Origin of the sequence: Prevotella micans F0438, assembly GCF_000243035.1 — a bacterium.
In the GTDB taxonomy this organism is placed as follows: Bacteria; Bacteroidota; Bacteroidia; order Bacteroidales; family Bacteroidaceae; genus Prevotella; species Prevotella micans.
This window is the reverse complement of record NZ_JH594523.1, coordinates 273,727-331,397: the sequence shown is the minus strand read 5'-3', so window position 1 is coordinate 331,397 and position 57,671 is coordinate 273,727. Positions and strand designations below refer to the sequence as shown.

Annotated in this window: 46 protein-coding genes, 1 tRNA gene and 1 pseudogene (1 of these 48 running past the window's edge); 22 read left to right on the top strand and 26 right to left on the bottom strand. The window is 43.1% G+C overall.

Annotation, left to right across the window (positions count from 1 at the left end):
- The 3 genes in view from lpxB to yfcE are tightly spaced (at most 17 nt apart) and all read right to left on the bottom strand, a layout consistent with a single transcriptional unit that may run on beyond the window.
- Positions 1-996: the 5' portion of a lipid-A-disaccharide synthase gene (lpxB, locus tag HMPREF9140_RS09185; protein WP_006953491.1), read on the bottom strand. The gene continues 159 nt to the left of window position 1, outside the view; 996 of the gene's 1,155 nt are visible here — the first part of the coding sequence; it begins with the start codon at positions 994-996; its stop codon lies beyond the left edge, outside the window.
- Positions 993-1,766: a 5'/3'-nucleotidase SurE gene (gene surE / locus HMPREF9140_RS09180; RefSeq protein ID WP_006953489.1), complete on the bottom strand. Its 774-nt coding sequence runs from the start codon at positions 1,764-1,766 to the stop codon at positions 993-995. Before surE ends, lpxB begins: the two co-directional genes overlap by 4 nt.
- 17 nt (positions 1,767-1,783) lie before the next feature.
- Positions 1,784-2,323, bottom strand: coding sequence for a phosphodiesterase (gene yfcE, locus HMPREF9140_RS09175; RefSeq protein WP_006953488.1), 540 nt, complete (start codon positions 2,321-2,323; stop codon positions 1,784-1,786).
- Between the two features lie 634 nt (positions 2,324-2,957).
- On the opposite strand from yfcE, the gene HMPREF9140_RS09165 reads away from it, so the two are divergent.
- Positions 2,958-3,767 carry a DUF3108 domain-containing protein gene (locus tag HMPREF9140_RS09165; RefSeq protein WP_172633675.1) on the top strand — a complete coding sequence of 270 codons (810 nt, stop codon included), beginning with the start codon at positions 2,958-2,960 and terminating at the stop codon, positions 3,765-3,767.
- Here HMPREF9140_RS09165 and HMPREF9140_RS09160 read toward each other — a convergent pair.
- The 4 genes from HMPREF9140_RS09160 to HMPREF9140_RS09145 form a co-directional block, all read right to left on the bottom strand.
- The gene (locus tag HMPREF9140_RS09160) at positions 3,760-4,290 is read right to left on the bottom strand and encodes an RNA methyltransferase (protein ID WP_006953485.1); all 531 of its coding nucleotides are present in this window, start codon (positions 4,288-4,290) and stop codon (positions 3,760-3,762) included. The two genes, HMPREF9140_RS09165 and HMPREF9140_RS09160, sit on opposite strands and share 8 nt — an antisense overlap.
- Positions 4,287-4,709 carry a SufE family protein gene (locus tag HMPREF9140_RS09155; protein WP_006953482.1) on the bottom strand — a complete coding sequence of 141 codons (423 nt, stop codon included), beginning with the start codon at positions 4,707-4,709 and terminating at the stop codon, positions 4,287-4,289. Before HMPREF9140_RS09155 ends, HMPREF9140_RS09160 begins: the two co-directional genes overlap by 4 nt.
- Entirely contained in the window at positions 4,706-5,959 is a 1,254-nt protein-coding gene (locus HMPREF9140_RS09150) for a peptidase U32 family protein (protein ID WP_018572321.1), read from the bottom strand. The genes HMPREF9140_RS09155 and HMPREF9140_RS09150 overlap by 4 nt, the downstream gene beginning before the upstream one ends.
- Positions 5,960-6,085: 126 nt before the next feature.
- Complete coding sequence (locus HMPREF9140_RS09145) at positions 6,086-6,868, bottom strand: GIN domain-containing protein (RefSeq protein WP_018572322.1); 783 nt, start codon at positions 6,866-6,868, stop codon at positions 6,086-6,088.
- Between the two features lie 212 nt (positions 6,869-7,080).
- On the opposite strand from HMPREF9140_RS09145, the gene HMPREF9140_RS09140 reads away from it, so the two are divergent.
- Positions 7,081-7,152 (top strand) — tRNA-Arg (locus tag HMPREF9140_RS09140).
- 64 nt (positions 7,153-7,216) lie between these two features.
- Positions 7,217-8,005: an ADP-ribosylglycohydrolase family protein gene (locus HMPREF9140_RS09135; RefSeq protein ID WP_006953479.1), complete on the top strand. Its 789-nt coding sequence runs from the start codon at positions 7,217-7,219 to the stop codon at positions 8,003-8,005.
- Between the two features lie 948 nt (positions 8,006-8,953).
- On the opposite strand, the gene HMPREF9140_RS09125 is transcribed toward HMPREF9140_RS09135, so the two are convergent.
- The 5 genes from HMPREF9140_RS09125 to ychF form a co-directional block, all read right to left on the bottom strand.
- Positions 8,954-10,009 (bottom strand): C1 family peptidase, encoded by a 1,056-nt coding sequence (locus tag HMPREF9140_RS09125; RefSeq protein ID WP_006953477.1) that lies wholly within the window; start codon positions 10,007-10,009, stop codon positions 8,954-8,956.
- On the bottom strand, positions 10,006-10,851 hold the full coding sequence (locus HMPREF9140_RS09120) for a hypothetical protein (RefSeq protein WP_006953476.1): 846 nt from the start codon (positions 10,849-10,851) through the stop codon (positions 10,006-10,008). Before HMPREF9140_RS09120 ends, HMPREF9140_RS09125 begins: the two co-directional genes overlap by 4 nt.
- Positions 10,852-10,868: 17 nt before the next feature.
- Positions 10,869-11,186 carry a heavy metal-binding domain-containing protein gene (locus HMPREF9140_RS09115; RefSeq protein WP_006953475.1) on the bottom strand — a complete coding sequence of 106 codons (318 nt, stop codon included), beginning with the start codon at positions 11,184-11,186 and terminating at the stop codon, positions 10,869-10,871.
- A gap of 132 nt (positions 11,187-11,318) precedes the next feature.
- A complete protein-coding gene (gene lgt / locus HMPREF9140_RS09110; protein WP_006953474.1) occupies positions 11,319-12,143 on the bottom strand; it encodes a prolipoprotein diacylglyceryl transferase in 825 nt (274 codons plus the stop codon).
- 12 nt (positions 12,144-12,155) lie between these two features.
- Positions 12,156-13,259, bottom strand: a complete 1,104-nt coding sequence (ychF, locus tag HMPREF9140_RS09105; RefSeq protein WP_006953465.1) for a redox-regulated ATPase YchF — start codon at positions 13,257-13,259, stop codon at positions 12,156-12,158.
- Between the two features lie 151 nt (positions 13,260-13,410).
- Here ychF and HMPREF9140_RS09100 point away from each other — a divergent pair, with 151 nt between their 5' ends.
- Positions 13,411-14,346, top strand: a complete 936-nt coding sequence (locus HMPREF9140_RS09100; protein ID WP_006953464.1) for an acyltransferase family protein — start codon at positions 13,411-13,413, stop codon at positions 14,344-14,346.
- Positions 14,347-14,364: 18 nt separating this feature from the next.
- Here HMPREF9140_RS09100 and polA read toward each other — a convergent pair whose 3' ends face one another.
- A complete protein-coding gene (gene polA, locus HMPREF9140_RS09095; RefSeq protein ID WP_006953463.1) occupies positions 14,365-17,127 on the bottom strand; it encodes a DNA polymerase I in 2,763 nt (920 codons plus the stop codon).
- A gap of 89 nt (positions 17,128-17,216) precedes the next feature.
- Between polA and HMPREF9140_RS09090 the strand changes: the two genes are divergently transcribed.
- Together HMPREF9140_RS09090 and HMPREF9140_RS09080 are read left to right on the top strand one after the other, a co-directional pair.
- Complete coding sequence (locus HMPREF9140_RS09090; protein WP_006953462.1) at positions 17,217-18,197, top strand: polyprenyl synthetase family protein; 981 nt, start codon at positions 17,217-17,219, stop codon at positions 18,195-18,197.
- 1,144 nt (positions 18,198-19,341) lie between these two features.
- Positions 19,342-20,310 carry a DUF6261 family protein gene (locus HMPREF9140_RS09080; RefSeq protein WP_006953460.1) on the top strand — a complete coding sequence of 323 codons (969 nt, stop codon included), beginning with the start codon at positions 19,342-19,344 and terminating at the stop codon, positions 20,308-20,310.
- A gap of 216 nt (positions 20,311-20,526) precedes the next feature.
- Here the strand turns inward: HMPREF9140_RS09080 and HMPREF9140_RS09075 are convergent, their stop codons facing one another.
- From HMPREF9140_RS09075 to HMPREF9140_RS09065, 3 genes are read right to left on the bottom strand one after another with little or no spacing between them, the layout of a single operon-like run.
- The gene (locus tag HMPREF9140_RS09075; RefSeq protein WP_006953459.1) at positions 20,527-21,282 is read right to left on the bottom strand and encodes a succinate dehydrogenase/fumarate reductase iron-sulfur subunit; all 756 of its coding nucleotides are present in this window, start codon (positions 21,280-21,282) and stop codon (positions 20,527-20,529) included.
- Positions 21,283-21,299: 17 nt separating this feature from the next.
- Positions 21,300-23,249: a fumarate reductase/succinate dehydrogenase flavoprotein subunit gene (locus HMPREF9140_RS09070; protein ID WP_006953458.1), complete on the bottom strand. Its 1,950-nt coding sequence runs from the start codon at positions 23,247-23,249 to the stop codon at positions 21,300-21,302.
- Positions 23,250-23,280: 31 nt separating this feature from the next.
- Positions 23,281-23,967 carry a succinate dehydrogenase/fumarate reductase cytochrome b subunit gene (locus tag HMPREF9140_RS09065; RefSeq protein ID WP_006953457.1) on the bottom strand — a complete coding sequence of 229 codons (687 nt, stop codon included), beginning with the start codon at positions 23,965-23,967 and terminating at the stop codon, positions 23,281-23,283.
- Positions 23,968-24,229: 262 nt separating this feature from the next.
- Between HMPREF9140_RS09065 and mnmG the strand changes: the two genes are divergently transcribed.
- The 9 genes from mnmG (at position 24,230) to HMPREF9140_RS09025 (ending at position 34,565) form a co-directional block, all read left to right on the top strand.
- Positions 24,230-26,101: a tRNA uridine-5-carboxymethylaminomethyl(34) synthesis enzyme MnmG gene (gene mnmG, locus HMPREF9140_RS09060; RefSeq protein ID WP_018572328.1), complete on the top strand. Its 1,872-nt coding sequence runs from the start codon at positions 24,230-24,232 to the stop codon at positions 26,099-26,101.
- Between the two features lie 37 nt (positions 26,102-26,138).
- Positions 26,139-26,669: an adenine phosphoribosyltransferase gene (locus HMPREF9140_RS09055; protein WP_006953455.1), complete on the top strand. Its 531-nt coding sequence runs from the start codon at positions 26,139-26,141 to the stop codon at positions 26,667-26,669.
- A 39-nt stretch (positions 26,670-26,708) separates the two neighbouring features.
- The gene (gene uvrC, locus HMPREF9140_RS09050; RefSeq protein ID WP_006953454.1) at positions 26,709-28,517 is read left to right on the top strand and encodes an excinuclease ABC subunit UvrC; all 1,809 of its coding nucleotides are present in this window, start codon (positions 26,709-26,711) and stop codon (positions 28,515-28,517) included.
- A gap of 9 nt (positions 28,518-28,526) precedes the next feature.
- Entirely contained in the window at positions 28,527-28,979 is a 453-nt protein-coding gene (dtd, locus tag HMPREF9140_RS09045) for a D-aminoacyl-tRNA deacylase (RefSeq protein WP_006953453.1), read from the top strand.
- Between the two features lie 4 nt (positions 28,980-28,983).
- On the top strand, positions 28,984-29,313 hold the full coding sequence (locus tag HMPREF9140_RS09040; protein ID WP_006953452.1) for a nucleotide pyrophosphohydrolase: 330 nt from the start codon (positions 28,984-28,986) through the stop codon (positions 29,311-29,313).
- 12 nt (positions 29,314-29,325) lie between these two features.
- The gene (gene deoC / locus HMPREF9140_RS09035) at positions 29,326-30,249 is read left to right on the top strand and encodes a deoxyribose-phosphate aldolase (protein ID WP_006953451.1); all 924 of its coding nucleotides are present in this window, start codon (positions 29,326-29,328) and stop codon (positions 30,247-30,249) included.
- A gap of 55 nt (positions 30,250-30,304) precedes the next feature.
- Positions 30,305-30,475, top strand: coding sequence for a hypothetical protein (locus HMPREF9140_RS10610; RefSeq protein WP_006953450.1), 171 nt, complete (start codon positions 30,305-30,307; stop codon positions 30,473-30,475).
- Between the two features lie 41 nt (positions 30,476-30,516).
- Complete coding sequence (locus HMPREF9140_RS09030; RefSeq protein ID WP_006953449.1) at positions 30,517-32,181, top strand: hypothetical protein; 1,665 nt, start codon at positions 30,517-30,519, stop codon at positions 32,179-32,181.
- Between the two features lie 578 nt (positions 32,182-32,759).
- Positions 32,760-34,565 (top strand): MutS-related protein, encoded by a 1,806-nt coding sequence (locus HMPREF9140_RS09025; protein WP_006953448.1) that lies wholly within the window; start codon positions 32,760-32,762, stop codon positions 34,563-34,565.
- A 31-nt stretch (positions 34,566-34,596) separates the two neighbouring features.
- Here the strand turns inward: HMPREF9140_RS09025 and HMPREF9140_RS09020 are convergent, their stop codons facing one another.
- The gene (locus HMPREF9140_RS09020; protein ID WP_006953447.1) at positions 34,597-36,039 is read right to left on the bottom strand and encodes a PepSY-associated TM helix domain-containing protein; all 1,443 of its coding nucleotides are present in this window, start codon (positions 36,037-36,039) and stop codon (positions 34,597-34,599) included.
- Positions 36,040-36,170: 131 nt separating this feature from the next.
- Between HMPREF9140_RS09020 and gpmA the strand changes: the two genes are divergently transcribed.
- Entirely contained in the window at positions 36,171-36,917 is a 747-nt protein-coding gene (gene gpmA, locus HMPREF9140_RS09015; RefSeq protein WP_018572331.1) for a 2,3-diphosphoglycerate-dependent phosphoglycerate mutase, read from the top strand.
- 201 nt (positions 36,918-37,118) lie between these two features.
- Here the strand turns inward: gpmA and HMPREF9140_RS09010 are convergent, their stop codons facing one another.
- Together HMPREF9140_RS09010 and HMPREF9140_RS09005 are read right to left on the bottom strand one after the other, a co-directional pair.
- Entirely contained in the window at positions 37,119-37,871 is a 753-nt protein-coding gene (locus HMPREF9140_RS09010; protein ID WP_006953445.1) for an SIMPL domain-containing protein, read from the bottom strand.
- Between the two features lie 1,129 nt (positions 37,872-39,000).
- Positions 39,001-40,611 (bottom strand): phosphatase PAP2 family protein, encoded by a 1,611-nt coding sequence (locus HMPREF9140_RS09005; RefSeq protein WP_006953444.1) that lies wholly within the window; start codon positions 40,609-40,611, stop codon positions 39,001-39,003.
- 643 nt (positions 40,612-41,254) lie between these two features.
- On the opposite strand from HMPREF9140_RS09005, the gene HMPREF9140_RS09000 reads away from it, so the two are divergent.
- Positions 41,255-42,646, top strand: a complete 1,392-nt coding sequence (locus tag HMPREF9140_RS09000) for a right-handed parallel beta-helix repeat-containing protein (RefSeq protein WP_238300644.1) — start codon at positions 41,255-41,257, stop codon at positions 42,644-42,646.
- A 473-nt stretch (positions 42,647-43,119) separates the two neighbouring features.
- Here HMPREF9140_RS09000 and HMPREF9140_RS08995 read toward each other — a convergent pair whose 3' ends face one another.
- Genes HMPREF9140_RS08995 through HMPREF9140_RS08985 form a run of 3 tightly spaced genes read right to left on the bottom strand, consistent with a single transcriptional unit; the run spans position 43,120 to position 46,424 of the window.
- Positions 43,120-45,114 carry a helix-hairpin-helix domain-containing protein gene (locus tag HMPREF9140_RS08995; RefSeq protein WP_006953442.1) on the bottom strand — a complete coding sequence of 665 codons (1,995 nt, stop codon included), beginning with the start codon at positions 45,112-45,114 and terminating at the stop codon, positions 43,120-43,122.
- 3 nt (positions 45,115-45,117) lie between these two features.
- Positions 45,118-45,729 carry a glutathione peroxidase gene (locus tag HMPREF9140_RS08990; RefSeq protein ID WP_006953441.1) on the bottom strand — a complete coding sequence of 204 codons (612 nt, stop codon included), beginning with the start codon at positions 45,727-45,729 and terminating at the stop codon, positions 45,118-45,120.
- Positions 45,726-46,424, bottom strand: a complete 699-nt coding sequence (locus tag HMPREF9140_RS08985) for an SIR2 family NAD-dependent protein deacylase (protein WP_006953440.1) — start codon at positions 46,422-46,424, stop codon at positions 45,726-45,728. The genes HMPREF9140_RS08990 and HMPREF9140_RS08985 overlap by 4 nt, the downstream gene beginning before the upstream one ends.
- A gap of 147 nt (positions 46,425-46,571) precedes the next feature.
- Between HMPREF9140_RS08985 and HMPREF9140_RS08980 the strand changes: the two genes are divergently transcribed.
- From HMPREF9140_RS08980 to HMPREF9140_RS10865, 4 genes and pseudogenes are all read left to right on the top strand, one after another.
- On the top strand, positions 46,572-47,177 hold the full coding sequence (locus tag HMPREF9140_RS08980) for an FKBP-type peptidyl-prolyl cis-trans isomerase (protein ID WP_006953439.1): 606 nt from the start codon (positions 46,572-46,574) through the stop codon (positions 47,175-47,177).
- A 28-nt stretch (positions 47,178-47,205) separates the two neighbouring features.
- Positions 47,206-48,117, top strand: coding sequence for an FKBP-type peptidyl-prolyl cis-trans isomerase (locus HMPREF9140_RS08975; protein ID WP_006953438.1), 912 nt, complete (start codon positions 47,206-47,208; stop codon positions 48,115-48,117).
- 79 nt (positions 48,118-48,196) lie between these two features.
- Positions 48,197-49,210 (top strand): FKBP-type peptidyl-prolyl cis-trans isomerase, encoded by a 1,014-nt coding sequence (locus tag HMPREF9140_RS08970; protein ID WP_006953429.1) that lies wholly within the window; start codon positions 48,197-48,199, stop codon positions 49,208-49,210.
- A 370-nt stretch (positions 49,211-49,580) separates the two neighbouring features.
- Positions 49,581-49,840, top strand: a pseudogene (locus HMPREF9140_RS10865) (phage integrase SAM-like domain-containing protein); the annotation flags it as partial.
- A gap of 334 nt (positions 49,841-50,174) precedes the next feature.
- Here HMPREF9140_RS10865 and HMPREF9140_RS08960 read toward each other — a convergent pair.
- The 3 genes from HMPREF9140_RS08960 to HMPREF9140_RS08950 all read right to left on the bottom strand — a co-directional run bounded on the left by HMPREF9140_RS08960 (position 50,175) and on the right by HMPREF9140_RS08950 (position 55,873).
- Positions 50,175-51,512, bottom strand: a complete 1,338-nt coding sequence (locus HMPREF9140_RS08960; RefSeq protein ID WP_006953425.1) for a TolC family protein — start codon at positions 51,510-51,512, stop codon at positions 50,175-50,177.
- A 62-nt stretch (positions 51,513-51,574) separates the two neighbouring features.
- The gene (locus HMPREF9140_RS08955) at positions 51,575-54,691 is read right to left on the bottom strand and encodes an efflux RND transporter permease subunit (RefSeq protein WP_006953424.1); all 3,117 of its coding nucleotides are present in this window, start codon (positions 54,689-54,691) and stop codon (positions 51,575-51,577) included.
- A 39-nt stretch (positions 54,692-54,730) separates the two neighbouring features.
- On the bottom strand, positions 54,731-55,873 hold the full coding sequence (locus tag HMPREF9140_RS08950) for an efflux RND transporter periplasmic adaptor subunit (protein ID WP_006953423.1): 1,143 nt from the start codon (positions 55,871-55,873) through the stop codon (positions 54,731-54,733).
- Between the two features lie 200 nt (positions 55,874-56,073).
- On the opposite strand from HMPREF9140_RS08950, the gene HMPREF9140_RS08945 reads away from it, so the two are divergent.
- Positions 56,074-56,985, top strand: a complete 912-nt coding sequence (locus HMPREF9140_RS08945; protein WP_238300646.1) for an AraC family transcriptional regulator — start codon at positions 56,074-56,076, stop codon at positions 56,983-56,985.
- Between the two features lie 319 nt (positions 56,986-57,304).
- Here the strand turns inward: HMPREF9140_RS08945 and HMPREF9140_RS08940 are convergent.
- Positions 57,305-57,671, bottom strand: a 367-nt coding sequence (locus HMPREF9140_RS08940; protein ID WP_006953419.1) for an HU family DNA-binding protein, incomplete at its 5' end; no start/stop codon positions are given.

Genomic DNA, 57,671 nt, shown 5'->3' with positions numbered 1-57,671 from the left:
TGCTATGTTGCTAATCTTAAACCGGTCGGCCAGCAGTTCAGGAACCACTTCGCGGTTAGCTATAAGATTAACCAGGGATATATAGTTTACTTTTATTATGTGCTTGAAGGCAAAGCGTACCAACATCGGCACAGGCGTAGCATAGCACACCACTTGCGGAACATTGAACAGAGCGGTTTCGAGCGTGGCCGTTCCGCTGGTTACTAATGCCACGGATGCATTAGAGAGCAACTGATAGGTTTCATCGCTCACGATTTTAACCGGTGCGGCGGCGATGAATCTATCGTAAAATTTCTTGTTGACCGACGGCGCTCCGGCAACTACTATTTGATAGTCTTCAAAATGCCGCGCGGCCTCAATCATTGCAGGCAGATTATCTTTTATTTCTTGCTTTCGACTACCTGCTAACAGAGCGATAATTGGCCTGTTATCCAGTTCGTGACGTTCGCAGAAATCTACAAATTGTTCCACATACCTGACTCTGAAGGTTTCGATTTCTTCCACCGTTGGATTGCCCACATAATGGATTCTGTAGTTATGTTTCTGTTCAAAAAACGGCACCTCAAAAGGTAGTATGGAATAAAGTTCATTTACATCGCGCTTTATGTTACGGATGCGATATTCTTTCCAGGCCCATATCTTGGGAGATATGTAGTAGAATACTGGGATACAATAATTTTTCCGAACGAATCGGGCTATCTTCAGATTAAAACCTGGATAGTCTACTAGAATAATCACATCAGGCTTCCACGCAAGAATATCTTTTTTGCACATCCGCATGTTACGAAGAATTGTTGGCAGATGCAGAAGCACGGGCACGAATCCCATATAAGCTAACTCCTTGTAGTGCCTCACCGGTTTACCACCCACCTCGGCCATAAGATCTCCGCCAAAGAAACGAAACTCGACCTCGGAGTCATAACTCTTCAAAGACCTCATCAGCCGCGACGCATGCAGATCACCCGAGGCCTCTCCGGCAATGAGATAGTATTTCATTCCTCCCAGGATTTTAGTTTGTTCAGTAGCTCATAGTCTGTTACGTCTATCCTTGTCGGAGTCACCGAAACGAATCCATTTTCGAGTGCCCATCGGTCGTTATCGGTTGCATTTGGCTCGTCGTTCCTGTAGGAACCCACCATCCAATAGTATTCATATCCTAAGGGATGACTGCGAGTCACAACCTCGTCGACCCAACTTCCATAACCCATCCGACAAATTTTCAATCCTTTGAACTGTTCAACCTGCGGGAAGTTTACGTTAAGGCAGACACCCTTTGGTAGTCCGTTAGTTAGAACCCGCTTAACTATCTCGCGAACATAGCTGCGAAGATGAGAAAGATTGGCTTCCGTATCGTTGTCGCAGTTCGAGAAGGCTATCGACGGGATATATTTCATGCAGCCTTCACAGGCAATGCCCATTGTACCGCTGTAGTGGGTGTTAACCGATGAGTTATCGCCATGGTTGATTCCGCCAATTATGAGATTGGGGCGCCTACCGGATAGAAGCACTTCAAGCGCTATTTTCACACAATCAACCGGTGTTCCTGTGCACGACCACACGGTGCATCCGGGAATATTGTACCTCTTCTTTAACTTGAGAAAATCGGCAGCCGAGAAAGCACACGAATATCCCGAACGGGCTGATTCGGGAGCGCAAACAACTATTTCAGCGAAATCTGAAAGAAAGGAAACGAGAGTTTTTATTCCATTGGAGTGGTATCCGTCGTCGTTCGAGATAAGTATTAAGGGTTTTTCTGAAGTTGTCATTACTATTATTTTAAAGATTAAACAGTTGCCTCGGCCATTAGATCCCCATCCAGTTTATAGACTCTGAACATGCCCTCTTCATAGGTCATGAAGGTTGGCGGATTTCCTCCTTTCGGAAATGTTATCGACCCAAGATTGCATACCATTGTGTCGTCCTGCCGGGTTAGTTCCCAAAGATGTGTGTGCCCGTAGACGATTGCATCGAAATTTATATTGGGCATTTTATCCTTATTGTAAACATGACCGTGTGTGAGAAATAGCCTTTTCCCGCTGTCAATGAGCAATATATAATCCGAGAGTATCGGGAAATTGAGCAACATCTGGTCGACCTCCGAGTCGCAGTTGCCTCTAATGGCAACAATGTCCCCCACCCTACTGTTTAGTCGTTCGACAATTGCTTTCGGGTCGAGTCCTTCTGGCAGCGAGTTGCGTGGACCATAATTCAGAATGTCTCCCAGAATACAAAGCATGTCGCATCGGGTTCGGTCATAGAAATCTAGAACCTTTTCAAGGGCTGGTAAACAACCGTGAATATCAGAAACTAAGAGGTATTTCATATTTTTATTCTTTTTCCGACAAAGGTACTATGCAGCTACCTCAAAACCACAACATTTGAAGTCTGCTGAAGATGTAAAAGGGACAAACGAGAACTATGGCAACTCTTTATACCCATATTTCGCACCTCATATACTACAAACAACTTTCTGGGCTTTAACTTCAACATAGTTTGATTCGGTACACATCGTTTAATCCATATATTGTGTACAACGATGTTGAAAACCCAATGATAACTTCCGAATAAGTATAAAGACTTTAACACAACAAAATAGAGTGGGGGAGGAATGAGGATAAACTATGAGTTATACAAAGAGTTTTAGTCAAGTTTTACACCAGCCAGAAGAATGAAAAAATATAAACCAATTATCTTTGCAACGTTTGGTAAATGTGTTGATAACCAATTTTCAGACCTGAAAATCAACCTATAACCATTCAAAAAATAGTTGATAAATAATCGCAAAATGTTTATAGTCGAAAAACAAAGAATAAGGACAAAAACTTTTGCACTAATCCACGGCATATCATTCTCATCCTTCCTTTCTTTTTTTAAAAGGAAAAGAAAATGATTATAAAATGAAGTGGATAAAGATTGACATATGAACCGAAAAAATAATGATTAAAACAACTCGAATTATGAAACAAAAAATCAGACTTCTGGCTCTATTCCTTATACTGACTCTTATGGCACATGCACAATGTACATTCCGAAATACTGCGTTTGGAAATGAAGAGCATCTCAACTATAACCTTTATTATAATTGGCAATTCGTTTGGGTTAAAGCAGGAACGGCATTGTGGTCGACAGTTGCATCGACCTATCACGGCACACCTGCCTACAAAGCTTCGCTAATTACTCGCGGAAACGGACGGGTGGATAAATATTTCGTCCTGCGCGACACACTTCTCTGTTATGACTCCCGACAAATGGCGCCGCTCTATTATAGAAAGGGGGCCAGAGAAGGAAAGAGATACACAGTAGACGAGGTTTTCTATAGTTATCCGGGCGGAAAATGCAGAGTTAAACAACATAGAATCGACAATGACGGTAAGCATCATTGGCAAGAAAAAACTTACAATGATTGCGTATTCGACATGATGAGCATTTTTATGAGGGCAAGAAGTTTTAATCCGGAAAGTTGGAAGAAAGGTCAGACGGTTAATTTCCCTATCGTCGACGGAAATAGTATGCATCCAGCTAAGATTGTTTACAACGGGAAGACTGAAGTGAAGGCCGACGATGGGCATAAATATCGTTGTCTAGAAATGACCTACTACGAAAATGAAAACGGAAAGAAATGGAGAAACATTGCGAGTTTCTACGTGAGCGATGACCAGAACCATATCCCCATCCGACTGGATATGCGACTTAAATTCGGTTCGGCTAAAGCTTATCTAGTTTCAATGAAGGGAATAAATAATCCGGTGACTTCGAAAATCAAATAATCAACTGACGGGCAAACTCCCAAATAACAATTCCGGCGGCAACGCTAACGTTTAGAGAGTGTTTGGTTCCGAACTGCGGAATTTCTAGACAATCATTGCTCAAGTCAACAACATTTTGCGAAACTCCTTTCACCTCGTTTCCGAAAACAACTGCATATGTCTTAGTAGCATCGAGAGAAAGATTCTGCAGTCGGGTTGAATTTTCAACTTGCTCGATACTGTAAATAAAATAATCTTCCTGTCGTAATTGCTGTATTACATCTTCTGTTTTTTCAAAATATTTCCACTCCACAGAATCCTCGCCTCCGAGTGCTGTTTTATGAATCTCAGCATTTGGGGGCGTTGCTGTTATTCCGCATAAATAAACGGACTTTACGCGGAAAGCGTCGCACGAACGGAATATGCTGCCGATGTTGTAGAGCGACCGTACATTGTCGAGCACCACAACTAGCGGCAGCTTCGGAGCCTCTCTGAATTCTTCAATTGAGAGGCGATTCATTTCTATTGTGCGGAGCTTCCTCATCCTTTCTTGATAGAATAAGCTAGAGCATAAGCCTTGATTTGCTTAACCATTGAAAGTAAACCATTGCTGCGCGTTGGACTTAGATGTTGGCGCAATCCAATCCTGTCGATAAAGTAGAACTCGGCATCGATGATTTCTTGTGGCGTGTGATTACTGATAACTCTGATTAGCAGGGCGATGATTCCTTTTGTTATAAGGGCGTCAGAATCGGCAGTGAACACCAGTTGCCCGTCTACTATATCGCATTGCAGCCATACTCGGCTTTGGCATCCATCGATTATGTTTTTCTCGGTTTTATATTTTTCGTTGAGTGGTTCGAGCTCATTTCCTAGTTCGATGAGCATTTGATATTTGTCCATCCAGTCGGTTAATTCCGAGAATTCCTCTACCACCTTGTCTTGAAGTTCGTTTATCGTCATTGTTTTTCTTCTTTTATGAGTTTATAAATCTTATCGTTTGGGCGAACCTTTCTCGGCACCGGAATAGATACCCGCCAACCTTTTTCGGCTTTCTCCACCGGTTCGAGTTCGTATCTTATTTCGTCTACCCGAAAGTTCATTATGCCCGTAGTGGTTCCGGTTATAAGAATCTTCTCACCAACCGATATTTCCGACGCCTCGACTGATATTTCGGCCACTCTAAGGCGCGAGAAGTATTTTATAACCTTACCTACGAGAACCTTCTTTTCAGTTGCTTTGTTACCGTAGTTTCTTGTCCATTCGCCCATCGTTTGTCCTTGATAATATCCATCCCAGAAACCACGATTGAAAACGGAGGCAAGACGCTCATCCCATTCATCCTTTTTATTTTCGCTGAAAGTTCCGTTGAGTACACTGGCTATTGCCTCCTTGTAACACGATACAACGGTGTGAACATATTCTGGTCCGCGTGCGCGTCCTTCAATCTTGAAGACTCTAACACCTGCATTCATCATTTGGTCGATGAATCGAACGGTTTTCAGATCTTTCAGACTCATTATGTATTTATTATCGATTTCGAGCTGAGTGCCCGTTTCGTTATCGGTTACGGTGTACGAACGCCTACAAATTTGCACGCATTCTCCGCGATTGGCCGACCGATTCGCATCGTGCAAACTCATGTAGCACTTTCCGGATATAGCCATGCACAGCGCGCCATGACAGAACATCTCAATACGAACCAATTCACCTCCAGGCCCGGTTATATTCTGCTCGATAATTTGTCGATTAATCTCTGCCACCTGCTCCATATTAAGTTCGCGAGCAAGAACAACTACATCGGCAAACTGCGCGTAGAATTTCAGCGCTTCAATGTTTGAAATGTTGAGCTGTGTCGATAGATGAACTTCCATGCCAACCTCTCGGCAGCGAATCATAACCGCTACGTCGCTCGCTATTACGGCCGAAATGCCCGCAGTTTTTGCAGCATCTATAATCTCGCGCATTGTTCCGAGGTCGTCGCCATAGATAACTGTGTTTACTGTGAGATAAGTTTTTATTCCTTTCCTGTTGCACATCCGAGCGATGTAGTTCAGATCGTCGATGGTGAAATGATTTGCAGAATGTGATCGCATATTGAGCCGTCCGATTCCGAAATAAACCGAATCGGCACCGGATTGTATTGCAGCCACAAGACTCTCTTTAGAGCCAACGGGTGCCATTATCTCAAAGTCGTTTATTGTTTTGTTCATCGTTTATGTAGGAACAAACCTCTGGTCTTTGTTTGCGTGCAAAAGTAACTATTAACAAAAAAAACAGACTCTCAATTTAATTTAGAGAGCCTGTTGTAATGAGAATAATCAGTCTAAAATTATCCTTTATTCAATATTCAGTTTTGTAGTGTCGATAAACGTTGAGTTGTCGGGATGGATATTCACTTCTTTGGCTTTACCTGAAAGAACTATCTTACTAGTTCCAAAGTTTGAGCCCGATACGGTGTTGCAATCCAGAACGGCGTTTATATTATTTATACCCTTATTATCCAGTATCAAGTTTAGGCCTTTGAAATCAAGATTAACTGTTTGTGTTCCGCTGTTGGAAAGTTCCATGTTCTGTGCGCTTACGGCAATATTCAATTTACATGTTCCTTCGTTATCGAATTCGGCTTTCATTGCGTCAACGTTAGCATTGAAGTTCACTGTACCGTCGTTATCGAAATCGAACGATGTAACCGAAATCTTCTCCACGTCTACATTCACAGTGCCCTTTGTATCTATATCGAGCTTCGATGCATGAATATTCTTTGCTTTGAAGTTAATTGTACCATTGAGCTCTATTTCGGATATCTGTGGGGCGGTGATATAAACATCAATCGGAACTCTAATGCCATGTTTCGATCTAATCTTCAGTTCGCTTTCTTCGATTCTAAAACTTGCCTGACTGGGATTACTGAAACTAACTTTATGTACTTTGCCTTCTACGAAGTGGACGTTAAATTTTCCGTTGACCTCTAAACCATGGAAATATCCAATCGTATGATTTTCTTTATTTCCAATTACATCCTTATGGTTTATTTTTCCAATATGATTATCTCCATTGCCAGCCACACAGCCCACCAGGCAGACGGCTAGCGCAATTTGACTTAAAAACAATCTTTTCATCTTTACATAATGTTTTAAATATACGTGTTGCAAAGTTATCCAATACCCCATGTCGTCCAGAATAAGCAATGTTACTTTCATAAAAGATAACGAATTTTTGGTACTGTCGTTTTTCTTTCCCTTTCGGTAAATGGCGGCTTAGGCTTATCTCTTTTAGCTCTGGCATTATGATGGAGAAAAGCTCTATCTTTGCAAACATAAAATCGTCATATGCTCTGATAGTTCAATGGATAGAACGGAGGTTTCCTAAACCTTTGATCCGGGTTCGATTCCCGGTCGGAGTACAAACGATGATTTACCGCGAGAAAAGAAAAACAATCCGATAGTCTTTTTAAACTGCAACAAATCATGATAGGAGCAATAATTGGCGATATTGTTGGCTCACGATTCGAATTCGGCGAAGCACCGAAGCGTGATTTCGAACTTTTCACTGATGAATGTTCGTTTACCGACGATACTGTATGCACCATTGCAATTGCTGATGCCGTACTCAATCGAAGAACCTATCGTGATGCGCTGCTCGATTGGTGTCATCGTTATCCCAACCCAATGGGTGGCGGATACGGTAGTATGTTTCTTCAGTGGCTCAACTCACCTGATCATGAACCGATGAATTCATACGGAAACGGTGCTGCAATGCGAGTGAGTCCGATTGGATGGCTCTTTACCGAATGGGAAGATGTAGTGGCCGAAGCTCGTAAATCGGCCGAACCGACTCATAATCATCCCGAAGGAATTAAAGGTGCCGAATGTATAGCCGAGGTTATACACTGGCTTAAATACATGCGATTCACCAAGAGTGAAGTAGAGTGTAAAGTGAAGAAATTCTATGGATATGAACTTCCGCGTTTAAGAGACATAATGAAACTCGGAGCTGAAGGTCATTTCGATTCCACCTGTCAGGAAACTGTTCCGATGGCCTTACGCTGTTTCATCAATTCAAACTCGTTTGAAGACACAATCAGAATAGCTGTACTTTGCGACGGCGACACCGATACTAAAGCCTGTATAGCCGGGGCTGTTGCTGAGGCTTATTACCAAATACCGTATGAGATTATCGACCGTGCAATGGTCTATCTTCCGACAGATATGCTTAACATTCTCGACCAGTTTTATTCCGATAAGCATATCATATAAGGTTAAATTGTTTTTGCCAGATTGAGAGGGGGCGGACAGACCCCGAGGGGGTGATTTGCAGTCCGCCCGATACACACATTGATTCGTTCCCGCATGTAGGGACAGACCCCGTGTCTGTCCGATACCCACGTGGATTCTTCCCCGTGTCTGTCCGACCGTCCCTTGGGAGTCGGATGCATGCACAATCGTTCGTGGTTTTTCGGATGACGTGTTTATTCCGTCCTTGTCGGACGGAGGGGGCGGACAGACACGGGGTCTGTCCCTACATGCGGTCGTTCCCGCCCGAGTTGGCCCGAGGTAATGATAAATGAAATATTAGAATGCCCACACATTGATTCGCCCCCTCATGTAGGGACAGAACCCCGAGGGGTGATTTGCTGTCCGTCCGATACCCACATTGATTCGTTCCCGTATGTAGGGACAGATTCCGAGAGGTGATTTTCTGTCCGCCACCCACATTGATTTGCCCCCTCATGTAGGGACAGACCCCGTGTCTGTCCGAATCCACGTTGATTCCTCTCGGCAGAGGTTCTGCCAACCCCGCGCAGTCAGGATTTGTCCCGGCAGAGGCTCTGCCAGACCTGCGCCGTCAGGATTCTTCCCGGCAGAGGTTCTGCCAGCTCCGCGCCTTCTGTATTCTTCCCGGCAGAGGTTCTGCCAGCTCCGCGCTGTCTGGATTCCTCCCGGCAGAGGCTCTGCCAGCTCCGCGCTGTCCGGATTCTTCCCGGCAGAGATTCTGCCAGCCCCGCGCCTTCCGGATTCTTCCCGGCAGAGATTCTGCCAGCCTCGCGCCTTCGGGTATTTGTCTCGGCAGAGGTTCTGCCAGCCAGTATAATGTATTATTTCCCTTCGAAATAAAAAGTTTCCTGTTTTGAACAATCGTTTTAGGGGGTAAATTTTATTCTCATGATTAAAAGCAAGGTTATCGGCGGCACATCTAAACCGAACTTACATTCTAAATCCAATTTGGTTTGATTGAACATAGAGTGCTATCGTTTTTAGTTTCACATAATCGTGGCTTAAATACATGAAACCGCCGTAGGGATTCGATTCTCCCCAACTGTTTTTGCAGATAAAATACTTTGTTCCGTTAGCGTCGCGGGCCAAACCGATAATCGACATGCAATGGTCGTCGGTTGTACTTTTGTTTTCAAATGCTTTTTGTCGGGTAGTTTGATTGCATTTTGTGCCCTTAGGTAGGATGGCTATTCCTTTAGCGAACGAAAAGCCGGGCTCGCTCACATCGCCCTCCCAACACACCGGATGACCTGCGCGGAGGCTGTTTTCAACAATCATCATCATCGAATCTAAAGGAATGTTTAGGAAAGTGTTGTGGAAATAGTTGTCGGGAAGTTCGATGGCGAACCGCTCGCCGAAAGGATGATGGGTGAAACTGGTTAAACCTAGATATTCGTCCTTTCTGCACACGCTTCTGGCGAACTCATAAGGCGTGTAGATGGCGCTGCGAAAGAAAACCTTTCGCGGGAGGAATCCAATGCTTTTGTCCAATAACTCGTTTACTGCGTCCATTCGTTGATTGAAATTATTTCGTGCCGGAGCAGTTGTTATGCAGTCTATTTTTCTGCATAGAACGCCATAATCTACTGTTTGCTTCAGATGATAAGCGTCGTAATGATGAAGTCCGTTAGTTTCGAGCAAATCGATTGCCATGCCTGCCATACCGCGCGTTGTGGTGTTCGATTCGTTGTTGGAAAGTAATCTTCGGGCTGCCTGTTCGGAGATGAAACAGCGAGCAATATAATCGGCACTGAGATTAACCGAATCGCCCAACATCAAATGTTCGGTTTCGATTGTGGCGAGCATAGCATAGACCCAACAAAGCGAACTGCTGCCTTGATTCTTAACCGGAGTTGTTTTAAGCCTAACCTCGTCGCGAAAAACTATTTTCGACTCCGTTTTCGACTGCGCAATTTTATCGCGCTCCCTTCCGCAGCTCGATAAAATAACGATAGAGACGACACACACCAAACAGAGCTTTCTCATTTTACCTCCTTCACTTCAAAGTCACAGTAAATCGAATACAATTCGTCTAAACGTGCAAACCACCTGAAATCTGCTTGCTCTTTTGTTTCCGATTTATTTTCATCTGTTTTATTGCCCTTCTTGTAATATCTAACTCTGTAACGATACCTCCCTGGACGGAGAATATTTCCTAAACTCCCAATCCATGAGTATTTTATAGAATCAGGATATAGCGGCGGTGAATCGACCCAACTTGAACACAAGTAGCCAACTTTATAGAACAAACGCTTCCCTTTATCTATCCTTGCAACCGCTCCCCAAAAATAACCGGGTAGCCACTCACCGCACAAAGTATCTCGAGTGTTATTTTTTATGATGAACAATGGACCGGGAACATCGGCGTCTCTATCATCATTGTATTTAATAAAGCGAATGTTTACACCATCCTCCTTCTCATGTAGTTTCGTTATTTCAATATCGCATTCAAAAATAGAATCATTGCATTGCGAGGCATATCTATCCTTTACATTGTGTTCTAGCGTGACTCTGCAATCCACAAATTCTTTTTCATTAACTGTGAAAGAACGTCTCAATGAATCGTTGCCACAATATTTTGTTCTGATAACAGTGAGGAGTGAATATTTCCCATGTTCACATGGCAGAGAATCTTGTTGATATACTCCTTTCAACTCATCGACAAGCGTAGATATACTGCCGTCAGGCTTTTGAAGAGTTATTAAAGCATTCGGTTTTTCTACGGAACAGTTATTACTATAAGAAAGAAAAAAAGTCCCTTGCGCTGATGCGGTAAGGGACATAATGGTTGTAATTAAAGCCAAATAGATTCGGAAATCTAATTTCATGCGGCTTTCCTCTCGAATTAAATTTTCACGGCTGTTCCCGAACAGGTTACCATTAGCATTGAACCTTGCGCACCAACGGTTTCGTAGTCTAAGTCGATACCTACAACTGCGTTTGCTCCCATTTGCTGCGCGCGCTCTTCAAGCTCTTTCAGCGAGGTTTCTTTTCCTTCGCGAAGAACTTTCTCATACGAACCGCTTCGTCCGCCGATAATGTCTCGTATTCCCGCAAGAAAATCCTTCATGAAATTTGCTCCGATGATGGTCTCGCCAGTTACTATGCCTAGATACTCTTTGATTTCTTGACCCTGGATGGTCGGTGTTGTTGTTAATAACATGATGTTTTATTATTTAAATTATACGCAGCTCTCAACGCTTCGTCTGGACGATATATTGTGCATTTTTCGATTAAAAACTTCAAAGTCACAACTGAGAATTTTGGTGCGAAAACAAAATAGGGTGGGGGAGAGCTAGATTTTTCTGCTCCGAACGATTGCCCACACCCCGAAAGCTATAAGCGGAATACTCAAAAGCTGCCCCATGTCGAGAGGTAATGAATTTTCGAACGACTCCTGAACCTCTTTCGTGAATTCAATTAAAAAACGGAAACTGAAAACAAGCGTAAGACACAAACCAAAGAATAAACCCGAGCCAACTTTAGCACTGTTACGACGATAGATAAGCAAAATAACCACGAAGAAAATCAAATAAGCCAGAGCTTCATATAATTGTCCGGGATGTCTGGGTTGCGAGTCAACCTTCAAGAAAACGAATGCCCAAGGTAGATCGGTAGTTTTCCCGATAATTTCGGAGTTCATGAGGTTTCCAAGTCGAATAAATGTTGCTGTAATACACGAGCATATTCCCATAAAGTCGAGAACAACCCATGCAGGCATTTTCGACCGTCGGATGTAAAGTACTAAGCCCAATAACATTCCGAAAACTCCTCCGTGCGAAGCGAGACCTTGATAACCTACAAACTTCCACGTACCGTCCTGAAGATGTCTCATAGGAATAAACATCTCTACAAAACCATCCCACGAACCGAGGAAATAACTTGGTTCATAGAACAAGCAGTGACCTAAGCGTCCGCCAATTAGTACTCCGAAGAAAACATACAAAAAGAGAGGTTCAAACTTTGCATCGGGGTATTTGTGCCGCTTATATAGCCAGCGCATAAGAAAGAAACCCAAGGCTAGGCCGGTTACCCAACAGAGACCATACCACCGAACGCCAAACGTGCCTAGATGAATTAAATATTCACTAGGCTGCCAATAGATATAGAGCAGATTCATCGATATTTTGTTTTAAACATTAAACCTAAAGTGCATAATGTCGCCGTCTTCAACGACATATTCTTTTCCCTCGATTCGCAGTTTGCCAGCTTCGCGTACGGCTGTTTCCGAGCCATATTCAACATAATCAGAATATTTAATAACCTCGGCGCGAATAAAACCTTTCTCGAAATCGGTGTGAATAACTCCAGCGCATTGTGGAGCCTTCCAACCTTTACGGAAAGTCCAAGCCTTAACTTCCATTTCTCCCGCAGTTATAAACGTTTGCAAATCGAGCAGATGATAGGCCTTGTTAATTAATCGATTAACGCCGCTTTCGCCGAGACCGAGTTCATCGAGAAACAACTTCTTATCCTCGTAGTTTTCGAGCGATGCAATTTCTTCTTCAGTCTTAGCAGCTATGGTCATTGTTTCTGCACCTTCATTGGCTGCAACGGCTTCAATCTGACGGCTGTAATCATTTCCGCTAACTGCGCTTTGCTCGTCAACGTTGCAAACATAAAGTACCGGCTTCGTTGTGAGCAAAAAAAGATTATGTGCTGCTTGCTGCTCTTCCTTACTGTCGAACGAAACACTTCGTGCATTTTTTCCCTGTTCAAGAACAGCCTTATAAGCTTCCAAAACTTTAACGGCAACCTTTGCTTCCTTATTTCCGGCGTTGGCTGCTTTTTGTTGTTTTGTTAACTGCGCATCTATTGTCTCCAAATCTTTCAGTTGAAGCTCTGTGTCGATGATTTCTTTATCCTCAATTGGATTCACTGCCGAACCACCCTCACGAACAACATTATCGTCGTCAAAGCATCGAACAACATGTATGATAGCATCGCACTCACGAATATTCCCAAGGAACTTGTTGCCCAGACCTTCGCCGCGACTTGCGCCTTTAACTAACCCAGCTATGTCGACAATCTCGCAAGTTGCAGGAACTATTCGTCCGGGATTTACGAGTTCGGCCAATTTATTTAAACGTTCATCGGGTACGGTTATAGTTCCAAGATTTGGTTCTATGGTGCAAAACGGAAAGTTGGCTGCTTGTGCTTTTGCACTGCTCAAACAGTTGAAAAGTGTTGATTTGCCGACATTTGGTAAACCAACTATACCACATTTTAAAGACATAATATTTTGATTTCTTTTGTTTCTCTGTAATGCAAAAGTAAGAATATTTCACGGCAGAGGCAAAACGCATTACATACGGCTAACGCGCATATTTTGAGCCATTAAGAGCTCGATTTTTGTAAATTTGCAACCAATCGAAATCAAAAACAACATGAAACTACACGAAGAAATAAATTTCGCCCGCGCATTACTAATCTTGATGGTTGTGCTAATACATATAGTTCATTTCGGAGAGCTTTATCCAGAAACAAAATCTATTATACTCTCCTTTATGATGCCTTCGTTCTTACTAATAACTGGTTATCTAACAAACATCGAGAAAACACCTTGCGCGTTTTGCGGCTATCTTCTACGCATAGCAGTTCCTTATGTTGTAATGGTATCGAGCTTTTCACTGCTATCATATTATCTTCCTGTGCGCGACAGGATAACCGAACTATCCGTTTCGCAGTTTGCCGAACGTATTTTTGTTTCATCAATAGGGCCTTACTGGTTCTTTTATGTTATGCTAGTGTGCAGCACGGTATTTTACATCTCGTTTAAGTGTATTCCATTTCTCGGTAACAATCTCTTTGCTCGATTCGCTGTATTCGGCTTTCTGTTGACTGTTCTTTCGTTCGTGCTGCCTATTATAAGCATTCAAACGGTGGTTTACTATTTCATCGGAACTATTCTTCGTCAAACGCGTTGCGATTATTCTGCCGTTTTTCGCCCCACGCCTTACGCTATATTACCATTTATTGCATTGATTATTTTCGGCCGTCACCGCGATTGGGCCGATATTGCGGTATTTGCGTCGGTATTTTGTTTCTTATCTTTCAGCTCGTGGTGTTTTTGCAAGCTCGGCACACGTGCAAAATCAGCTTTCTCTAATCTGGGCATGAACACACTGCCAATTTTTCTTTTCCATCCGATTTTTACGCTTTCAAGCAAGTACTATCTTCGCTTTTTTACATGGGATTCAACAGGTTTTGCATTCATTATCATTACGATATTTTTTAGCGTGTTCGGCTCTCTGCTAATTGCTCGTGTCCTCGATGCAACCAATCTTTCGTACATTTTTGCACGAAAGAAATTTTTGCGTTGAGTTATGAATCAATTGTTTTTAATGTGCTTCCAACCAATTATTGCCCCAACCGGCGTCGGCAACGAGTGGTACATTTAATTCATAAGCGCGTTGCATCTCTTCGAGCACGATATTTTCCACCAAGTTCTTTTCTTCCGGAATAACTGAAAAATTCAATTCATCGTGAACCTGAAGAATCATTTTTGAACGTATATTTTCGCGTTCAAATCTTTGTTGGATATTTATCATCGCAACTTTTATTATATCGGCTTCCGAACCTTGTATTGGAGCATTGATAGCATTGCGTTCGGCGAAACCGCGCACGGTTGCATTATGACTATTTATATCGGGCAGATAACGTTTACGATTAAACAAGGTTTCAACATATCCTTTCTTTCGAGCATCTTTTATCGACTTATCAATAAATTCTCGAACCTTAGGATAGGTATTGAAGTATCCGTCAATTATTTTTCGAGCCTCCAAGTTCGAAATTCCCATTCGCTGCGCAAGCCCGAACGTCGTAATACCATAGATTATACCAAAATTAGCTTGCTTGGCCTTCTTGCGTTGCGTTTCTGTGACATCGTCGATATTTTCATGCCAAATTTTAGCTGCAGTGACCTTGTGAATATCTATGTTATTACGAAATGCCTCAATCATATTTGGATCTTCTGAAAGATGTGCCATAATGCGAAGTTCTATCTGACTGTAATCTGCGGAAAAGAACAAACAACCTTTTTCGGGTATAAAACATTTGCGTATTTCCTTTCCATCATCGGTTCTGACCGGAATATTTTGCAGATTTGGTTCGCTCGACGACAAACGTCCGGTAGAAGTTGCAGCTTGATTGAACGACGTATGTATTCTGCCCGTGCGTTTATTTATAAGTTTAGGAAGAGCATCGATGTACGTACTAAGAAGTTTTTTCATCCCTCTGTATGCAAGAATATTTTCCACTATCGGATGCTTTGCTTTGAGGCTTTGCAGAACCTCCTCGTTAGTTACATATTGTCCGGTGCGAGTTTTTTTCGGCTTGTCAACTATTTGCAGCTTACCGAACAGTATATTCCCAACTTGCCTTGGACTTGATATATTGAAACTCTCACCTGCAAGCTCATAAATATTTTGTTCGTAGCCGTTCATTCGTTCGTTGAATATTCGCGACGTTTCATTGAGCGCTTCAGTGTCGAGGCAGACGCCATTGATTTCCATTTCAGCAAGAACAGGAATAAGAGGCATCTCGATTTTTCTGAACAACTCGTCAGCTCCAGATTTCTTTAATTTATCTTTTAGCACGTTCTTCAAACGCAGCGTTATGTCGGCATCTTCGCAAGCATAATCGCAAACCTCGGTAGGGGAGAGGCTGCGCATATTTTTTTGATTCTTACCTTTAGGTCCTATGAGCTCGTCGATGTGTATTGTTTTGTAACCGAGCAACGTTTCGGCCAGATAATCCATATTATGCCTCAACTCGGGTTGGATAACGTAGTGTGCAATCATTGTATCAAAGAACTCGCCACGGATGGTTATTCCATAATTGCGCAACACCTCATAATCGTATTTTATGTTTTGCCCAATTTTTTCAATCTCTTCATTTTCGTAGAGAGGCTTGAAAATTTTTACTCGTTTTTCGGCCTCGTTACGTTCAGGCGGAATAGAAACGTAGAAAGCCTCACCTTCTTCACAAGCAAAGCTCAAACCTACCAACTCTGCGTCGATTGCAGAGAGAGAAGTTGTTTCAGTGTCTAGACTAATAGAACGCTTTGTAATTAAAAAGTCAAAAAGAGCACGAGCTTCTTCCTCACTATCAACGAGTTTATAATTATGTGGCGTAGTTTTAATTGTGTCGTAATGCTTTTCTTTTTGTTCATCCGGCTCATTCCCGGTATATTCTGCAAAGAGATTAAGTTCATCCTTTTGCTGAGCGAGATTTGAGAGGTTCCTGCCAACGAATTTATTGTACATTGTACGAAATTCAAGTTCGATGAAAATTTTCTTAAGCTTCTCAGCATCTGGTTCAGTTATTTTCATTTCATCGAGCTTCACATCGATTGGCACATCGGTACGAATAGTTGCAAGAAACTTAGACAGCTCAATGTCGCTTTTTGCGTTTTCAACTTTTTCTCTCAACTTCCCAGCTATTTGCTCGGTATTTTGCAGCATATTCTCAATCGAGCCGAACTGAGCTATAAGTTTCACGGCCGTTTTCTCACCAACGCCGGGACAGCCCGGAAAATTATCGGCACTATCGCCCATCAGTGCAAGTAAGTCGATAACCTGTGTTGTACTCTCAATTCCGTATTTCTTTTCAATCGCCGATTCATCGAGCATTTCATACCCACCGCCATGACGTGGACGAAACATATACACATTCTCACGCACCAGTTGACCGTAATCCTTATCTGGCGTAAGCATATAAGTTGCAATTCCTTCGTTCGAAAATTTCACGGCAAGCGTTCCTATCACATCATCGGCCTCAAAACCATCTACCTGAAGCACAGGCACATGCATTGCTTCCAGAATTTCTTTAATAATAGGAACCGAACGTTTTATATCTTCTGGAGTTTCTTCGCGTTGTGCTTTATAGTCTGGAAAGCGTTCGTGACGAAATGTTTTACCATAATCGAACGCAACCGCAATATGCGTAGGTTTTTCCTTCGTCAAAACTTCGTGCAGAGTATTGCAAAAACCTAATACAGCCGAAGTATTATCGCCTTTCGAGTTAATACGAGGGTTTTTAATAAAAGCGTAGTAAGAACGATAAATAAGCGCATAAGCGTCTATTAAAAAGAGTTTCGACATAATGGATAGATTGAATTTAGGCGTAAAATTACTAAAAACAAGCTCACTCTCATGTATTATAATTAATTTTGGCTCAAAATTAACTCCCAATGGATAGTCTTTCTCTAATTCGCAAACCAATAGAATCAGAACTTTGTCGTTTCATCGAAATATTCGAAGAATCGCTAAGCCACAATAACGGACTCCTTCAACAAGCTTTGAAGCATATAAAAAACAGAGGCGGAAAACGAATGCGACCAATTTTGATTCTCCTAATTGCTAAAAACTTCGGAAAAGTAACACTAACAACTCAAAACGCTGCCGTAGGACTCGAACTGCTGCACACAGCATCGCTTGTACACGACGATGTAGTAGATGAAAGCGGAGAGAGGAGGGGACAAGCTAGCGTGAACGCAGCATACGATAATAAAGCTGCCGTTCTTGTAGGCGACTTCATCCTGTCTACAGCATTGCTTTACGTAAGTTATACAAAGAGCGACACAATCGTTAGAATGCTGGCACAACTCGGGCGAACACTAAGCGACGGAGAGATACTCCAACTAACAAATATCAGTAACCGAAACATCGAAGAAAGTACATACTACGAAATAATCAACCGCAAAACAGCAGCACTCTTCGCTGCCTGCGCCGAAATAGGAGCCGAATCGGCAGGAGCAAACCCCGAAATAGTTGAAGCAGCACGAAACTTCGGACATAACCTCGGAATAATGTTCCAGATTCGCGACGACATCTTCGATTACTATGACTCCGAAAGCGAGACCGGTAAACCTGCCGGCAACGACATGCTGGAAGGAAAACTAACACTGCCAGCCATATTTGCCCTCAAAAGCGAACAAAACGAACTGATGAACAACATAGCCGGTAAAGTAAAAAATAACACCGTATCGGCAAAAGAAATAGAACAGCTCGTAACATTCACCAAAGAAAAAGGCGGCATAGAGTATGCACGTAATCAAATGTATCTATATCACAAGCGAGCCATGGAATTCATCGAAAAATACGCGCAAAAAGGCCCTATAGGCGATTCTCTAAAAGCCTACCTGGATTTTATCATCGACCGGCGCAATTAATCCACACGCAGCCTTATTCAGCCTCCTGCGACACGTTTCGCAACTAACAACATCCCATCCAATTCTTTAATACACCAATTTAAGGCTCGATACACACAATCGAGCCATAAACCATGCACCGACAATCTCAATATAATCCATACTAACATAAACCACACCATCCAAAACTCAATACATTCTATCGACCTTAAAACCGCACAATTCACAACCGAATATATCATATCGAGCAATAAACAAACTCCATCTATACACTGTATTTTTTATTAATCTCTAAACACGGCATTTCTTTACTTGATATATTTTATATACCTTTGAACCAGGCATTTCAAAGCTCACAACTTTTTGTCGACCTTTAAAACATATCGTTATATATAATCGTAATCTAATTCACCTGAAAACACATTAAAGATTTGCTGTTAACACAGTAGTTATTCTTTTTTAGACAATTAGAAGCCTGAATAAAGAGTTCCCGCAAGTGAAACTGCAGATTCTTTAACCAAACGAATCGAACCATTAAAAAACTCGTTCCATATTTAAGAGATAAAATTGCAAAGTTAATTATCAGAACATTCTCTTTCTTGCTAAAGTTACGAAAGCTCATCCGAGCATTTTTTTCTTCTTGATAAAATGTATCCGTTAAAGAAATACCTGCTTTTTTAACCGCACAACTTACGGAGTTAAAAAAATACCCTCGTTTTTAATATTGCAATTCACGCAAACAAAAAAATCCCTCTGCCCAGCATTTGTCATTTTATCAAGAATAAAAACTCCCTCTTTCCTGTGCTTGTCATTTCATAAAGAGTAAAAACATACTATTTTCAGTACTTATCATTTATTCAATAATAAAAAACCCCTCTGATGAATCGGAAAAGTTTGCTCAAGAAAAAAAATACTCGCTAACCATATAAATAAAATGTCGTAAGATGTAAAACACAAAAGATAGAATAGAATAAGAAATATTCATGTCTAGACTACGATTTAACGGCCAGAAAACTTATCATTTGTTAAAAAACACACCAATCCGCCTCTATCATTAGACACATAAGCAGATATTACATATTTTCGCAAACAGAATAGTTTGATCTAATAATCAACTTGAATCAATTACTTTATATAGAATATTAACAACATAAAATCTTAGATTATGGCTAAAGAAATTTCTATTATTAGTTTGACCGCCATTAATAATGGCGCTCATTACAATTTTATGCAGTCAGCTGCAGAAAAAGCTAAAGACGATGCTAAAGTCTACGCCAAACTTAAAGATCAGGTTGACGCGCTAATTGCAGCAGTTGCAAACGAAAACGCTAACCTCGTAAAAAGTAGAAAGAACTCTCAAAGCGATGTGATTAGAAAAGCAGACAAAGAGCGCGACGTCTACTATAGAGGCTATAGAGCAGGTGTGAAAAATTTCCGTAATTTCCCCGAAGGAGCTCAAAAGAATGCAGCCGATACACTATGGCAACACATAATTGACTACGGAAAAATTGAACGCATGCAGCTCGATAGAAAAACCGGTATCCTCTCTAATTTCCTGGAAGATTTGGAATCCAAGTATATGGGCGAAATAAATTTCCTGCAACTGAATCTGTTCGTTAATAACTTGAAAACTGCTAACGAAAAGGTTCGTAAAACAGTTTATCTTCGCGACCACGAAAAATCGTCGGGAACAAAAAATGCACTCAAGCTGTCAAGAAAAGTAACCGATAACGCGTATCTGGCAATCGTGAGAAAAATCAACGCGTTCATAGAAGTCGACGGAACATCCGACTACGACGGATTCATCTTGTTCATGAACGAGTTAATCTACAGATTTAAACATGAAGTTCTTCCGCAGAAAACAGCCGAAGAACGCAAACTTAAGAAACTCATCACAGCCTTCGAAGTAGCTAAAAAACTTGCATTAGGCACTCTAACATACACAGGAAGAAAAGGAAAAAACGAAGAAGGAAAGTATGTGTATCAGTTAATGGCCGGAAAAGATAAATCTAAGATTAACTGGGTGGTTGTAGACAAAGATAGACTTTTGGAAGCTCCCGAACCGCCAAAACACAGCAAGGGCGGAAAGCACGAGAAGGAAAATAAACCCGATATTCCTCGCGAAGATGAATAGAACTCGTTATTCGCCAGTTAGCATTAAAATACACTGACTCGAGCTCGTAGCTCATCGATTAACACTAAAATAAACTGACTCGAGCTCTCAGCTTGCCATTTAGATACTAAAAATCCCGTGATTCAGTTAAGAATCACGGGACAAAACCAACTCAATAAAACAAGAATTGATTATTGCAGACAACCACGCCTGACAAATAATCGCAAACTTGTATTCTTAATCGGCAAACTTCGCCTTAATGAATTCACGATTCAATCGCGCAATGTTTGCTATCGACTCATTTTTCGGGCATTCAGCTTCGCAGGCACGAGTATTCGTGCAATTTCCGAAGCCTAACTCTTCCATTTTCATCACCATTGCTTTTGCACGACGTGCGGCCTCGGGTTTTCCTTGCGGAAGTAAAGCCAGCTGGCTCACTTTCGACGAAACGAAGAGCATCGCGGAACCATTCTTGCAAGCTGCAACGCAGGCACCGCAGCCTATACATGTGGCACAATCCATAGCCTCATCTGCGTCGGGCTTCGAAATTAGAATGTTGTTAGCATCCTGCGCCTGACCTGTACGAACCGAAGTGTAACCTCCGGCGGCAATTATCTTGTCGAATGCAGAACGGTCGACCATACAATCCTTTATTACCGGGTAACCGGCCGAGCGCCAGGGTTCAACCGTTATGATGTCGCCGTCGCTGAATTTGCGCATGTAGAGCTGACATGTGGTTGCTCCTTGACCAGGTCCATGCGGGTGTCCGTTGATGTAGAGCGAGCACATGCCGCATATTCCTTCTCTACAATCGTGGTCGAAAACGAAGGGTTCTTTGTTGTCTTCGATGAGTTGCTCGTTTAGAATGTCGAGCATTTCGAGGAAGGAGGTGTCGCCGGGAATATCTTTCATGTCGAACGTGTCGAAATGTCCTTTTTCTTTCGGACCGTTCTGGCGCCAAACCTTCAAAGTGAATGATATGTTTTTATCCATTGTTCGTTATTCCTTTATTATGATTTGTAGTTTCTGGTTTGAACCTTTATATACTGATAATCCAAATCTTCTTTGAGAAGCGTGGGAACTGCGTCGTCGGAACCTTCATACTTCCAACAAGCTACGTACATGTAGTTTTCATCGTCGCGCTTAGCTTCTCCTTCTTCGGTTTGTGATTCTTCTCTGAAATGACCTCCGCAGCTTTCGTTACGATTTAGCGCGTCGTAGGCTTCTAGTTCGCCCATTGTGATGAAATCGCGCAAGTGGATTGCCTTGTCGAGCTCGACGTTGAGACCTTCTTTCGAGCCGGGAATTCGCACGTGCTCGTTGAATTCTTTTCTAAGGTCTTTCAACATCTTGAGGGCTTTTTCGAGGCCTTCCTTGTTGCGTGCCATGCCGACATAATCCCACATGATATGATAGAGCTTCTTGTGAATCGAGTCGACGCTTTCGTCGCCTTTTATATTATAGATTCTGTCCATCTCGGATTGAACGGCGCGTTCGGCTTCTTCGAATTCGGGCAGATCTGTTGAAAAGCGCGGAACAGTTATTTGGTCGCTCAAGTAGTTCTGCATTGTGTATGGAATAACGAAGTATCCGTCGGAGAGTCCTTGCATGAGTGCGGATGCTCCAAGACGGTTTGCACCGTGGTCGGAGAAGTTACATTCGCCTAGGGCAAATAGACCCTTGATTGATGTCTGCAGCTCGTAGTCGACCCATATTCCGCCCATCGTGTAGTGTATTGCTGGGAAAATCATCATTGGATTTTCGTAGGGATTGACGTCGGTAATTTCTTCGTACATATCGAAGAGGTTTCCGTAGCGCTGCTCTACGCGGTCTTTTCCAAGTCGCTGAATTGCTTCTGAAAAATCCAGGAATACTGCCAAACCTGTGTTGTTCACACCGAAACCTTTATCGGTACGCTCCTTGGCTGCGCGGCTGGCAACGTCGCGAGGTACGAGGTTACCGAATGCTGGGTAGCGACGCTCCAAATAATAATCGCGGTCTTCTTCCGGAATGTCGCGACCTTGGAGTGTTCCTGCTTGGAGCTTCTTAGCATCTTCAATCTTCTTGGGCACCCATATCCGTCCGTCATTACGCAGAGATTCTGACATAAGCGTCAGTTTGGATTGCTTGTCGCCATGTACCGGTATGCAGGTTGGATGAATCTGCACGAAAGCGGGGTTAGCAAAGTATGCGCCTTTTCGGTAGCATTGCATCGCAGCGGTACAGTTGCATCCCATTGCGTTTGTTGAAAGGAAATAAGCGTTTCCATATCCGCCGGTTGCAATACAAACGGCATGCGCAGCGAAACGAATCAGCTTACCTGAAACGAGGTCTTTGGCTATGATGCCTCGAGCTCGACCATCTATAATCACGAGGTCTTCCATCTCGGTACGGGTGTATAAATCTACAGTTCCGTTGTTCACCTCTTTCATTAAAGAGGAATATGCACCTAGAAGCAACTGCTGACCTGTTTGTCCTTTGGCATAGAATGTTCGGCAAACTTGCACTCCGCCGAAAGAACGGTTAGCTAGCATTCCACCGTATTCTCTTGCGAAAGGAACGCCCTGCGCTACACATTGGTCTATGATGGCTGCGCTGACTTCGGCTAAACGGTATACATTAGCTTCGCGTGCGCGATAGTCGCCGCCTTTAATGGTGTCGTAAAAAAGACGATAAACAGAGTCTCCGTCGTTTTGATAATTCTTGGCAGCGTTGATTCCACCTTGTGCTGCAATGGAGTGGGCACGTCGCGGAGAGTCTTGTATGCAAAGATTAATCACGTGGAAGCCCATCTCGCCGAGAGAAGCTGCGGCAGATGCACCGGCCAGTCCGGTTCCGACTACGATGATATCGAGCTTGCGTTTATTTGCTGGGTTGACGAGTTTCTGATGAGCTTTATAATTCGTCCATTTCTCGGCTAAAAGCCCTTCTGGAATTTTTGAATCTATTTGATTAGCCATAATCTTATTTCAAAATTTAATGTATTAATATTTATGCGGCACAGGCATAGCTCGGTGCAAATCCCAGCCAGAATGCAAGAATCAAGAAGGCAAATACGCACATGAGAATAGTTACATAAACGAGTCCTATGCATTGCCAACGCTTTAGCCAAATCTTTCCACTCCAGCCAAAAGTCTGCATAGAACTCCAGAAACCGTGAGACAAATGAAACCACAATGCCAGAATCCAAAGAAGATAGAGAACCGAATAAACCGGATTTGCAAATGTTTCCTGAATCCATGCAAAACCGTCTGCCGGATGATGCTTAACTTCAATGTGTGCTAATTCGGCAAACATCATGTGTCCCCAGAAATTATACAAATGCAATAATAAACCTATCAGAATGATTAAACCTAAAACAAGCATATTCTGACTTGCCCAACTAACTTCCGGACGACGACTGCTAACTGCATAACGTTCATTGCCTCGTGCACGTCGATTCTGTGCCGTGAGAATAAACGCGTAAACAATATGAAAAACAGCAAGAGCTCCAAGTCCCATCGTACCGGCAACTGCATACCAGTTCGAACCTAGAAAGCTGCATATCATATTGTAAGCTTCCCCGGAAAAGAAAGCTGCAATGTTCATGCAACAGTGGAATGTCAGGAAAAGAATAAGGCAAATGCCGGTAGACGACATTACCACTTTTCTACCGATAGGTGAATTGATTAACCACATAAATGTTTTGATTTTAAATATTTAATTTGTTAGACTTAATTCTCAACTTGTAGATTGTTGTAGATGTGTTAATTTGGAATTAAAGCAAATGTGTTTATAACTCAAATTCATGCATAAATCGACTCACTGTAATACCAAGATGTAAGTATATGATCTCGTTTCAAGCCGTGCAAAAATACTATATTTTAATGATAAAGCAAATTGCGTCCTAAATAATATCAAATATTATTTCTTAATTTTGCTCGCCAATATAGAGTTAAATATGAACTTTAGATATGATGTTATTGTAATAGGAGGAGGACATGCCGGATGCGAAGCGGCTGCGGCTGCAGCAAATATGGGTGCTAAGACCTGTCTTATTACAATGGATATGGGTAAAATTGGACAAATGAGTTGTAACCCGGCAATAGGAGGAATAGCTAAAGGACAAATTGTACGAGAAATAGATGCTCTAGGAGGTCAAATGGGACTTATAACGGATGCAACAACAATTCAATTCCGTATGCTTAATCGTTCAAAGGGTCCCGCTGTTTGGAGCCCTAGAGCTCAATGCGATAGAGAGAAATATATACAGGAATGGCGAAAAACTCTAGACAGAATCGAGAATCTGGATATATTTCAAGATCAAGCAAATGAATTACTTGTAGAAGAGAAAAGAGTTCTTGGAATAAAGACTATATGGGGTATAGAGTTTTATGCAAAGAGTGTTATTCTCACAACTGGGACATTTCTTAACGGTTTGATGCATATTGGAAGAAATCAAATCGAAGGTGGACGACATTCGGAACCAGCTGTTCATAGTCTTACTGAGAGTATAACAAGACATGGTATAATAGCTGCCCGAATGAAAACAGGTACTCCTGTACGTATAGATAAACGTTCTGTACACTTTGAAGATTTGGAACCACAATTGGGAGAGGTGAATTATTATAGATTTTCTTTTCTTAATAGTAAACGTAACCTTTCTAAACTGCCATGTTGGCTCTGCAACACGAATCCTTCTGTTCATAAAATATTGAGGAATTCAATTTGTGAATCCCCTCTTTTAAATGGGCAAATCAACAGTATTGGCCCACGATATTGTCCATCTATAGAAACAAAGATTACGACTTTTGAGAAGAGAGAGAGTCATCCGCTTTTTTTGGAACCTGAGGGCGTAGATACAAATGAAATGTATCTGAACGGTTTTTCTTCAAGTATGCCTTGGGAAATCCAATTAGAAGCTCTTCATCAGATTCCGGCTCTGCGCGATGCAAAAATATACAGACCAGGCTATGCTATCGAATATGATTATTTCGACCCCATTCAACTGAAACATTCTTTAGAGTCTAAAATCATAGAAGGATTATTCTTAGCAGGACAGATAAATGGCACGACAGGCTATGAAGAGGCCGCGGGTCAGGGATTAGTAGCGGGAATTAATGCTGCCTTGTTTTGTTGTAATAGCGAACCTTTTGTGATGCATAGAGATGAGAGTTATATAGGGGTATTAATAGATGATCTCACAACTAAAGGAGTTGATGAGCCTTATAGAATGTTCACTTCTCGTGCAGAATATCGTACGCTTCTTCGACAAGATAATGCTGACACACGGCTCACGAGTAAGGGGTATAATTTAGGGATTGTGAAATCTGGTCGATTCGAGAAATGGGAACAAAAGGAAAAAAACATCAAGAAGATTATTTCCTATTGCAATAATACTACAATAAAAGAATCGGATATAAGTGGTTGGCTATCTTATTTGGGATATTCGGTAGTTAACAGGACTCTAAAAATTAGAGACCTAATTTCAAGACCAAATATCGAGATAAAAGAATTATCAAAGAGAATACCCTCTCTTTCAGAGATTTTTGTTGCTCTGGATGGATTAGATGAAGAAATTATTGAGGCTGCAGAAATACGAATAAAATATAAGGGTTACATAGAAAGAGAACAGAAGTTTGCGGAGAAAATGCGTAGACTAGAAAATATAAGAATAAAAGGAAAATTCGATTATTCAACAATAAAAGATATTTCCATTGAAAGTAGGCAGAAACTCGAAAAGATACAACCGGAAACAATTGCGCAGGCAAATCGAATTCCTGGTGTGAGTAAAAGCGATATCAGTGTTTTGCTGACATTAATGAAACGTTAAAATTGAAGGGTATAGAAAATATATTTTATGAATAAAGATGAATAACAAGATTCTATTAAGTCATCTGAGATGTATACAGGATTGGCCTGTAAAAGGAGTGAATTTTAGAGATGTAACAACGCTTTTCAAATCGCCAGAAGCCCTAAATGAAATAACTAATGAAATGTATGAACTTTATAAGGATAAAGGGATTACGAAAATAGTTGGAATAGAAAGTCGGGGATTTGTAATGTCTTCTGCCTTAGCGGTTAAACTGAATGCAGGAGTTGTTCTTTGTCGTAAGCCTGGAAAGCTTCCATGTGAGACAGTGAAAGAGGAATACAGAAAAGAATACGGCACTGATATTATAGAGATTCATAAAGATGCAATTAATAAAAATGACGTTATTTTACTCCACGACGACCTACTAGCTACGGGAGGAACAATGAATGCGGCTTGTCATTTGGTTAAGAGGTTTTGCCCAAGAAAGATATTCTGTAATTTTATCATAGAGCTTTGTAGCGAATTTCCCCATAGCCGAAATAAATTCGACAAAGACATTGAAATAACTTCGCTTTTGAGTTTTTAGGATAACGCTGCCGGTTTCACGTGAAACGGAAAACAAAAAATGGACACACAAGATTATTTGAAGGGGATTTATTTAAGTCTGCCAGAACTTCCTGGAACGTATCAATTTTATAACAATGAGGGTAAAATAATATATGTTGGGAAAGCGAAAAATTTGAAAAGACGAGTGTCTTCTTATTTTCAAAAGAATATTTTAGACAAAAAGACCAGGTTTTTGGTTTCTAAGATTTGCGACATCTCTTATTCAGTTGTTAATACAGAGGATGATGCTCTTTTGATAGAGGATAGTTTGATCAAGCAATATCAACCGAAGTATAATATGATGCTTAAGGATGATAAGACATATCCCAGTATCTGTGTTTCTAATGAGTTTCTTCCACGTGTTTTTAAGACTCGAGATATTGATAAGAAAAAAGGTGTCTATTTTGGCCCTTATGGTCATATTAGTAAGATGTATTCAATTTTAGATGTTGTGAGGAAGGTCTATAAACCTCGTTCTTGTAGTATTCCTTTTACGGAAGAAATGGTCAGAGGCGGTAAGTTTAAGCCGTGTGTAGAGTTTCAGTTGGGTAATTGTAATGCACCTTGTAATGGAAATCAGAGTTTAGAAGATTATTTGGATAATATAGAACAGATACGCAATGTACTGAAAGGAAATATAGGTGAGCTCCTGAAATATTTGAAAGATAAGATGATTATCTGCTCAGAAAAACTGGAGTTTGAAAAAGCAGAAGTTTATAAGCAGAGATATTTGATCATAAAAGAGTTTATAAGTAAGAGTGAAATAGTAAGTCGTACCGTCTCTAATGTAGATGTGTTCAGTGTAGTCAATGATGAAGTGACTAAGAAGGCATTCGTTAATTATATTCATGTGGATAGTGGAGCGATAAATCAGAGCTTCACATACGAATATAATAGAGAAAATGATGAAGACGAAAGAGAAATGCTTTGCAAGGTTATTCCCGAGATTAGAGATAAATTCGATAGCGATGCTAGAGAGATTATAGTGCCCTTTATGTTGAATTTAGAGATCGAGGATGTTTGTTTCTTTGTTCCGCAGCGAGGAGAAAAACGGCATCTTTTGAAACTATCAGAGCTGAATGCTAGACAATATCAGTTCAATTGTTCCAAGCGTCTGAAAAAGGAATACTCTGAGGAAAAGTTAAAAGGGTTGATGCAGAATCTGCAAGAACAATTGCATTTGAACAAGCTTCCGTATCATATAGAGTGTTTTGATAACTCAAATATATCCGGGTCTGATGCTGTGGCGGGATGTGTTGTTTATAAAGGCTTGAAGCCATCGAGGAAAGATTATCGCAGATACAATATAAAGACAGTGAAAGGTGTTGATGATTATGCTTCTATGCGTGAGGTGGTAAGTCGTAGATATAAACGGATGATAAAAGAAAACACTCCTTTGCCAGATTTGATAATAATCGATGGAGGGAAAGGTCATATGGAAGCTGTGAGAAGTGTTATTGTTGATGAGTTGAATTTGTCTGTTCCCATTGCGGGGCTCGCTAAGGATAACAGACATCGAACTAATGAACTCCTTTTCGGATTTCCACCCCAGGTGATTGATTTGAGAACAAATTCTGAATTGTTCAAAATACTAACTCAGATGCAAGATGAGGTGCATCGGTTTGCTATCTCGTTTCATCGTAACAAGCGTTCGAAGCGTCAACTGCATAGTGTTTTGGACGATATAAAAGGAATAGGTCCGAAGAGTAAGAAGAAACTCCTAGCCGAATTAAGGACAGTTCAAGATATCAAAAATGCAGATTTGAAGACCTTGGCGAATATTCTAGGTTCTGCGAAAGCTATGATTGTCTACCAGTTTTTTCATTAATACACTTTTATGAGAATTGTTTTGCAACGCGTGTCGCATGCTTCAGTGAGAGTAGGAGAGAGGGTTAAATCTACCATTGGTAAAGGCTATCTTATTCTTTTAGGAATAGGAGAGGATGATAATGAGGGCGATGTTTCGTGGCTAACGAAGAAAATAATTGGATTACGTGTTTTCGATGACGATTGTGGAGTGATGAATCGAAATATTATAGACGAGAAGGGTGATATATTAGTAGTATCACAATTTACCCTCATGGCTTCTTATAAGAAAGGCAATCGGCCAAGCTGGATTCATGCAGCTCGGCATGAAATATCTAAGCCGTTGTATCGTCTTTTTTGCGACGAGTTAAGTCGTTTGTTGGATAAACCTGTAGATGAGGGGGAATTCGGAGCAGACATGAAAGTAGAATTAATAAATGATGGCCCTGTAACAATATGCATGGACACAAAAAACAAGGAATGAAGCGATGACAATTAAAGAAGCACAGATGAAAGTCGACGAATGGGTACAAAAATATGGCGTGTGCTATTTCAGCGAGCTAACAAATATGGCTTGTCTAACCGAAGAAGTTGGCGAATTAGCCCGTGTTATGGCTCGCGTGTATGGTGATCAGAGTTTTAAATCAGGCGAACAGGCAAATATTGGTGAAGAACTGGCCGACATCTTTTGGGTACTCATTTGCATTGCGAATCAAACGAATACAGACTTAACCGAGGAACTTGCTAAGAGTTTCGAAAAGAAAACTGAGCGCGATAAAGAACGCCACATAAATAATTCAAAATTGAAATCAAAATAACTAGTAGAATATATGGAAATAATTAAGAAAGACCTTAACAGGCAAACTAACATTACGAGTAAATACGACCGTATATTGGCAGAATATAATCTTGACATAACCGATGAAGAAGTCAAATCGGCCGTGAAGAAAATAATAGTTGAGCGAGTAGCCGAGAATGATACCTTAGAGGTAAAGAAGTTCCTCTTGAGTTGTATAGAACTAACATCGCTTAGAACAATCGATACTGAGGAAAGCATTCTCGCAATGACTGAAAAGGTTAATCGTTTTGATTCTTTGTATCCCGGTTTACCCCACGTTGCTGCCATTTGTGCCTATCCTTGTTTTACAAAACTGATAGCTGAGAGTTTAGAGGTAGATGGCGTCGATATAACCAATGTCTGTGGCAGTTTCCCTTCATCGCAAACATTTCTTGAAGTAAAGACGATTGAAACTGCGCTTGCTATAAAAGATGGTGCCACCCATATTGACATCGTTCTTCCGGTAGGCAAATTCCTTTCTGGCGATTATGAGAGTGTTTTTGACACCATCAGCGAATTGAAACAAATTTGTGGCGAAATTCCTATGAAGGTTATTCTCGAAACTGGTGATTTAGGTGGTTTTCGCAACATAAAGACTGCAGCCTTATTGTCGATGTATGCTGGTGCAGATTACGTAAAAACAAGTACCGGAAAAGAAAAAATCAGCGCAACTCCTGAATCTGTTTATGTAATGTGCCAGGCCATAAAGGAATATCATGTTAAAACAGGTGTTCAGATTGGATTGAAACCGGCTGGCGGGATAAATACTGTTATGGATGCCATCATTTACTACAGTATTTTTAAAGAAATCTTGGGTGAAAAATGGCTTACCACTGATTGGTTTCGTATAGGAACCAGCAGACTAACTAATCTTTTACTGAGCGATATTGAAGGTCGGGAGATAGAATATTTTTAATGCTAATTCGAAATAACAAAAAAATAGATGATGTGTAATAATAAAAAAGCAAGGCATGAATAAAGAAACAAATGAGAAACGTCTATATAAGACTCCTGAATGTAGAGTTATAGAGATGGATCAGGAACAATTTATTTGTACAACAGTATTACCTAATCCTCCAGGTTCCACAGAGGAAGAATGGGGAAATGAAGAGGGTGTTAATGGAGGAGAAGGCGAAATTTAAGCCATCCTCAAGTGTATCAATATAAACGATGAATAATAACAATGAAGAAGAGTAGAGACATAATCATTGCCACAATCATAGCACTCATACTTCTCACGGGTTGTGGAAATGAGATCGAACATAAGCAGGGGAACGACAAAATAGAAATGAGTGCTTCACAATTCATAATTGACGAAACACCATATGCAGAAGACACAGAAGTGACCCGGAGTCGAAATGTTGCAAATGCCCCATTTGGTAAAGAAATAATAAAACTCGACAATGGAATAGAAGCTGAAGTAACCGTAGAACGTGAAGTAGCTGATAACACGCACCATGCTACTACCCGTACTACGGAAATGACTAATCAGCATTATACTATCTATGCTCTTAAAAATGGCAATCGAGTAGGTACACTCAGAGGAACCGTCAGCGGTGCCGGAAGTTCAAAAAATTTCATACCCGATGCTGGAACATCTTCCATGCTATTACTCGAACCTGGCACCTACACCTTCGTGTGTCATAACGACCAGGTAACTCCAACTGGTAATCAACTATATGTATATAATCAAGATGCTGAAAAGGCTCTTATGGGAGTAACTACTACAAATGTCAGCGGAAAGGAGTATAAGGTCAACTTCCAAATGAAACACCTAGCAGCTCGTATACGCTACGAACTAACTACCTATTGGGACATCAACAATATAAGAGCAGAAGTTGGGCCTCAAGGGGCAATAGATTTAAGTATCTATAATAACGATGGAACTTTCAACTCTGAATCTACCGGAGGCGTATCTCATGAAATAACATTCCCCACAGTAACTACGGAAGCAGCCGATTACACCTATACTTCAACCAGTAACTATCATTACTGTCTTCCCAATAGCATTGTAAATCCCATGGTAATTCGCTTCAAAACAGGCATGCTCTACCGCAAAACAATTGCCAGTTATAGTATGAATCTTATGAATTTCCCTCGCCAGAAACTTGCAGCTAATGAATCCTACAAGGTGAAAATAAAACTTTATTATTCCTTTCAGTACTTATTCTCCGATGGAACTACAGGTACAATCATGCAAGGTAAGTCTGCTGGTAAAACACCTATTGCTGCAATGATTTCATCCAATAAAGCCATAGGTCTTACTGATGCTAAAGTTGGAGCTTCTAGATTGTTTAATTGGAGTAATAATCAAGCAAAGCACAACACGATAACATCACAAATCTTCTCGGTGATTTATAACAGTGTCGACGGATACAACCAAACCTGGTCGACTACACACTCTGCTACCGGTGTAGCCCATGCCAACGACCCCAACTTTCCAGCCTTCGTTAGAGCTGCTAATTACGTACCTCTAACTCCTATCACAGCCCCGGCAGGCAAACTTTCCAATTGGTATCTTCCTGCATTGGGAGAATGGAAACTTGCAGCCCAGACAATGGGAAAATATAATCCCGCACAACTCACGGCATGGCCAACAGCTGGAACACATCTTAATTGGGACGATCGACTGGTGAAAGTAATCTTCGTACAAGCTGGTGGAGAATCTCCCATTTGGGTTAACGGTACACGAGGAGACGGATGGTATTGGGCAAGCGATGAATTCTCGGCAGGGAGCGCCTATCATATGGTGCTTTATCCTGAAGCCACTTACAGTCTATGGTTTGCTGCAAACCCTAAAAGTTCCAATCCTATGAGGGTTCGGGCATTTATCATCAAGAATTCTTAAACCAGAGTTGGTAAGATTGAATACTCAATGAGAGATTCTTAAGGGTACTTTCCTTACAAAAAGACTACAGTTAATGTAGGATAGAGGGGGTGGGGGATTGAACTTCCCGCTTCATGATAATCTGGTTTGATAACATATCTGTATTGACAGAATTAGACTTGTAGGATGGTCAAGACCTTTTTGTAATATGTTTGCGTCATTCGCGCACGAGCGAAACATTCTTGTTTCTCATTTGCGTCATTCGCGCATGAGCGAAACATTCTTGTTTCCCATTTGCGTCATTCGCGCACGAGCGAAACGTTTTTGTTTCCTATTTGCGTCATTCGCGCACGAGCGAAACATTTTTGTTTCTCATTTGCGTCATTCGCGCACGAGCGAAACGTTTTTGTTTCTCATTTGCGTCATTCGCGCATGAGCGAAACATTTTTGTTTTCCATTTGCGTCATTCGCGCATGAGCGAAACATTTTTGTTTTCCATTTGCGTCATGTGCGCAAGAGCAAAACAAAGATGTATAGTATCTGCAGGATACCTGTAATGCTATTCGTAATATAGAGACGACTTTAAAATAAAACCGTTTATGGAAATAAATCTAAAAGAATATTATGCAGACAGAGCCCAAAGTTTGGCTAAGGAAATAGCCGGTCTTAAACAGAAGAACCGCAGCTTTGTTGCAGGACAAATCATTTTCTTCCTGGCCTTTATAGTTTTCGTTGTTCTCTACACTACAACAGCTGGCGGCAGATTACTGCTCGTTATGGCAGCCCTTTCAGTAATCGCTTATTTTATAGTGCGACGTTTCGATGTACTCAATGGCGAAAAGATAGCAACACAAAACAGTTTGTTACAGGTTTATCAGCATGAAATGGCATATCAAGAGGGTGATTACAGTGCTTTTTACGACGGCAGAGAATATGTTGACCCGCAACATCCATTCACGTTCGATCTGGATATATTCGGCTCACAATCGCTTTTTCAGCGTATCAATCGGACTGTAACAACTGGCGGGAGCCGCCGTTTAGCCTCTCTGTTGAGTACGGAACACGAGTCTGCACAAGGCGAAATAGAAAGGATAACACTACAGAAAGAGGCGATAGATGAGCTGGCCGAAATGGAAACGTGGCGAGCCGATTTTCTTGCGATAGGGCAGAAGGCTGGTGAAAAGCTCGATTCTTCGGCCATTCGTGAAGCGCACGAACGGATAAGTTCCGTACGACTGCCATCGTTTATGGGCAGTTTACCAGTGATTATTGTGGCTTACGCAGCTATTGCAGGTCTTTGGGCGAGCGTTGTCCTGCCGTTCTTCACGCCGCTGAGCGGTGAAGTGGCTGTTACTTGGGGTGTTTTACAGTTCATTGCGGTGTTTTTGCTTTGTATGAAGCCTTTACGGGTGATTAGAAAATCGGTTGATGTTCTGCACAAGCATCTGCAGGCCTATATCAGTTTGATACGACATCTATCAGCGACGCAGTTCAAGGCCGAGGATAATCGTCGGGTTGTTCGGCAACTGCAAACGGCGTCTATATCGTTCGAGCGTTTGGAGGATATTCTCAACGGACTTGACCGGCGAGGTAATATCCTTGGATTGTTAATCATGAACACATTCCTGTTGAGTGACGTCTTCTTAGTGCGTCGTTTTTGCCAGTGGCAGCGATTATATATGTCGCATGTGATGGATTGGGTAGACGAAGTAAGTCATATCGATGCGCTAGTGTCGATGGCGACATTCAGATATAACGAACCTTTTGGTACAGCGGCCCAACTAGTCGTCGATGAAAATATGGTTTATGAGGCTCGAGGATTATATCATCCATTCCTCGGTAAAAAAGCCGTGCGCAATGATTTCATGATAGAAGAAGGCCACTACTATATTATCACGGGCGCGAATATGGCCGGTAAAAGTACCTTTCTACGTTCGGTTGGTATAAACTATGTTCTTGCGATGAACGGAATGCCAGTTTTTGCCGATGCGTTGAAAGTGTCGGTTTATCGGCTTTTCAGCAGTATGCGTACCACCGACGACCTTTCCCATGGCATATCCTACTTCAATGCCGAACTATTGCGACTGAAACAACTCATCAATTTCTGCCGTCATAGTAAGCACACGCTAATAATTCTCGACGAAATTCTGAAGGGTACCAATTCGCTCGATAAGCTTAACGGCTCGCGGCTCTTCCTGAATGCCATATCTTCACTACCTGTTAGCGGTATGATTGCTACCCACGATTTGGAACTGTCGAAGATGAGCGAGCTACATCCCGAACGTTTTTCGAACTATTGCTTTGAAATTGAACTCGCCGAAAACATTAACTATACCTACAAAATAACTCCCGGTGTGGCACGTAACCAGAATGCCACATTCCTACTAAAAGGAATCCTGGCATAATATGAAATCTTCTTGTAGAGGGGGGAGAGATTTAATTCCGATACTTTTTTCTTAGCCGAAGAATATAGCCTGAGATTAGACACCAAAGCACAAATAGGCCAACGAAAAATATAAATATAAAGGAGGCTAGCGAACTCATGTAAATGCGCCCGGTATGGACTTCAAGCGCTGTATTCCATAATGACATGGATAGATTGCTGAATTCATCTGGTTGAGGAGCAAACGAACTGCCTTCGGTATAGTCGACGACACATTCTTTATCAGTAAAGTCTGAACTGTAACCCGAAATGGGATATGAACTTATCGGAATGCCTTTAATGGGTAATTGGTTCGAATTCTTAGGGTGACCAGCGAAATAATCCTCTATAATTCCCCTGTTACGATCCCATAAAAATAAACCGCTGAAAGAACCGATTAGCCATCTGCCGCAGACATCGCGCTGCCACACTGTTTGTCCCATCACGCTTACGGGAGGTGCATTTTTTATGGTCTCGGGACGCGAGGTGAGTGATTTGAAAGAGAAGAATCCTTCGGAGGTCGAAACAAGCCAATCGGAGTTTTGGTTGTCATAACGAATCATGCGTAACTTGTCGTTCCATACATTGTTTGTACTTAGAACAGTGCCAGGTATGGGCTTTGTGCGACATGAAGAGAGTGGAATCATCAGAGGTGGACGGAGACACCAGCCGGTGAATGTAATAAGCAGTGTCAGAATTATGGTGTAGCGGCCTATTCCATCATGCCAGGTCATTAATCGTTTACGAGGGTTAAACCAGAACCATATACCGGTTATGCATAAGGCTGACAGAGCAAGTCCCACGATATCCATGATTAGTTTACCGATAGTTCCGAACAGTGCTCCGCAATGTAATAGCCATATTTGTCGGAAGATGCTCACTTCGTTTTTGTAGTTATTGGGCGCTTGTAGTTGTATTCGCCGGAATGATTTGTAGGGCGGAAGACTTATGTAGGCATACGAGCGACTGAGGAGCACCATAGTGTCTTTGTATATGGTTAGGTCAGTAATTAGTTCGTTGTCCTCTGTTGGCAGCTGAATTGAAATCCATCCTTTTTCTTTGAGATGATAGAGACCCCAAATGCTTGCTGCGAAGATATCGCCGTGTTGAGTTTGAACCATATTGCGTATTTGTTTATGGTCGGCTCCGTGTAGTATACCTTTGTTATAGCTTGTGAACTTCGATGCGGTACTGTCGGTTATGAAAATTCCGGCTGTTCCATAAAGGAAGATTAAATGCTGTCGGTTTTTTGTTTCACATTTTAAGGTGCCACGTAAAAGTCCGTTGTTCCAGTTGTGAAAACGATATTTCTCTGGGAGCATTCCCCGGCTGATACTAATATCATTGAATACGTTTCGGTGATTTAAGATTATGCCAGAAAAGCAAAACATAATCAAGAAAAAACAAATTGTTATCCCTACCCATTTGTGATGCTTTCTCCATGTACTTCTTTTCATATTTCTTTATATGAGATGCGTTAGAAATGTCGTGCAAAAATAAGATAATCCATTATACTGATGTTGTGGAAGAAATGGGAAAGCAATACATTTGTACGGTATTTTTTTGTATAATATTTAATAGAAGAATTATGAAAAGAATTGTTTTAGTTCGTCATGGAGAAAGTCTTTGGAATAAGGAAAACAGGTTTACAGGATGGACAAATGTTGATCTTAGCGAAAAAGGCCAAGAAGAAGCTCGCACAGCTGGCAAACTTCTGAAAGAAGCTGGAATCAACTTCGAGGTTGCTTATACATCTTATCTGAAACGTGCCATTAAAACATTGAATAGTGTCCTAGACACAATGGATCTGGATTGGATTCCAGTAAAGAAAAGCTGGCGTTTAAACGAAAAGCATTATGGTAATTTGCAGGGACTAAATAAAAGCGAAACTGCTGAAAAGTTTGGTGAGGAACAAGTGCGTATATGGCGTCGTAGTTTCGACGTTGCTCCCAAACCATTAGATGATTCTGATCCCAATAGCGCAACACAAGATCCTCGCTATAATTTGGTTCCTAACAATTATATTCCAAGAACCGAATCCCTCAAAGATGCAATTGCAAGAGTTATGCCCTATTGGGAATGCGAAATATTCCCAAGTCTCAAAGAACACAACGATGTGATTGTTGCAGCTCATGGGAATAGTCTCCGAGGAATTGTGAAGCATTTGAAGAACATATCGAACGAAGATATTATTTCGTTGAATATTCCAACAGCTGTTCCTTATGTTTTCGAGTTCGATGATAATCTTAATTTGGTCAAAGATTATTATCTTGGTGACCCTGAAGAAATAAAACGCAAACAAGCTGCTGTTGCTAATCAAGGAGCTGCGAAGTAAATTGGTTTTAATGCTTGATTAATAATAGAGTAGGAAGAAAACTAAAGTTAGTTTTCTTCCTACTTTTTTTATAGTTGTTTAATCTCTAATTTATCTCTAGAACAACTTTGTTTCGAGATTTCCGAAGACAACTACTTAGGTACCGAAGTGAGACGAGTTTAAGCCTTATCTATCATATGAGTAACTTAGTTATCGCTCTGTTTACCTTGGCGAATAAACGGCGCGGATGGTAATGCTGGCTTTCTTCTCTTTATCGCTGGTATTGAAAGTTCCTCCCCAGCTATAATCTTCGCTACTGTTCAGGCCAACAATCTGAAATACACCCATAGTTGACGACTGTAGGCTACCAACGCTGGCATTGCAACCTTCGGCGATGGTTTCGGCACGTTTATAGGCATCGATACTGGCATTGTGAAGGAGCTCCATTTTAAGATCGTCGAGTTTGGTATAATAATATAACGGGTCACTGCTGCTGAAGTTTACATCGCGTCCGTAGAGCTCAGATATCTTCTGATAAACGCGTTCAACTATGGGCAAATCACGTGAGGTTATGGTGATATCCTGCCTTACAGCGTAACCATCATCAAGTTCAAAATAGCGTTCGGAATGTTCATCATATATACTCTTGGTTTGCTTCTCAACGCTTACACTATTAGTTGAAATTGTTGAATCTGCGATATTATTTTCGCGCAAGTATTGTCTTATTAATCTGTTTGAGCGATTGAATTCAGTGTATGCAGCGTTCTGTGTTGGAGCTTTGCCGCTAACAGTGATGTTCCACACTACAAGATCACTCTTGATTTGCTTTTCAGCCATTCCGGTAACCTTAATTTTATACTCTCCTTGACGGAAGTTTTGCAGGCCGTGTGCTATTTGCCAGCAACCTGCTACGGCCGCAATACTCACAACTATAATGAGTACAGCCTTAAACAGTTCTTTTTGTTCAATTTTCATCATTTTTCATTAAAAGTTTTTTGTTCAGATTGAAGTACACGTATAATCTCAAAATAAATATTTGTTTTGTTCCAATATTTGCTCTTTCGACTAAAGTATAAGATGTCGTGAGATACCTTTTCCTTACCCTAATAGACGAGTGCTTGTCCCTTGATCTTCCAGATATTGAGGTGGTAACTAAGGAAACCATACTCTTCGTCAACGCTAGTTACAAAGAATGGCTTTTTTCTTTTACTCCATATCCTGTAGAGGCTATTATATTGAACATACGTATTGCGATATGCATGCAATGCTGCGCATGGGACTTAAGTTCTAATAATTAATTGAGTCTATTTAAGTCTCTCTATAAGCATTGTTACCTTAATCATAAGAGCCTCTGTTTTGGGTGGATTTTTAGCCAACGCTTTATTGGCTAACTCTATCACTTATGGAGACTTTTTACATAGCGCTTTATTCATATTTCTTACGTTGTGAGAATCTCTCGTTTCTGGCTTATGTATGTGTCTGACCGTGAAAGGGCAAGCACACGTTCATTCATGGTCAATATGGTGTCAAACTTTATGATACGAGCTACTAGCCTCTTTATGCTGTTAGGATGAGTGTTGACGACTTCCTCTATTTGATTCCAGTTAATGTCATGCTTCTCCTGTACCTAGTCAAGGGTAGGGATAATAGCGAGCATAACATAAGTGTAGGAGATTCTCTTTAATCATAATTTGCTTAATGCAATTTATTAATGTGGTAAAGGTAAAGATTTTCTGATAAAACAAACTAATCTCGGGAATCCTTTTTCGTTTCAGAACAAACTCTATAAGCTCCTCACTGTTTTTATTTATTTCCCCTCATAAATAAAAAAGACCTTGATTGATTCACATCAACCAAGGCTCTCAATACTAAAACTAAATTAACCACTAAAAAAACTAATGCAAAGATAGGCCCGTGCAAGAACTTTGGCTGTAAAATTATGCGGGTTATTTTGATTATTGTACGGAACGTGGTGTTTGGAATGTTTTTGGAACAATATTCAGTTAGGAAGAGATAGATATTTGGAGATTTTGATGATGCAGAATTAAAAGAAGTAATTAGGTTTACATAGAAAGAATATAGTATATCTGTAAAATATCGGGACTTAGAAGAAGAGGGTCATTCCGAGTCCTAAACTGAGATTGTTTATGCTTGTGCTGCGCCGAAATGTGTCGACGATATCGACTATTTCTCCTTCTGGACCTTCTTGCCAGCGATTTTTCAGATGATAAATGTATTCGGGATGTGAATAATCGTAGTCAAGATTTATTCTGAAAGCCATTCCCAGTTTATAGGCCCATGTAAGCGATAAGCCTGTGCTGAATACAGGTGAATTGTTTGCTTTGATAGACATGAATTCCTTGTTGTGGATTCCTTTTCCGTCGCCGAATCTCTGAAGAAGATTTAGGAGTTCTTGTTTTTCTTCAGGATGTTCGAATATGTTTTTGTCGTTTGGGTTGAATGACTCTATGAGTTGTTTTATTCCATTTATGTCGAGGTCTACTATTGCATCGACTCTATAATCGGTTGTTAGTCTGTTTCCGATGAGCAGTTTTGCTCCTATTCCAAAATGTTTGTTCACGGGGTAGGCTAAATATGGACCGATATTGAAGTCGAACATTCCGATATGATTCGATTCCACACCTGCGAAGCGTATATAATCCTTAATAATATTTGCCCCTCGCTGACCAGTTTTTACGTCATACTCGAATCCATTGTCCAGATTTACATTTGCTGTAACTGGTATTGCTGTAGCTCTTATTCGTCCGCCGAAGCCTATATACTTATTCATGAAGTAAGCACATTCAACATTTAGAGACGAACTATGGCCTAGATATAATTGAAGTCCTAACGGATGACTCTCTCCCGATTCATCTCCAGGTGCAAATGGGTGCATATTTTCATCATAGTCGTCATAGATTGGCGGACAATTCAGACTATTTGGTCCGATTCCCATCTGTACTCCAACACTTAAAAATGAAGGTTGGCTCAATAAATTAGGCATATTTCTTGATAGAAGACTATGTTTGATACCACGATGTTTGAATATAAGATCGCCAACTAGATACCCAATATCTGTTGAGATTATCCCAATTCCAGCTCCAACAAGCACATCGTTAATCCAATGTCGGTTATTAAGAATGCGGAAAACACCAGTTGCGGTTGCCACTGAATAGCCTGCGATACTATACCATGGACTACGTGTCATGCCATATTCACGATGAAGAATAGTTGCACAGACAAACGATGTTGCTGTGTGTCCTGATGGAAAGGAGTTGTAAGAAGTCCCATCAGGTCGTAGTTCTTTAGTAGTGTGCTTCAAACTATTCACTAAGAGGGCCATTGTTAAACCCGACAATGCATTACTAACTGCCAATCTACCCCATGAACTACGTCCTTCCACACCAGAAGATTTCAGAATCCATGTTGCTGCCAGAGGAGTATATTGCGTGTAATCATCCCATTTGCTTTTGAAATTCGGCTGATAATAATGTCTCAGATGTCTGAAATTATGCTTCTGTGCTCCAGTCATAAATCCTGCAGCGACGAATCCCAATCCCATGTAAGGTATGTTATGCTTTATAGATTCCTCTTGAATATGCTTCTGAAGCGTTACACTATCTGGCTCAACCATCTGAAAAACAGTATCACGCTCAGTTGCATTTGCAGTTTGCCAGACGACAATATATATAACAAGTAGTATCCATTCTTTCATATCTTATATATATAATGTGTAGATTGTGCGTGCAAATGTAGTGCGAAATGGTAATAACACTAGTGCATTAGAATTAAAAACTATAGTATGCTAGATTGATCGGTATTACGGTGCTATGATGCAAGTGAGAGACCAAATGGTTTGAGTATTGTGGAAGTTCTGCAGAAATGAGATCAAGTTGTCCGTGTCTTGCGGAAGTTTCGCAAGTAATTTTCAAAATGTATCGAGACCTCTGTACATCATCCTATCCACGAATCATTGTGTCTAATTCGCTGAAATAAGATGTAAATAGGCCCTTATACAGTCAAGATTACCCAGGAATGCCTTGGATTTCGTATAGCTTTTTGAAATAAGAGCGGCAACTAAATATAAAATTCAATGTGTGAGAGCGGGAACTATTTTTTCTTCCCGGAATACGGTATTATTTGGGTATAGAAATACCAATTCCTTTTTCAATATTTCTGTTTTCCAGATAAATCAAAACAAGTAATAATCATCACTGTCGAAAGCAAATCATTATCTTTGTGAGCACACCTATAAACATTCTTTGTTTTGATGTGACAACTTGCGAGCAGAATCTTTTCGCTCATCTCCCATATCGCTAACTCTTTAATTGTATAATAACAATATAATTTTCCATCCTATGAAAAAGATTTTTTCTCTAATGTTAGCAGCAATAGCTGCCACATCGGCTTCAGCACAATATGTCAGTCCTGGAACCGGCAAGATGTTCACTTTTGCAGACTTGGCAAGTATTGGCAATAGTGGTGTAACTTTTAGTGACGGCGCTTATGTCGTAGAACAGAATTTCACGATCAGTAACAAGGACACGCTACGCCTGCAAAGCAACGACGTGATTAAACTCGGCGATAAGGTTGAGGTGATTGTTGAAGGTGTTGCCGATTTTGCTCCGGTAGACACGGCTACTGTCACAAGAGTTCTTGATAGCTCGAACCCTAAAGGTTTTCGCCTGCGCGGAGATGGTCGATTACAGCATGTAACGTTTGAATATGTGGGGGTGACGCTATCCGGCTCTAATGATGGCTACACTATTGAGAACTGCACATTTAAGCTCTACAATGGTAAGCTTTCGACGGGTAGTGCTCTTACGTTCAGTGCGCCTGGTGGCAGTAATGTTATCAGAAACTGCTATTTTGTAGATAACATCGTAAGTGCCATTAGTAGCGGAGCCAATATGCCTGTAGGTGTGATTATTGATAAGTGTCATTTCCTGCGTAACACGACGGGTAAAAGCAACCGTCCGCAAATCAATCTTACCTGCGGCGGCGATTATGACGTGATAATATCCAATAACACTGTTATAGGTATTGGAGAGCCGACGTTGGCAGGCGGCATTGGTGTGAGCAATATGCTTAACATGGCATTTAGCGGTAAAGTAGTATTGAAAAATAACCGCATTGAAAACAACCGTTACGGCATTGCCATGATCGGAGCAATGAATCTGTACATTGAAGACAACTATTTGCTCAACAACAAATTTGAGAGCAACCCTCAAAATGGGGGAAGCGGAATCAGCCTATATAACTCTGCCGGAGGAGGTAAAGTTTTCATTAAGGGTAACCATATCGAGAACAGTTTTTGGGGCATAACCATCATCGGAAAACCTGAAGTGAATGCAGGGAAGAACGAAGACAGGCAGGCAGCCGACTATAATCCGGGCGAGAATGTATTTGTCAACAACGGTAACAACGACCATCTTTATGATCTCTATAACAATGGGCCCAACATTGTTTATGCACAAGGCAATAAATGGAATGTTACAGTCCAGGATAGTGCAAGCATTGAAGAAGTGGTTACCCACAAAGTCGACAACAACGTTTTAGGTGAGGTTATCTTTATGCCGGCCTGGCAGTCAACAGGAATCAACACGGCTGATGTACCCATTGCTCAAGTTGTCGGAACTCGCTACTTCAACTTGCTGGGCTTTGAGGCCAAAGAACCTTTTAAGGGTATTAATATAGTTGTGACTCGATATAGTGATGGCACTATTAGAACCCACAAAGTATTGAAGTGATGTAGTGCTGCATCTAAAGACGAGAGCTTTTCTATAAATTTGACCTTTATGCTACGAACGTAAAGGTCTTTTTTTGCCGTTTTTGTTATGCGGGGTAGCGAGAACTAAATATAAATTCAATGTGTGAGAGCTTTTGCAGAGGTATCGTATCGATCTTTAAACAGGTGTACAGACATATATAAACCCAAATCGGTTATTAGATATTTTGCAAGCAAAGAGTTACAAATGAATACTCTTCGCCAGGGGTGTACTACACCCTTCACTAAAGGTGTACTACACTCTTCGTCAAAGGTATACTACACCTTTAGGCAAAGGTGTAGTATACTCTTATACAATGGTGTTACACTCGCTTTGTTAATCCCAAATTGGTCATTAGGTCTAAAGACTACTATTCCCTTTAATTTTCTAATGACCAATTTGGTGTAAATTGAACAATTCTTATTCTAGGACACCCGATATTAAAGGAAAGAGGATTAGAATTTATAGCGGAGCTGGAGGTCAAGGTCGATTTTCGAGGAGTGATCTATCTGTTGCAGACCGGAGGAGATGTGAGAACGGTCGAAATATTTTGTAGTGGAAAGTTTGAGCAATAACATGAGGTGCTTCGTTAGATTGGCAGTGCACATGAATGCATAGTGGAAACCTTTACCGAAAAAGGAGGGGAAGTTGAGTGTATAGCGGGGGCCACGCTCGTAGATATATATTCGGGTGGCGAAGTTATCGGTGTGGAAATAGCCTAGCAGGGTATTGAGGGAGATGACGTCGGTTGGATGCCATACGATAGCTTGAGAAATCATGTAACCCAAGCTGGGAGTAGGGCGGTTGCAATGAGTTAGATTGAATTGAGTTTGGGTTTGCCAATGGATGTTAGAGTATGCCAGGGACAGGCGCGCCCGTTGGGTTGTTTCTTGGGTTAGAATTTTAGTCTTGGGGGCATCTTTCTCGTCGATTTTCAGCCGGTAGCGTGCCGAGATAGTTATATGTTTGATGGTGTAGGCTATAGAGAGCATATTATCCCAGGCATGACTTGCTGTGTGGGCGCGGAATCGGGGATGAGAGAAGTAGGCGTAGTCGGTGTAGAAGAGTATAGTTAGGATACTTCCAAGGTTATAGTTTGCGCCGATGAGTAGTCCGCTTTCATTCTGCGTGTTGCCACCTGCGCTGAAACTTTCGGCTAGGAGAGAGGAATATTTGTAGGCATAATATCGCTGTATGGCAAGGAGCGAGATGGTTTCGGTTGTACGCCATGAGAGTTTGTTTATAGTAGCAATGCCACCGCTTTTGCCGGTTGCAGTTTCGCCAGCTATGCTCAAGCGAGGACGGCTTATGGAGTAGTCTAGACTTATATTCCAGAAATTATTTCCTGTGGGATTATTGCGGAGATATGCTTTTGAAATGTCTGGCGAGAGTTGTCTTGATAATCGGGTGAATAGGGCTGTGGCTCCTATGTGTAGGGCGTTATGTTGGAAATTAAGATTGGTTGCGAGTAGGGTTTGTGTGGCATTGTTTTTTCGTTCCATTTCTTTGGGTGTTCGGTGATAGTTTGTTTTGAGGAGGGTTTTTATGGTTCCGTCGGGATTTAGTGTTGCGTCTACGGGTCGGTGCGAGAGTAGGGTGGAGAGTTTTAGATTAGGAGCTATTCGGATTGTTGCAGCTGCACCTTGAAGATATTTCGCTTGCGAACGCGAGGCGTAGGGACGGATGGTGTTGCTCTGTCTGCCGAGTGATGATAAGGCGGCGGTTTTTCCGAGATTGAAGTAACTGCTTATGACTAATCCATAGCCGAAGTTGGCTTTGTATCGACCTACGACAAGATTCTCTATCACTTTTAATCGACGTATTTCGGCATAGAAGCTGTAGTGGTCGTAGCCAATAGCGTTTCGTTGGGCAAAGAATGGTTCTCCGGCATCTTGTGAACCAACGAACCCAAGTTGGAAGTAGTCACGGTAGTGAAAGTTGTATCGCAGAGTGTGTGAATATTTATATCCAAGATATCCATTTCGGTCGCCTTGCCTATCGTAGAATGGAATCCGACCGGTCCCAATGAGGGTATGCGTACCTTGGGTTGCTATTTGGTGGAGGGAAGGGTATGGACGTAGAGATTCGTCAATTTGCACGTAGACGAAATTGGCTAGTAAGTTGCGTCTTGTTGCATCTAACGATTCGATGAGCATTAGTTCGCTCAGAGTGTGTATTCCATGATAACGATAGATGTAGGCTTGAATATCTTCTATTTGTTCAGCGGTTAGAAAGGGAATACGTTCGAGGTCTTCTTTTGTTGCGGTATTGAGGTTTATGGGGTTTTCTTCGAGTTCGGATAGTATTTCGAATATCTCTTCGCGCGAGTCATTGTTGTCGTCTTGTTGAGAGGCGAGTTCATCGTAGAATTTCTCCCAATCATGTGGTTGCTGTGCTTTTAGTGTCGGGGCGATTAGGAGAAGAATGAGCGCAAAGAGATATTCTTTCATTAATTAGAGTTTGAGTGCAGTTCGAACTCCCGTTTCGACGTCTTTCATATCTACTGTGGGTTCGAATCGGTCTATGATATTTCCGTTTCGGTCAATTAGGAACTTGGTGAAATTCCATTTTACTGATGGGTCTTTGGCGTAGTTGGGATTCTCCTTATGGAACTTTTCATCCAAGAATTTTCCGGTTTTCGTGTTGGTGTCGAATCCTTTGAAAGGTTGTTTCGATTTCAGGAGCGTGTATAACGGCGATTCATTAGGGCCGTTCACATCGATTTTCTCGAATTGTGTGAAAGTTGTTCCGTAGGTTGATGTGCAGAACGAATGTATATCCTTGAATGTCCCTGGGGCCTGTTCGCCAAACTGGTTACAAGGAAAGTCAAGAATTTCGAAACCTTGTGCTTTGTAGGTGTCGTAGAGGCGTTGTAGCTCTTCATATTGCGGGGTGAATCCGCATTTGGTTGCTGTGTTTACAACTAAGAGTACCTTTCCTTTATAGTCTTTGAGCTTGACGACTTTTCCGCTCCCATCTTTCACGCTTAGCTTGTACACGTTTTTCTGCGCCGAGAGCGACAAAGTCAGTAGGGTGCAGAGAAAAAATAATAACAGTCTTTTCATATCCTATATTCTTGAATTAATTCTTCCATTCCTTGACTCGCACCTTTTTTTATATGAGTTATATTCCGCCAGCCCGACGCATTTACTTCTTCGGGGTCGATTAGAAAAATAGGTGCGGTGGCTGGGACGTATTGAACAAGACCGGCGGCTGGATAGACATTGAGCGATGTTCCGACTATGACGAAAATATCAGCTTTGGAAGTAACCTCGGCAGCGGGTTCAATCATGGGTACGTTCTCGTTGAAGAACACGATGAACGGACGAAGTAAACTACCATCGCCGGCTAGCATCCCTGGTGTAATCTCGCAATTCTCAGGCGTGAGTTCGCGAATGTATTCTGGATTATATGGTTCTCGGCTTGAGCAAACCTTAGTGAGTTCGCCATGCAGATGAATCACGTTTGTCGAGCCGGCCTTCTCGTGCAGATTGTCTACGTTCTGTGTTATAACAGTCACTTTGTAGTTTTCTTCCAAATCTTTAATCAACTTATGTCCTTTATTGGGTTCGGCATCATAGAGTTTCTTTCGCAACATATTGTAAAAGTTGGTGACGAGTGTTGGATTGTTTTCCCATCCTTCGTGTGTTGCCACTTGTTCAACCGGATAATTTTCCCACAGTCCGTCATTGCCGCGGAAAGTTTTGAATCCGCTTTCTACTGACATTCCTGCTCCGGTTAGGAACACTATTTTTCTCATAATTTGTCGTTTGATTTCTGATTTATTTCGACTTAAAGTAGGCTATTTGTACGCCAGGCAAATTTAGTCAATTTTAAATTGATGGTTTCCACTCTTTCTACTCAATACCCTATCTTTGCAAATCATTTTACAGAAATAATTAAAATAATGAATAAACTAAGCTATGCATTGGGCATCGGAATCGGTTCCCAACTCGCTAATATGGGAGCGAAGGAACTGAGCATCGATGATTTCGCACAAGCCATTAAAGACGTTCTTTCTGGCGCAGATTTAAAAGTAGACGAAACTGAGGCGCAGCAACTCGTGCAGAAATTCTTTCAAGAACAGGAGGAAAAACAGCAGGCTGTAGATACTGAGGCAAACAAAGCTTTCCGTCAGGTTGGCGAAGATTTTTTGTCGGATAACGCCCAGAAAGAAGGTGTGATAGTTCTTCCGTCTGGATTACAATATCAGGTGCTTCGTGAAGGTAATGGTAAGCAGCCGAAAGCAACCGACCGTGTGAAATGTCATTACGAAGGAACGCTTATAGATGGTACCAAGTTCGACAGCTCATACGATAGAGGGGAGCCAGCCACATTCGGGCTTAACCAAGTGATTGCTGGATGGACAGAGGGGGTTCAGCTTATGCAGGAAGGAGCAAAATATCGTTTCTTCATTCCCTATAATCTGGCCTATGGTGAGCGTGGAGCCGGCTCGTCCATCCCGCCGTTTGCAGCGTTAGTGTTCGATGTCGAACTAATTGAAGTTGTTTAAAGTCATAATTAAAACCATATAACAGAAAATGAAGAATCTTTCAATTCTAGCCGCAATGGCTATCGCTGCAGGAGTATTCTCTGCATGCGGCAATTCATCTACTCCCAAGGAGGAAATGAAATCAGATGTTGACTCACTGAGTTATGCCTTCGGAATAGACCAGGGCCAAAACGTAAAGCAGTATCTCCAGCAGATGGACATCGACACAGCCTACATCGATGAGTTCATCAAAGGAATGAACGATGGCGCGCAAAACACCGACGACAAAAAGAAAGCAGCCTACAATGCAGGTATTGGTGTGGGAATGCAAATGAACATGGTTATCAAAAATCAAATCAACAAGCAGATTTTCGGCGAAGACACAACAAAAACTGTTTCGCTGAACAACTTCCTTGCCGGATTTGCTGCCAGTGCAAAGGGCGATTATAAGAAGATGACCGTTGAGCAGGCCCGTACAATCGAACAGAACACATCACAGGCAATCCAGGCTAAGGCCGCCGAGAAAACCTACGGTGCAAACAAGAAGAAGAGCGACGCCTTCATGGCCGCAAATGCTAAGAAAGAAGGGGTTGTCAAATTAGCCAAAGGTGTTCAGTACAAAGAACTCAAAAAGGGAACAGGTGCAATGCCTAAGGCAACCGATATGGTTAAGATAAACTACGTCGGTAAAACGCTCGAAGGAAAAGAATTTGACAAGCGCGATAATGCCAGCATGCCAGTAAGCGGAGTCATTCCCGGATTCACCGAAGCCCTGACTCACATGCCAGTAGGTTCAAAATGGGAAATTTACATCCCCTACAGCGCAGGATACGGAGCACAGCAGCCCAGTCCTGATCTCAAGCCATTTTCAACTCTCATTTTCACAGTTGAGCTACTGTCAATCGAGAAAGCTCCCGAGGCACCAAAGGCTGAAGTTGCCCCATCACCTAAAGCAAACTAAGAATCTTACTGTTTCATGAGAATGATAGGGTCGAGTTTCTTTTAACTCGGCCTTATTCTTATCCTAAAATCAAATCGAAATGAAAAAGATATTCCTACTCTCAGCATTCCTCATCGCCACCACCGCATTCACCACTGTCGAGGCGAAAGACAAGAAAAAACAAAAGAAACCCCTTCAGCAAGTAATAGTCGAGAAAGCCGCCCTACGCACACAGGCCGACTCGATTTCATATGCAGCCGGAATGGCTATGACACGCGGACTTGAAATGTATCTTACACAGAACGTCGGGATAACGCCGGCACAAATGCCCGAATTCATGCGCGGTCTGCGCGAAGGAATCGCCCATCGCAAAGACTCCATGTTCACAGCCTATTCTACCGGTCTCGACATTGCCAAACAAGTCGAAAAGAATATGCTCCCCGGAGTTATCTCGCAATTTGAAGGTGTAGAGAAAATAGATGCCGATATAATCTACCAAGGCTTCATAGCCTCGCTGCAGCAAGATTCCGGTATGTTCAAACAAACCGAGGCCGAACATTTCTATCAAAACAAAATCAACCAGCTCAAACAGCAGAAGGATCAGGCCAACAAAGCAGCCGGTGAAAAGTTCCTCGCCGAAAATAAGCTACGCCCAGAGGTAGTTACCTTGCCTAACGGACTTCAATACAGAATCATAACCCTTGGAACAGGCCCTAAGCCCGATATAGACGACCGTGTTAACGTGATTTATGAAGGTAGAACCATTGACGGCAAGGTGTTCGATGCAACCTCGCGCCATAATACTGCTCACGACACTTTCGGTGTGAAAGGTCTCATCCAAGGTTGGCGCGAAGCCCTGATGCTCATGCCGTCAGGTTCGAAATGGGAGATATACATTCCACAGGAGTTAGCTTATGGCGAACGCGGTGCAGGTCGAGACATCGCCCCCTATTCGGCCCTCATTTTTACCCTCGAATTGCAAAGCATTGTCGAAAGGCCCAAGGTTACCGAAAGCAATGATATTCCCGTTACGAAATCTTTAAAGAATTCCACTTCCACGGTGAAATCATCAAAGAAGTCTGCACCGCAGAAGTCGGTTCGTACTCGCAAATAAGTTTTTGCCTTCTGAAAGGAAAGACAAATCAAATACACTCTCTTCTTTTCTAACCGGAACTATACTTCGAGCCAAGGAAGATAGTTCCGGTTTTCTTTATTATTAGCAAAACTTCCGCTGAACTAGTTCTAAAGCGACAAAGACACGTTTAGGTTTTGCAAAACTTTTAGTTTGGGCTTTATTCCCTTTTATTTATTATGGCAGTCGTATCCTTCTTTAGTATGTATAGAGGGAATAGTAGGTATACATAAACTAATTATACACAGCTGTATAATTTATTATACAAGTTCAGAGAATTGGTTATACAAGTCTGGAGAATTGATTATTCCAACCTGGAGAATCGATTATCCAAGTTTGGAGAACAAATTATCTACTTAAGGAGTTTGTAAAGTACAAGGGGTGATAAATATATACATAACCACTATAAGCGAAGACTTCTTTGAAGAATATCGCTTCTATCTGGAAAAGACGAGGATTGGCAACAGAAACCCTGAATCGCTACCTTTATTGGTTGAGCAAGTTGATATACCGTGCTGTGCAGTCAGCCATAGGATGACCCGTTGCAATCCCTTTGAGAATACCAAGTATGAGAAAGCAGAAAAGACGATATGCTTTCTCCAAAAGGGTGATTTCGGCACGATGAGTTTAAGTGCAGGTATTCCCATAGAGAGCATTGCCAAATAGATAGGCTCATCGCCAGGCAATCGGCAAAGTGAAAAGGAACTTTTGATTGAGGCAGCGTTCATAAAGTCTATATTCTTGTTTGGTAATGCAGATAACTGATTATTGGATATCCTTTCTCTTTCACCGATATCATCCTACTACATAACTACGATAAAAGGTAATATGTTGAAAGAAAAATAATTAGAATGTAGCCAGTGGATAGCATATTCATTACTACACTCTGACTACATTCTACGATCATTTATGGAACATCTTTCTAATTGTTTTCTTTTATATTGAATTATTTTCCCACGCTCTGTTCATATTCCAATATCTTTGTCTGCAAAGCGGCATAGGCATCGGTGTAGCGGTCGCGGCACTGCTGATACTGCTGCTGTGCGTCGAGGAGATCGTTCATCGTTATCGTGCCTGCCTGATAGAAGTTGTGGTTCAGACGGAGATTCTCCTCACTCTGTTCAATGCCTTTTTTGGCAAGGACGAGCTGCTTGTAGGCATCATCCACGTCGTTCCAGTTTTTCTGCATCCGTATCTGGAGCAACTGGGCGTTGTCGGCCAACTGTTGCCGGGCATTGTCCTCTGCCAGCCTACGGCGCCTGACGGCGTGGGAGCCGTCCCACCACTGGGAGATGGGGATGGAAACGGTGGCAAAGACGGCGCCGAAGTTGTTGTCTAGTCCGCTGCCCATGTTGTAGTAGTTGTAGCCAATACCCACACCCACGGTAGGGAGGAGCTTGCCCTGCTCAATCTTGCGCTGGAGCATGGCGGCCTCCACATTCTTCTGCAAAAGTTGGTACTCGGGCGTAGATGGGACGGCTGCGGTATGGTCGACCTTCAGCATCGGGAAGGGCGGCAGGACGGCGGGGTCCACCGCGGTGGTGACATCCACGCTGTCGTCCGCCCCGATATACTGTGCCAACACCATACGGGAGAGGCGCAGAGCGTTATCGAGCTTGATCTTGTTGCTCTCCACGTCGTTTTCTTTCAGTTGAACCTGCAAGAGGTCGTTGCGCATGCCCACGCCGGCATTTACGGCAAGATCGGCATCCTTCTCTATCTTCACCAGCATCTCACCGACGGCATCGAGGGTGCGCCGCTTCTCTTTGAGCGACACGATTTGCCAGTAGTATTGTTCAGCGGTGAGTTCCACGGTATTGGCCGACAAGTGACGTTGTATCTCGCTCACCTCCACGCCCACATTGGCGAGCTTGTTGCCATTGACGATTTGTCCACCGGCAAAGATGGGCTGAATGGCGGTGACGCCTACGATGACGCCCTTGTCCACCATCGACACGGGGAGAGTGGAAGGAAGTGTGGCGGCAAGACCGCTTGGCAGGGCGGCGGCAAGCGACGAGGGCAACAACTCGGAGAGCTTCATGTCTGCCTTCAGCGCATCGGTGGTGGTCTTGAAGCCTATTCCTACGGCACTTATCTGCGGGAAGTAGTTTGTATAGGCTTCCTTTTTCTGCTCACGGGCCTGAAGGATGGCATTGTCGGCTGTTCGAATATTGATGTTGTGTGCCAGCGCGCAAGCCTTCATCTGTTCGAGGGTGAGCTGCTGTTGGGCGCTGAGGGTGAGACTCATGAGAAGAGAGAGGGCCAGAATGATATTTCTTTTCATTGTTTTCGATATGTTGTGGAGTCAAGAAGTGAAACTTCTGATCCAAGATTCCTAACTCAAGACTATTCTTCTTCCAACGCCAGGCTCTTGGCGCGCTTCCTTGTGGAGCCGCTCATTAGGAGCCAATAGCCTATTGGGAGGATGGTGAGGATGAAGACCATCGTGATCATCGTACCAAAGAAAATGACGTTGCCCATCGGGGCCCACAGGCCAGAGCCGCCCAGCATCATCGGGACAACACCCATGGAGGCAGCTGCAGAGGTGAGGAAGATGGGGCGCATACGCCTCTTGGCACTCAGCTGGATGGCCTGGTGGGCCGTCAGATGCTCGGTCTCGCGGAGTTCCTCGGCATAGTCGTACATGATGATGGCGTTGCGGACGAGGATACCCATCAGCGAGATGACACCGAGGTAGCACGTCAGCGAAAACTCACTGCCTGGAATGAGCACGCCCATTGCCGTACCGAAGAGCACCAAGGAGAGCGAGACGAGCAAGAGGATCGCCGTACTTATCTTGCGGAAGTGGGCGAGCATCAGGAAGAAGATGACGACAACACTGATGAGCAAGCCATTCAGAATCTGTGGATTGGCCTCGTTGGCCTGCTCATACTCGCCGCCCCACTCGGCGGAGATGCCCTTAGGGAGACGGTCGGGATTGATTTGTTTCTGTAGTTCGGTTGTCACAGCCATAACGTTCACACCTTCCACTACGTCGGCCATGATAGTGATGGTGCGTCGGCCATTGCGATGGCATATCTGCCCGTCCTCCCAGCGGGGTGAGACTTTTGCTATCTGCCGCAGGGGGACGGTGCGCAGTCCACCGGCAATGGGAATCGGCTCATTGGCAATGTCGGCAATGGTGGCACGGTCGGCCTTGCTACTCTTCAAAGCCACAGGCATACCATAGTCGCCGTCCCATATCGTCGTTAGGGGAATGCCGCTGTTGTTATAGCGGGTGGCCATCGTCAGCTCCACGAGGGTATTGTTCACACCGAGACGGTTTGCTTTTTGCTCGTCCAGATGGATATCGGTGGTGAGCAAAGGTTCTTCAACGTCATTGCGAGAGAGTATCAACTGCTTATTGGAGCGGAACACCGGGGTAATGCTATCGGCGGTGTGCTTCAGCTGGTTCCAGTTGTCGCCCGAAAGGCGAAGCTCCACAGAGTTGCCCTCGGCACTGTAATTGAGCTGCTTGAAGCGCACGTAAGCGCCAGGGAAGGCATTGGTGTAACGCATACGGTAGTCGTGAAGTACGCCCAGGGTAGCATCGTTGCCCTTGGTGTTGACAATGAACTGGGCATAGTTCTTACCTCCGAACTGTGGGGCATAGGAGGTCTGGAAGCGAGGCGAGGCTGTTCCCTTGAAGGAGGCAATGGAGACGATGCGGCTGTCCTTGCGCAGTATGTGCTCCAAGGAGTCAGCAATGGCTGTCGTCCTGTCTAGCGAGGTGCCCGTAGGAAGATATATTTCCACGGCAAATTGGTTGCGCTCGGCCGTAGGCATCATCTTCTGTGGCAGAATGGTGATGAGTACTGCGCCTGCCAATACCGACACGACAGCCGTGCCCACCACGCCGTAAGGATGGCGAAAACAGAAGTCGATGAGTCGGTCGAAATATTTCTGCATCAGATTGAGGAAGGAGAAGCGTGGCTTACCATCCTCGCCGATCCGCTCACGGATGGGCTCGCGGATGAAGTAGAACTGCAGGAAGGGTGTAATTAGTTCGGCCACGAGGAGCGACACCAGGAGGACTATCGTGATGCCCCACGGGAAGAACAAGAGGAAGTCGTGGTACATGCCCGTCATCGTCAGCAATAGGGGGAAGAAGGTGATGGAGATGGCTAGCGTGGCTGTGAGGATGGACTTGAAGAAGTGGCTCGCGCTCTTGATGCTCGCATCCCAGCGGCTCATACCCTCTGCAAGGAGTTCCATATAGTTGTCGATGATAACAATGGAGTTGTCTACTATCATTCCCAACGTCACGATGAGGGCAGCCAGAGTCACCGTGTTGATTTCTATGCCGAAAGCATAGAACAGGCCGAGGGAAATGAAAATGCTGATTGGGATGGTACTGGCTGCCACCAAGGCGACACGCACGGGCATCAGCAGCAACACGACAACGACCACGGCGATGATGGCGATGAGAAGTTCCTTGAGGAAATTGACTACCGAGTCGCTCACTACCTGGCTCTGGTCGGTGATGGTGTACATGTTGACCTCCTTGGGGAGGGTGTGGCGGAACTCGTCAATCTGCTTCTTCACGGCCGCACCCATATCGGTAATGCTGCGGCCTTTCTTCATCTCGATGCTAAGGACGAGACACTTCTTGCCGTTATTGGTGACAAAGGTGGTGGGAGAAGGATACTCGTGGCGGACGGTGGCGATGTCCTTTACACGGACGACATTGCCGTCGGGACTGGAATAGACAATCATCTGCTCCACATCGTTAACCATATTCAGCGAGCGGATCACATGAATTGGTGCCTCATAACGGGGCGTGGCTTGTGAGCCGGCAGTGGTGTTGAAGCCATTGGACATCAGGGCCGATGAGACTAGCGACTGTCCAATGCCATACTGGGCCAGCTTTCGCGTGTCCACATAGACGCTGATTTGCTCCTGCTGGCCACCATAGACATTGAGTCGGCCCACACTTTCGATGTTGCGCAGCCGCTCCTTTAGGTCGTCCATATAGTTATTTAGCTCGCGATAGGTTTTCTCGTTGCTCTCCATTGTGACAAGCAGCGAGGAGGCATCGCCAAAGTCGTCCTGCACCTGCAGGGCGAGGACACCCGAAGGGAGCGACGACTTGAACTGTTGGACACCTAGTTTGAAGCGGCTCCAGAAGTTTTCCTTATCGGCACCGTCGATGTCATCGTTGAGCTCCACCTGCACGATGGTGAGTCCATCTTGGGTGTAGGACTTGGTCTTTGCTTTCTTCACCTCCTTGTAGGTGAAGATGTAATTTTCCAGAGGCTTCGTCACCTGCTTTTCCATCTCGCTGACCGTGGCGCCGGGATAGGCAGCGACGACAACGCCCTGCCGCACCGTGAAGTCGGGAAACTCATTCTTATTCATCCTGGCGAGAGCGAAAACGCCGAAAGCTACCAAGACACTCGTAATGAGGATGACTATCTGCCGATAGTGCATCGCCCATTCTACTATGTTGCATTTCTTTTTCATTGAAGCTATCTTTTTATTCTCGGGCTAACCCGAAAGGGTCTACTCCACCCTCATCCCGTTACTTACTTTCTGCTGTCCTTCCACAATAATCCTGTCTTTGGACGACAATCCACCCACTATCTGGACATTGTCGCCGACACTCTCACCAAGCATCACGGACGTCTTGCGGGCCACTCCGCCCACAACCGTCCACACGAAGGGGCGATTATCCACATCTATCTGAATGATGTTGGCAGGCAGGATGAAGGCGGCTGTAGGCGAAGCCTGCTGGGCATAGACATCACAAACCATACCCGGGAGGAGCTTTCGGTCGGCGTTATCGGCCAATGCCTTCACCTCATACGAACGGGTGATAGGATCGGCAGCGACACCTTTCTCCGTCACCCGTGCCGTGAACGACTTGCCGGGGAGAGACGACACCGTGAAGCGAAGCGTCTGCCCAAGCCTTACTCGGGCTATCTCATCTTCAGGAACACTGATTTTCACCTTAACTTGACGAATATCCACGAGCATTGCCACGGGCTGTGCCGGAGCGATGTTCTGCCCTACCTCGGTGAACTTCTTGGAGATATAGCCTGAGGATGGGGCGTAGAGGCGCGTGTCGTGGAGATTCTTCAGAGAGATGTTCTTCTGTGCCTTGGCGGTCTGTACGGCAGCTTCAGCCTGACTAACTTGCTGGCGCACCTGGTTGACGGCATCCTGCGCCTGCTGGTAACGGGTCTGCACCTCTACCCATTTTATCTCGGGTAGGGAACCATTGTCGTGGAGCAGCTTCATACGCTTGTAGGCATCTAAGGCCTGAGCTGCCGACTTCTCTGCCTGGGCAAGGCCTACATGTGCCTGTCCTACGGCAGCCTGCGCTTGTCCTACGGTTGCCGACGAGGCCGAAACGAGATAACCAAGGGTGGTAGCATCCAGCACAGCAACGAGTTGGCTGGCGGCTACACTCTGCCCTTCGGCAATGTTCAGCTGCTTCACCGTTCCACCCACGGGGAAGCTAAGGCTGACACCGTTGTTCTCCTCGATGGTACCGGAATAAGTCTGACCACCGTAGAGCGACGTGGCAGCTACCTCCATGGTCTTTACCCGGACTACATTCTCTTCCTGCTGCTTCTGCCTGCCGCACGAAACCGTGAGCAGCGAGAGGGCAGACAGGGCAATCATAATCTTTGTCTTCATCATATCATTTTTGCTGTTTGTTTTCTTGGCGGCAAAACTAGATATTCGGAAAACATAACGAACGTTCAAAAACAGAACTAAGACTGCCTTAGTGGGAATATAAGGCGAAATAAGACACAATCGTTCCCAAAAGAAACATCATGTCCGGATGGGTTGGTATAATTTTGCAATCGAAAAGAACATTCACACAGCTATTCCACACAATGAAGAGAAATAGAACAACCGAAACAGAGATTCTCCTGAGTCAGCAGACGGACAACTTCAAAATTACTCCCGACTACGTAGACGACAACCTCATTGTCATCGACAACGTGAAGCTGCTGGGCATGCCCGATGCCGTTTATACGAACATGAACCTTCTGGCATTCTGCAAAAGGGGGAAATGCCAGATAGCCGTGAACGGGCAGGTACTCAACATACACGCCAACCAGCTATTCATTTGTCCACCGGAGATGTCGCTGGACAACATCATGGTGTCGCCCGACTTTGAATACCAAGCCGTATGTATTACCAATCGCATGCTGCAAATAGTCCTGCGCAGCTACATCAACGTGTGGAATCAGCTCACCTACGTCAGGAAGTTAAACGTGATAGAAATGGAAGAGTCTGACTTCATCTTCTACGAGAAAACCTACGACCTTCTGAAACTCTGCTTGGAAAAGAAGGAGGAGGACGCTGCAGAGGCAGAATACAGGGCAGAGGTGCTACGTGGCATTATCAGTTCTGTCCTTATAGGCTTCTGCAACGTTCTGCGGAAGCACACGGAGACAGGGACTGTGGCCCCAAGGCAGAACGTGTCGCTCTTCAATCAATTTCTCGAACTCCTGCAAACAACGGAAGCCAAGCACAGCACCGTCGAATTCTATGCGACACAGCTATGCATCTCTGCCAAATACCTGACCGTCATCAGCAAGAAAAATTCGGGCAAGACTGCCAACGAATGGATACAGGAATACACCCTCGCTGCCATCACCAACTATCTCCGTACGACAGAGATGAGCGTAAAGGAAATCAGTAACAAGCTCGGATTTCCCAACACGAGCTTCTTTGGCAAATATGTCAAGGACCATCTCGGATGCAGCCCGCTTGAATACCGGCGACAATATATCAAGTAACTGAAACTTCACAAGAAGAGAATCCTCTCATTGGTTGAAATCCTCATCTCCAAGCCAGATATTATAGTTCAAATCCAGATGCGACGCTATGTAGGCTTAGATTACGCAAGGCGGTAATTATAGCATCAAACACAAAGAAGGGATGCAAGCACACGCGGCCGGCATCCCTGCTATCACTTTTAAGAATAGCAAAGCAAAAGGGTGAAAAGCATGCCCGCTCGTATGGCATCGGCATCTTTTCACCCTTTCATAATCGCCCCTGCATGAATAGAACTGTTCGGTTCCTCCGCGCTTTGGGGATGACCGGGGTCGGGGACGTTTAACTACCCTTTTTCTCCTTACGTTTGGGGTTATCCACCTCAACTTCGATTTTCTTCAGAGCATCACTGATGGGCTGCTTCCAGCGCACCAGTATTCGCGGACGTTTCAGCGAGGTGGCACATACGTCTTCCTCTTTCACCTCCATCTTCGAGGGTATCGTGGTGCGAAGCGAAAAGATGTCGCCCAAGTCGAGCGAACCTCCCAGAGTAACCACTTCTTTGATGATGTTCTTCAGCGTGATGAGAACGTTGCGAACATCGCCCTCGCTCAACGACGTTTCGCGAACGATGCGGTCGATGAGCCATTCCTGAGAGAACTTGAGCGGAGCCTTGGGTTCGGCCCCATACGCCTTTTGCCCTTTGCGA

Excerpts from the sequence above, each read along its gene's own strand:
- surE (WP_006953489.1), bottom strand. The coding sequence starts at position 1,766 with ATGACAACTTCAGAAAAACCCTTAATACTTATCTCGAACGACGACGGA.
- yfcE (WP_006953488.1), bottom strand. The coding sequence starts at position 2,323 with ATGAAATACCTCTTAGTTTCTGATATTCACGGTTGTTTACCAGCCCTT.
- HMPREF9140_RS09165 (WP_172633675.1), top strand. The coding sequence starts at position 2,958 with ATGAAACAAAAAATCAGACTTCTGGCTCTATTCCTTATACTGACTCTT.
- HMPREF9140_RS09160 (WP_006953485.1), bottom strand. The coding sequence starts at position 4,290 with ATGAGGAAGCTCCGCACAATAGAAATGAATCGCCTCTCAATTGAAGAA.
- HMPREF9140_RS09155 (WP_006953482.1), bottom strand. The coding sequence starts at position 4,709 with ATGACGATAAACGAACTTCAAGACAAGGTGGTAGAGGAATTCTCGGAA.
- HMPREF9140_RS09150 (WP_018572321.1), bottom strand. The coding sequence starts at position 5,959 with ATGAACAAAACAATAAACGACTTTGAGATAATGGCACCCGTTGGCTCT.
- HMPREF9140_RS09145 (WP_018572322.1), bottom strand. The coding sequence starts at position 6,868 with ATGAAAAGATTGTTTTTAAGTCAAATTGCGCTAGCCGTCTGCCTGGTG.
- HMPREF9140_RS09135 (WP_006953479.1), top strand. The coding sequence starts at position 7,217 with ATGATAGGAGCAATAATTGGCGATATTGTTGGCTCACGATTCGAATTC.
- HMPREF9140_RS09125 (WP_006953477.1), bottom strand. The coding sequence starts at position 10,009 with ATGAGAAAGCTCTGTTTGGTGTGTGTCGTCTCTATCGTTATTTTATCG.
- HMPREF9140_RS09120 (WP_006953476.1), bottom strand. The coding sequence starts at position 10,851 with ATGAAATTAGATTTCCGAATCTATTTGGCTTTAATTACAACCATTATG.
- HMPREF9140_RS09115 (WP_006953475.1), bottom strand. The coding sequence starts at position 11,186 with ATGTTATTAACAACAACACCGACCATCCAGGGTCAAGAAATCAAAGAG.
- lgt (WP_006953474.1), bottom strand. The coding sequence starts at position 12,143 with ATGAATCTGCTCTATATCTATTGGCAGCCTAGTGAATATTTAATTCAT.
- ychF (WP_006953465.1), bottom strand. The coding sequence starts at position 13,259 with ATGTCTTTAAAATGTGGTATAGTTGGTTTACCAAATGTCGGCAAATCA.
- HMPREF9140_RS09100 (WP_006953464.1), top strand. The coding sequence starts at position 13,411 with ATGAAACTACACGAAGAAATAAATTTCGCCCGCGCATTACTAATCTTG.
- polA (WP_006953463.1), bottom strand. The coding sequence starts at position 17,127 with ATGTCGAAACTCTTTTTAATAGACGCTTATGCGCTTATTTATCGTTCT.
- HMPREF9140_RS09090 (WP_006953462.1), top strand. The coding sequence starts at position 17,217 with ATGGATAGTCTTTCTCTAATTCGCAAACCAATAGAATCAGAACTTTGT.
- HMPREF9140_RS09080 (WP_006953460.1), top strand. The coding sequence starts at position 19,342 with ATGGCTAAAGAAATTTCTATTATTAGTTTGACCGCCATTAATAATGGC.
- HMPREF9140_RS09075 (WP_006953459.1), bottom strand. The coding sequence starts at position 21,282 with ATGGATAAAAACATATCATTCACTTTGAAGGTTTGGCGCCAGAACGGT.
- HMPREF9140_RS09070 (WP_006953458.1), bottom strand. The coding sequence starts at position 23,249 with ATGGCTAATCAAATAGATTCAAAAATTCCAGAAGGGCTTTTAGCCGAG.
- HMPREF9140_RS09065 (WP_006953457.1), bottom strand. The coding sequence starts at position 23,967 with ATGTGGTTAATCAATTCACCTATCGGTAGAAAAGTGGTAATGTCGTCT.
- mnmG (WP_018572328.1), top strand. The coding sequence starts at position 24,230 with ATGAACTTTAGATATGATGTTATTGTAATAGGAGGAGGACATGCCGGA.
- HMPREF9140_RS09055 (WP_006953455.1), top strand. The coding sequence starts at position 26,139 with ATGAATAACAAGATTCTATTAAGTCATCTGAGATGTATACAGGATTGG.
- uvrC (WP_006953454.1), top strand. The coding sequence starts at position 26,709 with ATGGACACACAAGATTATTTGAAGGGGATTTATTTAAGTCTGCCAGAA.
- dtd (WP_006953453.1), top strand. The coding sequence starts at position 28,527 with ATGAGAATTGTTTTGCAACGCGTGTCGCATGCTTCAGTGAGAGTAGGA.
- HMPREF9140_RS09040 (WP_006953452.1), top strand. The coding sequence starts at position 28,984 with ATGACAATTAAAGAAGCACAGATGAAAGTCGACGAATGGGTACAAAAA.
- deoC (WP_006953451.1), top strand. The coding sequence starts at position 29,326 with ATGGAAATAATTAAGAAAGACCTTAACAGGCAAACTAACATTACGAGT.
- HMPREF9140_RS10610 (WP_006953450.1), top strand. The coding sequence starts at position 30,305 with ATGAATAAAGAAACAAATGAGAAACGTCTATATAAGACTCCTGAATGT.
- HMPREF9140_RS09030 (WP_006953449.1), top strand. The coding sequence starts at position 30,517 with ATGAAGAAGAGTAGAGACATAATCATTGCCACAATCATAGCACTCATA.
- HMPREF9140_RS09025 (WP_006953448.1), top strand. The coding sequence starts at position 32,760 with ATGGAAATAAATCTAAAAGAATATTATGCAGACAGAGCCCAAAGTTTG.
- HMPREF9140_RS09020 (WP_006953447.1), bottom strand. The coding sequence starts at position 36,039 with ATGAAAAGAAGTACATGGAGAAAGCATCACAAATGGGTAGGGATAACA.
- gpmA (WP_018572331.1), top strand. The coding sequence starts at position 36,171 with ATGAAAAGAATTGTTTTAGTTCGTCATGGAGAAAGTCTTTGGAATAAG.
- HMPREF9140_RS09010 (WP_006953445.1), bottom strand. The coding sequence starts at position 37,871 with ATGAAAATTGAACAAAAAGAACTGTTTAAGGCTGTACTCATTATAGTT.
- HMPREF9140_RS09005 (WP_006953444.1), bottom strand. The coding sequence starts at position 40,611 with ATGAAAGAATGGATACTACTTGTTATATATATTGTCGTCTGGCAAACT.
- HMPREF9140_RS09000 (WP_238300644.1), top strand. The coding sequence starts at position 41,255 with ATGAAAAAGATTTTTTCTCTAATGTTAGCAGCAATAGCTGCCACATCG.
- HMPREF9140_RS08995 (WP_006953442.1), bottom strand. The coding sequence starts at position 45,114 with ATGAAAGAATATCTCTTTGCGCTCATTCTTCTCCTAATCGCCCCGACA.
- HMPREF9140_RS08990 (WP_006953441.1), bottom strand. The coding sequence starts at position 45,729 with ATGAAAAGACTGTTATTATTTTTTCTCTGCACCCTACTGACTTTGTCG.
- HMPREF9140_RS08985 (WP_006953440.1), bottom strand. The coding sequence starts at position 46,424 with ATGAGAAAAATAGTGTTCCTAACCGGAGCAGGAATGTCAGTAGAAAGC.
- HMPREF9140_RS08980 (WP_006953439.1), top strand. The coding sequence starts at position 46,572 with ATGAATAAACTAAGCTATGCATTGGGCATCGGAATCGGTTCCCAACTC.
- HMPREF9140_RS08975 (WP_006953438.1), top strand. The coding sequence starts at position 47,206 with ATGAAGAATCTTTCAATTCTAGCCGCAATGGCTATCGCTGCAGGAGTA.
- HMPREF9140_RS08970 (WP_006953429.1), top strand. The coding sequence starts at position 48,197 with ATGAAAAAGATATTCCTACTCTCAGCATTCCTCATCGCCACCACCGCA.
- HMPREF9140_RS08960 (WP_006953425.1), bottom strand. The coding sequence starts at position 51,512 with ATGAAAAGAAATATCATTCTGGCCCTCTCTCTTCTCATGAGTCTCACC.
- HMPREF9140_RS08955 (WP_006953424.1), bottom strand. The coding sequence starts at position 54,691 with ATGAAAAAGAAATGCAACATAGTAGAATGGGCGATGCACTATCGGCAG.
- HMPREF9140_RS08950 (WP_006953423.1), bottom strand. The coding sequence starts at position 55,873 with ATGATGAAGACAAAGATTATGATTGCCCTGTCTGCCCTCTCGCTGCTC.
- HMPREF9140_RS08945 (WP_238300646.1), top strand. The coding sequence starts at position 56,074 with ATGAAGAGAAATAGAACAACCGAAACAGAGATTCTCCTGAGTCAGCAG.